We start from the raw sequence: 45,012 nt of genomic DNA on the forward strand, positions 1-45,012 counted from the left end.
CGAAGCGTATACGCTTCCCGTCGACCTATCCCGTCCATTCAGTCAGGTCATCCTCATCATCGCATTTATTTTCGTCATCATCAATTTGCTCGTCGATCTGCTTTATGCGGCAGTTGACCCGCGCATCAGCTACAAATAGAGGGGGAACGATCATTGGCGCAAGCGGTATTGAATGCAAAACCGAAACCGGCAAAGGCCGCCCCCTCCGGGCCGTGGAGAGAAGGCTTGCGGGCATTTCGCCGCAATAAACTGGCTATGCTCGGCCTGTTGATCATTCTCTTTTTTGTGGCGGTCGCCTTTCTTGCCCCTTCGATTACGCACTACGACTACAAAGAGCAGGTGCTGCTGGACCGGCTGCAAGCGCCGAGTGCGGCGCACTGGTTCGGAACGGACGATCTCGGGCGCGACCTGTTCACGAGGATCGTCTATGGCACCCGCATCTCGCTGTGGGTAGGCATCGTGTCCGTGCTCGGCTCGATGGTGGCGGGAACGCTGCTCGGCATATTGGCGGGTTTTTACGGCAGATGGGCGGATATCGTCATCTCGCGTTTCTTCGATATTTTGCTTTCGTTTCCGAACATCTTGCTGGCGATTGCGGTTGTCGCGGTGCTCGGGCCGTCGCTGCAAAATGCGCTGCTCGCCATCGCCATCGTCAACGTGCCGGTGTTCGGAAGGCTCGTCCGGGCCAAAGTGCTAAGCCTTCGCACGGAGGAATACGTAACGGCGGCCAAAGCGCTCGGCATGAAGAACGCGCGCATTCTTTTCGTGCACATTTTGCCGAATAGCCTGGGCCCGATCATCGTTCAGGCGACGCTGAGCATCGCGCACGCGATTATCGAATGCGCGGCCCTGGGCTTCCTCGGTATGGGGGCGCAGCCGCCGGAGCCGGAATGGGGCAAAATTCTCTCCGATTCCCGCCAGTTTATCCAGAACGCGCCGTGGACGGTATTATTCCCCGGCCTTTCCATCATGCTTACGGTTCTAGGGTTTAACCTCATCGGCGACGGGCTGCGGGACGTGCTAGACCCTCGGATGAAGCAGTAAGACAAGTTTCGTTGGTTTACGCGACACACCGTCTCTTTGAGGCGGTGTATTTTATTTTGCCGAATCGTTGCAGGGCATGCAGGAATTTACTTCCAGTCTGTAGAAATCATTGTAGGAGAGAACAGTCCAAACGGAACGGAGGCAGTAAATGAGTAAGCGCATACATGTGCTGGTCGGCACGAGCAAAGGTGTATTTATGTACGTCTCGGACGAGGAAAGACAGCGCTGGGAACTGAAAGGGCCTTTTTTGAACGGATGGGAGGCATACAGCGTACTCGGCGACAGCCGGCACGGCAACCGGATATTCGCCGGCACTTCGCATACGGCGTACGGTCCGGCGATTCGCGTCAGCGAGGATTTCGGGGAAACGTGGCGGCAAATTGAGGACGGTCCGCGCTACGCGCCGGAAACCGGCTTCGCCATGAACCGGATATGGCAGCTTGTGCCGGGGGCGCCGTCGCAGCCCGATACGCTGTACGCCGGCGCGGAGGATGCAGGCTTGTTCGTCAGCCATGACCGCGGCGAAACGTGGCGCGAGCTGGACAGTTTGACGAAGCATCCGACTCGGCCCGATTGGTTCGGCGGTGCAGGCGGAATGTGCCTGCATACGATTTTGACCGATCCGAACAATCCGCAGCGCATTTGGGTGGCGATCTCGGCGGTCGGCGTATTTCGCAGCGACGACGGCGGGGAAACGTGGAAAGTTTGCAACCGTGGGCTGAACCGGGTACCGACGGGACAGCCGGACGAAAGAGTCGGCTTCTGCATTCACAAAATGGTCATGTCTCCATTCGACTCGAATACGCTTTACATGCAGGAGCACTGCGGCGTCTTCATGTCAACGGACGGAGGAGACTCGTGGGTGCCGTTCGAGGAAGGGCTCACTTTGCACGGCGACGACCGGCCGTTCGGCTTCCCCATTGCGGTCGGGCCGAACGGAGACCTGTTTCTCATTCCGCTCGAGAGCAGCGAGAAGCGTTCGATGGCGGGCGGCAAACTGCTCGTCTGGTCGCGCCGCCCCGGCGATGAGCGGTGGGAGCCGATTGGCGACGTCGTGCCGGATGAGCAGCGGCATGTGAGCGTATTGCGCGACGCGATGGCGGTCGATACGCTTGAGCCGTACGGGCTATATTTCGGCACGAACAGCGGCGAATTGTTCTGTTCCCTCGACCGCGGCGTGACGTGGAGCCGGCTGCCCGGCCAGCTGTCCCGCATTTTGTGCGTGAAGCCGTGGGTTGTGGAGGTGTAGCGGTTACAGCCATGCCGAGCATCGAATGTTCCGTTCCGTCATTGATCAGCGACTGTACCGGGGGACATGCGCGCTTTACGCTGCAGGCCGAAACGCTGGAGCAAGCTATCGCCCGGATGCTCGAAACGTATCCTCTGCTGCGCGTCCATCTGTTTACCGAGTCGGGGGCCGTCAGGCCGCACGTTTTGATTTGTTACAACGACGACAACATTGCTTGGCTGGAGCATCTCGACGTGCCGCTAAAGCAGGGAGACCGGCTCGCGGTGCTGCAGCTCGTATCGGGCGGATAACCTAAACTGCACAAAGGAGCATTGCCGCTGCGGCGGCAGGCTTCTTTTTTTTATTTTCAAAAAAATAGATTGAAAATTTAGATGTACGCGCTATAATTAAATCAAAAAAAATTTAGATAACCAAAAAAATATTTTTTAGTATGTGGTCGTTTGGAGCATATCAAAGAGGAGCAGCAGTTCCTGGAAGCGCTCGTCAAAGGGATCGCAGTTCAGTTCGGAGACAAATGCGAAGCGGTGCTTCACGATTTGACCGGCAGCTATGACCGAACGATTGTCGCGATTGAAAACTCCCATATTACGGGCCGCAGAATCGGCGACTGCGGCAGCAATCTCGGGCTGGAAGTGCTGCGCGGCACCGTCACGGACGGGAACCGCTACAATTACGTCACGCAAACGAAAGACGGAAAAATGCTAAGATCGACATCCGTCTACATCAAAAACAAATCGGGCGAGACGATAGGAGCGGTTTGCATTAACCTGGACATTTCCGATCTGATTATGGCCGAGAAAACGTTGAAGTCGGTTACGATGCACAGTCTGGACCATGAAGTGCAGGAGGTGTTCGTCCAAGACGTAGGTGAGCTGCTGGACTATTTGCTTCAGGAGTGCCAGAAAGCAATCGGCAAGCCGATCTCCTACTTGACCAAGGAAGAGAAGATGAGAGCGGTTCAATTTCTCGATCAAAGAGGGGCGTTCCTGGTCAAAAAGCGGGCGACCGCGTATGCCAGTTTTTGGACATTTCCAAGTTTACGTTGTACAACTACCTGGAAGAAACGAGAGCGCAGCAAAGCGGGGCAGCCCAGAGGGAATAATTCTTTTTGCTCTCCTGCAGCTGCGCTGCAAATGTAAGCGCAATCATCGATCCGACGAGGAGGTATTGCATGGCCGCTCCGCTGCTATCGATTAAAAATTTGAAAACTTATTTTGTTCAGGGCGATACGGAAGTGCATGCCGTAGACGGCATCGATCTGGACGTTCACGCCGGCCAAACCGTATGCATCGTGGGCGAATCCGGCTCCGGCAAAAGCATAACGTCGCTGTCCATTATGGGGCTGGTGCCGAAGCCGCGAGGCAAAATCGTGGACGGCCAAATTGTGTTCGAAGGCATCGATCTGGTGCAGCTTTCCGACAAGCAAATGGCGGACATTAGAGGGAAACAGATCTCCATGATTTTTCAGGAACCGATGACGTCGCTCAATCCGGTGCTGACGATCGGCGATCAAATCGCGGAAGTGTTAAGGCGGCACCGCAAAATCGGCAAAGCGCAGGCGAGAGAAATGGCCGTCGAAATGCTTCGCTTTGTCGGAGTGCCCCGCGCGGAACAAATCGTAAGCGAGTATCCGCATCAATTGTCGGGGGGGATGCGCCAGCGGGTCATGATCGCGATCGCCATGGTGAACCGGCCGAAGCTTCTGATCGCGGACGAACCGACTACGGCGCTCGATGTGACGATACAGGCGCAGGTGCTCGAGCTGATGAAACGGATGCGGGACGAATTGGGCACGGCCATCGTTATGATCACTCACGATTTAGGGGTGGTGGCGGAAATCGCCGACCATGTAGCCGTCATGTATGCCGGGCAAATCGTGGAAACGCCAGCGCCGACGCCATTTTTGGCGCCCCGGTTCATCCGTATACGCAGGCGCTGCTCGCGTCGATCCCTTCCCTTGACGAAGTGAAGGAAGTGCTCTACTCGATTCCGGGAACCGTTCCGGATGCGGCGCATTATCCGCAAGGCTGCAGGTTTGCCGGACGGTGCGAGAAGGCTCAGCCTTCCTGCTCGCAGCGCATGCCGGAGCTGCGCGAAATCAAGCCGGGCCATTTCGCGCGCTGCGATCTCGTTTAACAGAAAGGATGGATAACATGGGCGGCAATTTGCTGGAAGTGCGCAATTTGCACAAACAGTTCCCGATTCGAGCCGGACTGCTTCGCCGGACGATCGGACACGTGAACGCGGTGAACGACGTATCCTTCACGCTCGGTACGGGGGAGACGCTCGGCATCGTGGGAGAATCCGGCTGCGGTAAATCGACGCTGGGCCGAATGATCATGCGCGTCACGGATCCGACCGGCGGGACGATTATGTTCGACGGGGAAAGCTTGTCGGAGCTGCACGGAGCGAAGCTGCGCCACGCGAGAAGAAAGTTCCAGATGGTGTTTCAGGACCCGTACGCTTCGCTCAATCCGAAAATGCGAGTCGAGCACATATTGGCCGAACCGCTGCTCGTAAACGGCGTCATGGACCGGGAGCAGGCGAGGGAACGGGCGGTGCGGCTGCTGCAGCGCGTCGGGCTGCGGGAGTCCGACCGGCTCCGGTTTCCGCACCAATTCTCGGGCGGCCAGCGGCAGCGGATCGGCATCGCGCGGGCGCTTGCGCTCAGCCCGAAGCTGATTGTCGCCGACGAAGCGGTATCGGCATTGGACGTCTCCATTCAGTCGCAAATTTTGAATCTGATGCTCGATCTGAAAAAAGAATACGGGCTCTCGTATATATTCATCTCCCATAACCTCGCCGTCGTCAGACATATTAGCGACCGGGTCGGCGTCATGTATTTGGGACATTTGGTCGAGCTCGCGGACAAAGACAGCTTGTATCAAAATCCGCTTCACCCGTATACGCGGGCGCTGCTTTCGTCGGCCCCGGTCGCCAAAAGGGGAGTCCAACGCGACAGAATCGTTTTGCAAGGGGATGTGCCGAACCCGGCCAACCCGCCGGGCGGCTGCCCGTTTCATACGCGTTGTCCGCAGGCGATGGACGCGTGCCGAACGGTAAAGCCGGCTTTGCGCCAATTGGAACCGGGGCATGCCGTGGCATGCCACCTATATTGACAGAAAGCGGGAGTATAACGATGGAAGCTTTAGCTTTAGCGGTCAAAGTGATCGATCCTGTTCGCAAAACAGCGTTCACGGCCCGGCTCGAACAAACGGAGGACGGGTTCACGCTGCATCGCGACAATACTGCGGAGGCTGAGCCTGATTTGCTGCTGAGCCCGGGCTGGATCGATCTGCATGCGCACGTCTATGACGGAATGACTTCGATCAGCGTTCCGGCCGACGAAGTCGGGCTGCGCACCGGCGTCCACCTGATCGCGGACGCGGGCAGCGCAGGGGAGGCGACGCTCCCCGGCTTCATGAAATATGTGGCGCATGCGTGCGAAACGGATATCCGAGCCTGGCTTAACATCAGCTCGATCGGGCTCGTACATATGCGCGAAGTGGCCGAGCTGACGCACATCGACGTGGACCGCACGATCAAAGCGGCGCTCGATAACCGGCCCTTTGTTTGCGGCATCAAAGTAAGGTCGAGCGGAGCGATCGTCGGTACGATGGGCTTGCAGCCGCTGCAGCTTGCGGTGCTCGCCGCGCGGGAAGCCGGCTTGCCGCTCATGGTGCATATCGGGGAAGCGCCGCCGAGGATCGACGATGTGCTGGACTTGCTGGACGAGGGGGACGTCGTGACCCACTGCTTCCACGGCAAAACCGGGCATCCGTGGAGCCGGGAAGGCAGCCCGGGCAAAGCGCTGCTGCGAGCGCTGGAGCGGGGGGTTATTCTCGATGTCGGGCACGGCGCCGCCAGCTTCAGCTTTGACATATGCAGGAATGCCTTGGCGAAAGGGCTTCCGGCATTTTCGATCAGCACGGACGTTCACGTCCGCAATATCGGCGGCCCGGTTTACGATCTGACCACGACGATGACGAAGCTGCTATGGTGCGGGCTGCCGCTGGAAGACGTCATCGCCGGCGTAACCTTGGTTCCCGCTTCCGTCTTGCGGCTTCCGGACTGGTGCCGCCTCGATGGCGTCCTGGAGCGGGCGACGCTGTTCCGGATTGCGGGCGAGCCGCCCCGGGGACGCGTATATCGGGACGCCAAAGGAGAGCACGTCCGGCCCGAGAAAGTGATTCTGCCGCAAGCCGTCATCGCCGGCAAGCAGTTGCAATGGTTGACTACGCCGTGAAGCACGGCGTTTTCATAAAATCTGTTCGAGGGGGAAAAGCACGATGAAGAAATGGTGGCTCATTATGGTCGCGCTCATGATCGTTTTGGCGGGATGCAGCGGTACCGGCACAGGCAGTACAGGCGGTTCGGGCGGAACGGGCGGTGCAAGCGGAACGAGCGGCACCGGCGGTACCAAGGATGGGCCTGGCCCGGCAAAGGATGCGCTGGTCGTCGGGCAGGATATCGATGCAGGCACGCTCGACCCGCAAAAGCAAGGGAAAATGCCGGATATGAACATTCTCATCAACATATTCGACACGCTCGTCACCCGCGACGCCGACAACAAGCTCGCTCCCGCGCTGGCGACCGAATGGAAGGCGATCGACGATACGACATGGCAATTCAAGCTGCGCGAAGGCGTCAAATTCCAAGACGGCGAACCGTTCAACGCCGACGTCGTGAAATACAGCATCGACCGCTTGAAAAATCCGGAGACGAAGTCCCCGATCGTGGAGCTGAATTCGGTCAAAGAAGTGAAGGTTGTCGATCCGACGACGGTCAACATTATTACGGACGGACCGGACCCGATTTTGCCGAATAAGCTCACTTTGTTTGGCGGCGTCATGGTCCCGCCGAATTACATCAAGGAGAAGGGCGACGACAATTTCGCCAAAAACCCGGTCGGCACAGGCCCGTTCAAATTCGTCTCGTGGCAAAAAGACAACAAAGTCGTCATGGACGCCAATCCCGACTACTGGCGCGGCGCCCCGAAAGTAAAACATTTGACGTTCAAAATCATACCGAACGCCGCCGATATGGTTGCAGCGCTCAAAACGGGCGAAATCGACATCGCAGCAGCAGGCGTTACCGCCGACGTCGCCGATCAGCTGAAAGGAAGTCCCGACATCGATGTCGTCGGCAGCCCGTGGATCCGCACGTTTTACGTCTCGCTCGACGCGCAGAACGGCCCGCTCGCCAAAAAGGAAGTGCGTCAGGCGCTCAATTACGCCGTCGACGTCAAAACGATGATCGATACAGTGCTGGGCGGTCACGCATCCCGCGTCTCCACGCTCATTCCGAAGCAAAACTTCGGGTACGACGCCTCCGTCGCCCCGTACGAGTATAACCCGGACAAAGCGAAGCAGCTGCTGGCGCAAGCAGGTTATCCGCAAGGCTTCACGATCCAGTTCGACGCCGGCAACCAGGATTCGAACATTGTGCAGATCATCTCCGATATGCTGGGCAAGGTCGGGGTCAAAGTGCAGGCGAACCTGGTGGACAGCAAAACGCTTTCGGCCAACATCGCCGCCAAAAAAGTAGCGCCGCTCTATTACATCGGCAACACGGGCTGGACGATGGACGCCATGAGCAACTTCCAATCGTATATCAAGAGCGACCGCCGCTACAACCGCTGGAAAAACGACGAAGCCGACAAATTGGTGGACATCGAGGAAAAATCGCTTGATCCGAAACAGCGGCAAGAAGCTTTCACGAAGCTGCAGCAGCTGCTCAAAGAAGAGGCGCCGTTCATCTACTTGTATCAGTTGGACAATTTGTACGGCATGAGAAAGAACGTGCAGTGGAAACCGAATCCGATCGGCGTGCTGTCAATGTATAACGCTTCCTTCAAGTAATTATGCCGGGGGTGAACCCGTTTGCTATCCTACGTGTTGCGTCGTTTTCTCTATGCCGTATTCGTGCTGTTCGGCGTGGCGACGGTCGTGTTTTTCATCGCCAGATTGACGGGGGACCCGGTAGCCATCATGCTGCCTCCGGACGCTTCGGCCCAGCAAGTCGAAGCGCTCCGGCACAGCTTCGGTCTCGACAAGCCGCTAGTCGAACAGTACGGCATTTACTTGCTCCATTTGGTTCAGCTCAATTTCGGCGAATCACTCAGGTACTCGGAGCCGGTGGCGCGGCTGATCGCCGAACGGCTGCCGGCCACGATGCAGCTCGCCGGCGCATCCCTGCTCTTTTCGCTCATCATCGCCATTCCCGCCGGCATCGTGGCAGCCATGAAGAGGGGGACGGCGGTGGAGGGCGGAGTGCTGTCGTTCGTACTGCTCGGTCAATCGATGCCGGTATTTTGGGTCGGGATATTGCTCATCCTCGTCTTTTCCGTTCATTTGAAATGGTTTCCGACGGGCGGAATTGGCGGCTGGCGCCATTTGGCGCTGCCCGCAATCGCACTCGGGCTGCATCTCATGGCGCTCGTCACAAGGCTGCTGCGTTCGTCGATGCTGGAGGCTTTGGGCTCGGACTATATACGTACCGCCCGGGCGAAAGGCTTGTACCCGCGCACCGTCGTTGCCAAGCATGCGTTGCGCAACAGCTTGCTGCCGGTCGTTACGGTCGTCGGCCTGGAGATCGGCGCTTTGCTCGGCGGATCCGTCGTGACGGAAACGATATTTGCTTGGCCGGGCGTAGGCCAGCTGCTCATTCAGGCGATTTACAACCGCGACTTTCCGCTCGTGCAAGGAGCCATCATTTTGCTGGCCGGCGTCTTCGTACTGGTCAATCTGCTCGTAGACTTATGCTATATGATCGTAGATCCGCGCATTCAATACAAATAGGGGGGGATAGCGATGAAGCGGCTGCGTGGCCGAATGAAATATGCGTTAGTCTGGTTTTCCGCAGCGGTGCTGGCCCTGTTCGTCTTGCTTGCCGTTATAGCCCCGCTGATCGTGCCCCACGACCCTAACGCGCAAAATTTGCTGACCCGTCTCAAGCCGCCGGTCTGGCTGCACGGGGCCAAAGCGGGCTTTTTGCTCGGCACGGACAATCTCGGCCGCGATATTTTCAGCCGTATCGTGTACGGAAGCCGGGTTTCCATGACGGTAGGCATTCTCGCGGTATGCTTGTCGGGGGCTATCGGCACTTTGATCGGGCTGCTTTCCGGCTTCTACAATGCGGTCGACCAAGTCATGATGCGCATTGCCGACATTCAGCTGGCGTTTCCGACGATTTTGCTGGCGCTCGCGATTGTGGCCGTCGTCGGCGGGGGGATGAACAATCTCATTCTCGTGCTGGGCGTGACCGGGTGGGTACCTTACGCCAGGGTCGTCCGCTCGGAAGTGATGAGCATCCGCACGAGCGACTTTGTCGTCGCCGCGCAAACGATCGGCGTGACGGAAACCCGCTTGTTGTTCCGGCACATTTTGCCGAATATCGTCGCTCCGATTATTACGATCGCGACGTTTCAAGTGGCATCGGCGATCATTGCCGAATCGTCGCTCAGCTTTCTCGGCCTCGGGGTGCCGGTCAACGTGCCGAGCTGGGGCAATATGCTGAGCGAAGGGCAGCTGTATTTGGGGACGGCATGGTGGATATCCGTATTTCCGGGCATATGCATCATGCTCGTTGTCCTCGCTATTAATATATTGGGAGACGCCGTCAGGGATTATATGGATCCCAAAACAAGGCTCGGATAGGAGATAGCCCGTCATGACATGGTCCTATGCGACTCATTACGTATGCGACGGATGCGCAAAGCCGTTCGAGCTGCACCGTCCGCTGAACACTTGCCCGGATTGCGGCGGACTGCTCGAGGTTCGGTACGATCTGGGAAGGATGAAGCGGGAGCTGAGTCCAGGCATGTTTGCAAGCCGCGTCCCTTCAATGTGGAGATGGCACGAGTTTTACCCGCTGCGGGACGCTGCGAATGTGGTCACGCTCGGAGAGGGAGGAACCCCGCTGATCCGTTCCGTTTATGCCGGACGGCAGCTTGGGCTTCCCGAGTTGTATTTCAAAAACGATGCGCTCATGCCGACGGGAAGCTTCAAGGACAGAGGGTTCAGCCTTGCGGTCAGCTTCGCCAAAGAGCTCGGGATCAAGCGGGGCCTCACGTACAGCTCCGGCAACGCCGGTTCTTCGTTTGCCGCCTACGCCTCGCGCGCCGGCATCGAGGCGGCGGTTCTCGTCGAATATTTGGCCAATCCGCTCAAAAAATCGATGATCGGCCTGTACGGCGCCCACACCGCCACGTTGCACTTCGAAAGCATGAACGACATTACGGCGATGCTGGCGGAAGCGGTGCAGAGGCTAGGTCTGTACCAGTTCGTCAATTTCATCAATCCGGTCCGGCACGAGGCGATGAAAAGCTACGCATACGAAATCGCCCAAGCGTTCGACTGGAAAGCGCCCGACGTCATGGTGCACCCGGTCGGCACGGGCGGCGGCATATGGGGGGCGTGGAAAGGTTTCGGCGAACTGCTTGAGCTCGGCTGGACCGATTCCGTACCGCGGATGGTCGCCGTTCAGCCCGACGCGACCGGGCCGATCGTGCGGGCGTTCCGGCAAGGCTCGAGAACGGCGGAGCGGTACGGCGATTCCACGAAGACGATCGCGCAAAGCATCGCCGGCGACGCCCCGATTCAGAAAGGGGAGCGGGTGCTCAGCGCGGTGTACGACTCCGGCGGCTTCGCCGAGACGGTGACCGACAGCGAGATTCTGGAAGCGATGCGATGGCTCGGCAACGAAGGCATCGCCGCCGAACCAGCCTCCGCCGCTTCGCTCGCCGCCGTCAAGAAAGGCGTCGAGCAGGGCCGCATCCGCTCGTCGGACCGCGTCATATGCGTCATTACGGGTACAGGGCTGAAGCAGCCTTCGGCCACCCAGCAGGCGGTACCGGAATCGGAGCTGAAATTGAACGCCGATTTCGGCCAGCTGTCCGAACTGCTCGCGAAGCTCTGGAACTGATTCCGCTGATTATGCCAAAACGGAGATGATGTACGTTGCCAAACGTAAGCCCGGTTGTAGCAGCGCTGCTCGAATGCATCGCGCTGCCGAGCCCGACCCCGCCGGGGGAAGTGCCCTTGTCGCCGATTGGGCGGAAGCTTGGGCTCGGCGCTTCCAAGCGAGAGTGGAGCGCCAGACGGTCGAACCCGGTAAAGATAACGTGATCGTGACGCTCGATTTCGAAGGCGACGGCCCCTGCCTGCTGTTTAACACGCATATGGATGTCAACAATCCTGCGGGTCAAATATGGTCGCAGCCCCCGTTCGAACCGGCCGTGCGGGACGGCCGCGTGTACGGGCTTGGCGCCTGCGACGCCAAAGGCAGTCTGGCGGCGATGCTGACTGCGATGGAGCGGCTTGCGCAGCGCAGCGAAGGGCTGCGGGGCAAGCTGGTGCTGACGGCGGTCATGGGCGAAGAGGCGGGGGGCATCGGCAGCCTGCACCTGGTGCGGCAAGGGATCCAAGCCGACGGCGCCGTCGTCGGCGAGCCGACGCAGCTCGAGGCAGCTATCGCTCATAAAGGAACGTATATGCGCAAAATCCGCTTCCGCGGGCGCGCCGCCCACTCCGGCAGCCCTCACCTGGGCATTAACGCGATCGTTCATGCGGCGCGGTTTTGCCTGGAATACGACCGGTTGAACGAGTCGCTTGCGCAATCTCCCCATCCTCAGCTCGGACCGGCCAATGCGGCGGTAACGATCGTGCACGGGGGGACCAGGCAAAATACGATCCCGGAAAGCGCCGAGCTGATCGCCGACCGGCGGCTCATACCGGGCGAAACGCATCAGGATGCCGACCGCGAGCTGGAGCGCATTTTGCGCCGGATGAAGGAGGACATCCCGCAGCTGCAGGTCGACCCGATCGAGGTCGTCGTCGCCACGATTCCGTCGCAAACGGACGAATCGGAACGGATCGTGAAGGTGGCGCTGGCGGCGCTGGAACAAGCAACGGGCAGCGCGAAAAAGGCGCAAGGCTTCAGCGCCGGCTGCGATATGAGCAAGCTGGTGACGATAGCTGGCATCCCGACCGTCATTCTCGGCCCGGGCAGCCTGGCTGAGGCTCACGCTCCGGACGAATTTGTGGAAATCGCGCAGCTGGAACAAGCTGTGGACATTTACGAGCGGATCGCCCGCGAGTTTTTGAAAGGGTGATGTTGATGAGTGCGAGCAAAATTGCCGCGGTTCTGCGCAAATGCCGCGAGCAGCGGGCGTTTTCCGGGGCGGCTTACGCCTGGGGGACGGCTTCGTCCGTTGTCGAGAGCGGCACGGTCGGCACGCTTTCCTGGGACGGCGAACCTGTTCAGCCGGACAGCTTGTGGGATTTGGCTTCAGTCACGAAGCCGATCGTCGCGCTGGCGATGATGAAGCTGCTGGAAGAAGGAGAGCTGCGCCTGGACGATACGATCGCCTATTTTCTGCCCGATTATGCCGGCACGGATAAAGCGGGCATTACGCTTCACCAGCTGCTGACCCATTCCGGCGGCATTCCCGGACAGCAGCCGCTGTACAAGACGGCCGCGACCGCCGAGGCGCTGATGGAAGCGGTAAAACGTCTACCGCTGCGCAGCAAGCCGGGCACCACCGTTGAATATACGTCGCAAGGATTCATGATCGTAGGCGCCGTCATCGAGGCCGTCACGGGCTTGCCGCTGCAGCGCGCAATGCAGGAAACGGTGCTCGCTCCTGTGGGGATGAGCCGGACGTTGTTCAACCCGCCTGCGGACTTGCACCCGCGCACTGCCGCTACGGAGCAGTGTCCGTGGCGCGGGCGGCTCGTGCGGGGGGAAGTGCACGACGAGAACTGCGTCGTGCTGGGCGGCGTCGCCGGACACGCGGGTTTGTTTAGCGACATTGGCGATCTGATCCGCTTGTGCCAAACGATGCTTCGTCTCGGCGATAGTGGAAAGGGCCGCTACTTGCAGCCGGCAACCGTCATGCAGATGACGCGCAATCATACGTCCGGCCTTAATCTGGCGCGGGGGCTCGGCTGGCAAGCGAAAGACAGGTTCGGTTCGCCGGCTGGCGATCTGTTTTCCTCCGCTTCTTTCGGCCATACCGGCTTTACCGGCACCAGCGTATGGATGGACCTCGAAGCGGACGTGTTCGCGATTCTGCTTACGAACCGCGTTCATCCGTCCCGGGAGAACGAGGCGATGGGGCGTGTCCGGGCGATTTTCCATAACCTGGTCGTCGCCGAGGCACAGCGTGGCGGCGATGCGGCACAACAATAGGACGAGTGGGGAGATGACGGGATGAAACTGCAAATCCGAACTTCGAAAGCGCCGGCTCCTGTCGGACCGTACTCTCAAGGCTTGAAAGTAGGAAACCGGGTCTATGTGGCCGGCCAAGGCCCCCTGGATCCGGAGACGGGGACAATTCCCGACACGATCGCCGGGCAGACGAGACAAGTGCTCAAAAACATCGAGAACATTTTGAAAGAGGCCGGGGCCACGATGAACGACGTCGTGAAAGTGACGGCCCACTTGCGGGATTTGAAGCTGTTTGACGAGTACAATGAAGTGTACCGCGAGTTTTTCTCCGAGCCATACCCGGTCCGAACGACGGTAGGCAGCGAACTGGACGACATTCTGGTTGAGATTGACGTCATTGCGGAGCTGCCGTAGCGCAGAATGCCGAGTGCGAAAATGAGGAATCGCCTGCAACATGGGCGATTCCTCATTTTTTTTGACCGCATGGAATAAATGTCCTCGATCAAATAATGTAGATAGCGTGAAAATAGTCCATTAAGAAGAAGCGATTCATGGCCGACGCCTGCATTTTTGACGATTTGGCCGGAGCGATTCAAAATGCGTTCGTCCGCGCCAATACGATGCTGCAGGATCGGCAGGTGCAAACGATATCGACTTATTTCGATGCACGCCGGGGGACGGCCCTAGGATAATGCAATCAGGTAAAAATACCTATGAAGAACCTGCTCATTGCGGCAGGTTCTTTTGTATTTACGAGTCTAGAAACACGATTGGAACTTGTTGCAAGCCTATGTTTCTGTTAAACTGACGTTAAACATGCTAATATGACATATTACGACAAAATAATACATAAATCATTACATAATACCTATTAAAGGTGTGGATCGTGGATGGAAAAATCGACAATTATCGGACTCGTACTTGCTGTTATTGCCGTCGGGCTCGGCATGGTACTGAAGGGCGCCAATCTGTCGGCTCTGATCAATCCCGCGGCGCTGTTGATCATTTTTGTAGGTACGGCTGCGACGCTGTTCATCGGATTTTCGCTGGAAGACATCAAAAAATTTCCGAAGCTGCTGAAGATCGTCTTTACGGAGCAAAAATTGCAGAACAAGATGGAGCTTATCAACTGGTTCTCCGATATGATATCGTTGACCCGGCGGGAAGGCTTGCTGGCGCTCGAAGCCAAAGTGGAGGATATAGCGGACCCGTTCCTGAAGGGCGGCTTTCGGCTTATTATCGACGGCAACGATCACGAGTACGTGCGCGATGTGCTGTTGGAAGATATCGCCGCGATGGAAGAGAGGCATCGCTCCGGAGCACTCATTTTTACCCAGGCAGGAACGTATGCGCCGACCTTGGGGGTGCTCGGCGCTGTCATCGGTCTCATTGCGGCTCTCGGCAATTTGAGCGAGGTGGAGAAGCTCGGCCATTTAATTTCCGCGGCGTTCGTGGCGACGCTGTTCGGTATTTTTTCCGGCTACGTGCTGTGGCACCCGATCGCCAACAAGCTGAAACAGAGATCGAAGAAGGAAGTCGAAATCAAGCTGATGATGATCGAAGGGCTGCTCTCTATCCAGTCCGGCGTCTCCTCCATCGCGATGCGGCAAAAGCTGCTCGTGTTCGTCCCGAACTCGCAGCGCGTAGAGGACGAGCCGAATAAGGAGGGTGCCGCGCTTGGGTAAGCCGCACAAAAAGCAGCATCATGAGGAGCATATCGACGAGACGTGGCTCATTCCGTACGCCGATTTGCTCACGCTTTTGCTGGCGCTGTTCATCATTCTTTTCGCTTCCAGCAAAATGGACGCCAAAAAGTACGATACGCTTATGGCCTCTTTGCATTCCGCTTTTAACGGCGGCGCGGCTCAGTTCCAACTGTCGAATCTGATCCCGGTAAACAGCAGTCCGAATATGGAAAACAAAAAAGAGGACCGCCAGACCGACGCGCCAACCGCCGGGAAGCCGGACGCGGCCAAGCTGCAGGAGCAATTGCAGAAAGAAGAGAAGGATCTGGAGGAGCTCAAGCATAATCTGGACAAGTATATTGCCGACAATAATCTGATCGCCCAGCTCGATACCAAGCTGACGAACGAGCGCCTTGTGATCACGATCCGCGACCGCGCCCTGTTCGATTCCGGCTCTGCCGCGTTCAGGCCCGATTCGCAGAAGCTGGCCGCCGCGATCGGCGCGATGCTTGGCAAATATCCGGGCTATCGGATCGAAGTGGCCGGGCATACCGACAACGTGCCGATATCGAGGGGAGAGTTCGAAACGAACTGGGATTTGAGCGCAAAGAGGGCGCTGAACTTTATGAAAATTTTGCTGGCCACAAGCGGCATCGACCCCGCCTTGTTCTCGTCCATCGGGTACGGGGAGTACCATCCGGTCGCCTCGAACGATACCGCCGAAGGGCGGGCGCAAAATCGCCGCGTCGAAGTCAGCGTCATCCGCCATGTCAAGATTACGGACGTTGCCGGTCAATCCGGTGCAAGTTCCGGTCCGTAACCGCCGCTACTTACCGCTACTGTGAAAGCCGCTTGAAAAGGCGGCGTGTTCGTTGAAATCCTTAACGCTCAAAAATCGAAATCGTGCTTATTGGAAGGGAAAGATCCTGAAACCGATCGGCTTTGGGCGTCATCGGGATAGCTTTCAACGGTTTCGCCTCCGAGTCGGCAATTTTGCTAAGGGCACTTTCAAGAGCGATGGAAGCGAAACCTTTTCCCCGATAATCCCGGTCTACGAAAAAACAGGCGATTCTCCAAACCGGAAGTTTGGTGAGACCGCCCACATACTCTCGCTTATGCTTAATTCGCGGAAGCTCATCTGGCGGCCCAAACTGACACCAATCGACGACGGTCGAACCCCCGTATACTAGAGCGGCATGTGCAGATCGGTTCTGGGAAGCGGACTTGTACGCCCGAGTCCCTCCTGGTGAAAGGCCATGCACCAACAGCCGCCCCATACCCGTTGTTCTACTCAACCAGCCGTGCAAAATCCGGCCAAGTACTTTCATCGAGGAGTTTTACGATGAAGTCGGACATCGGCATTATTCCCTCCGTCAAACTATCCTGTTAGTTATTCAGTAAAACCATTCAATTGCCTGCACGAATAATCGTAATTATCAAATATCAACAACATGGTTTAACATATCAAACGAAAAAATACGCCCATTCAGATTTGGGAACCTGCGTATGCCGTGAGAGCAACGAAACTTGCCGTTACAATCAGGGCGGAGAGCCGTATCGCAAGGGTGAAGAGGGCATCCCTCTTTTCCTTTTTTTTCTAACGCCTATTTACATGTTATAGTGAATTAGTGTACTATTTCTTTAATGCACTAACCGTTTGATGAATTTCAAAAAAAGGGTGAGGCGGATATGCGGCAATGGCCGGCTATGTTTATCAAAGATTTCAAGTTAACAAGAACCGTGTTTTTCATAGGGCTCGTCATGAATGTATGGATTGCCATACTGACGCTATACATGGGGAGGGTAGCGGATGATTCATTGCTGATGTTCGTACCCATAGCGATTGCTGTCGCCATTCATGTGGCCTACGTTCCAATTATGGTATTCATTAGTTTGAAGTCGGAGGGCAATCACTTACCTTTATGGCTGAGCAATCCCCAACCGGCCTTTAAATTGTTGTTGAGTAAAATAGCGAACGGTTTGATGATGATCGTGATTTCATTAGCTTTCTTATTTGCCTTGTCCGGACTGCTGATCGTACCTAAGTTCAACCTAATTGAGCCCTATTGGACAGATACCTGGAGAGTAGGATTGTTTATCTTTCCTCATATCATTTGGATATCTATTCAGCTTAGCGTGTGGGCGATGGTTATTTGGGCCTTATACCAATGCCTCAAATTAAAGATTGGACGTTGGAGCCGTGTAGCGGTTGTTGGCGTGACCATCCTATCTGGAGGGGGCGATGCCCTTTTCAAAACCACTAAACTGTATCGACTCGTTACGGAATGGGGGGGCATTGCCTATAAGTTTCCTGCGATATTATCGGACCCGATACAAACCTACGCAGGAGAGTACGTATACGACTTCATGATTGTCGTTGGATTATTCATACTAACCGCGTGGCTCGTGGACAACAAAGTTGAGGGATAACGATGGATGAATTTAATGCTTCTAAGCCGATATATTTGCAATTGGCGGATCGCATACACCGACAAATTATAAGCGGAGAATTGAAGGCGGGCGAGAAGCTTCCTTCGATCCGCGATATGGGGATCAAATACAGCATGAATCCCAACACTGTTCAGCGCGCATACAGCGAATTGGAACGCGAAGGGATCTTGGAAACGAAGAGAGGTCAGGGCACGTTCGTTTCGGAACGACAAGATCACCTGGTGCTGCAGCGTGATAAGTTGAAACATGAACAAATTGGGCAATTCGTTCACGTCATGCAAGAAATGGGATACAGCGCAGCGGAGATCCTATCAGGGCTGGAACAATACTTGAACAACATTGAGAAAGGGGATGAGTGACGTGATTCGGATGACGAACGTTACGAAGAAATATATCAACCAAACCGTGCTTAAGGACATCTCATTTGCGGTGCCTATAGGTAAAATCGTTGGCATTGTAGGCGGGAACGGCAGCGGGAAGTCAACGTTATTGAGGTTAATGTCCGGGCTTTCGCTGCCTACGAGCGGTAGCGTGACGGTAAACGGAGAGACGGCTAATCGAAGAACCGGCAAAGTTGTTTCGTACTCGTCCGAGCTGGGTTCCTTTTATCCTATTTTCACGGTAAAAGAAGCGATGCGTTTTCAGGCTTCGCAATTTGCTGACTTTAACCTTGCTAAAGCGGACGAAATCATGAAGCTTATGCAGCTGGATCCTCATATGAAAATCAAAGCGCTCTCGAAAGGACATCGCGGCCGATTGCAAATCGTGCTTACTTTGGCCAGAGAAGCACCCTACATTCTGATGGACGAACCATTGTCCGGACTTGATCCGATGGTACGCGAGTCTATCGTGAAAGGAATGATTTCTTATGTTGACTTGAATTCTCAAACCTTAATCATGACAAGCCATGAAGTTGCGGAAATCGAAACCTTAATAGACGGATTCGTTGCGCTTAAAGGCGGTTCCTTGCTTAGAATGGCCGACGTAGACGAATTGCATGAATCAGAGGGGCTTCGCATCACGGATTGGATGAAGAAGACTTATATCTAGGGAGAGGGAATGATGAACATGACGGAGCATTCCAAAATGAGATTAGCAGACAAGGTCACGTTGTTACGCCTTTATTTGTTGAGAGGGGGTTACCTTCTTGTCGTTGTGGGGCTCGGTATCAAGATATGGCCTGAAGTCATCAACCGGTCGGGGTCATGGGAGTTGATGGATGGGGTGGTGCAATGCATGTTGCTCGCCTTCTGGGCGCTATGCGTCCTCGGGTTGCGGTATCCCCTGCAGATGCTGCCTGTACTTATGTGGGAATTGGCGTGGAAGTCGGTCTGGCTGATCCTCGTTGCGCTTCCGATTTGGGCATCCGGTCATATGGACGCTCCAACTATGGAGATGGCCATTACTATCTTGTGGGTCGTCATATTTCCCTTCCTCATTCCTTGGCGCTTCGTGTTTGCAAACTATGTGATGAAACGCGCAGATCGGTGGGTATGAGCCGGTAAGTACATCGTTTGGCGTGAAGGAAAAACTCCCGAAAAGGAGCGTTCCAAATTCGCCTTTTAGTAGTCGTATTATAAGTAAGCTTAAAGTCGTCTTTAATCGAAGCGTCAAAGTGCAATTCAATGTCCTTGACGCTTCTTTTTTTAGGTTATTACGAAATTGCCTAATTCATCGTAGACATGTAGCTTCCTTGCATCCGGCCGTTCAGGTTGGCGCGGGCGAGCAGTTTGGATGGGGTATTGAGATCCGCCCGATCCATTACCTCAAGAAGGAAGAATAGAAACACTTGAGGTGTACTTTAGAGAAAGGGCAGTCCCGCAACGGATGGCCTGCCGCCTGAAAAGGCGGTTTTTTTCGTTGCCGGCTCGCCGAATAAAACAAATTTTTACGATATCCGAAAAATGTGAAAAAAAAATTTACGGAAAAAGACTATGCAGCGGATACGGACATATATTTTAATTGCAAGTAGGTGCGGATTTTGGCACAATCAACCAACCATTATTGAGGGGATGAAGCGAAGTTGGACTCCATTATGTACCGTTATTATTTGCCGGGAGACGAAGCGGGAATCGTCACGCTTTGGAACCGCTGCTTGGCCTTTGACCCGGTGACGGAGCTGAGATTCCGCAAGCTGGTGCTGCTCGATCCGAACTTCGATCCGCAAGGCATGCGAATAGCGGCCATAGAAGGCCGCATCGTCGGCTGCTTTTACGCGGTGCGCCGGCAGCTGCCGATGATCGGCACCGAGCTCGAGCCGGACAAAGGATGGGTGCCGTTTTTCTTCGTCGATCCGGATTGCCGGCGGCAGGGGATCGCCTCCCGCCTGCTCGAAGACGCCGCCGCCTTTATGCGCGCGAACGGAAGGGAGAAGCTGCTCTTTTCCGCTTATGCGCCGAACTACATCGTGCCGGGCATCGACAAGAAAGCGTATCCAGCCGGGGCCGCCTTCCTGCGAAAGGGGCGTTTCGAACGGTTATACACGGCAGTCGCCATGGACTATTCCCTGGTCGGCTTCGAAATGCCGGAGGAGGTGCGCGCCTTAAAGCAGCGCCGGGAAGCGGAAGGCTACACGTTCTCGCTGGCGGCGGACCGCGATCTGTTCGAGCTGATCCAATTCGCTTCGAACGTGTTCAACCCCGATTGGGGCCGGGCCATCCGGGAAGGGCTGCTGCAGCAGCTGTCGATGCAGCAAATTTTGGTCGCCCGGCAGCAAGGCGAGCTGATCGGCTTTTGCCTCCACGGCGGATACGAAGGGGTGCGCGAGCGGTTCGGCCCGTTCGGTGTCGATCCGAGCCAGCGCGGCAAGGGCATCGGCAAAATTTTGCTGTACGACTGCCTTCAGCTGATGCGCGCGCAAGGCATGCACGGCGCCTGGTTCCTGTGGACCGGCGAGCAAACCCCGGCCGGACAGCTGTACTTGAAAAACGGGTTTTCGATTACGCGAAGCTTCGACGTCGTGTGCAAAGCTTTATAGATCGATAACGGGGAGGGCTGTTCATGAAATGGTGGAGGACAGTCGGCAATAGTGCGCTGGCGCTTTCGCTGGCGGGAGGGCTTGCCGCTTGCAGCGGTGCGAAGCCGAAAGCGGACGATGCGAAAAATCAGAACGAACCGAGCAAGCCGAGCGAGCCGGTAGAGCTGACCTTGCTCTCGCATTACGTTGGCAACAACGAGACTGCGCTCAAGCCCTATATCGACCAGTGGAACAAAGAAAATCCGAACATTCAGATCAAGCTCACCCCGGTCGACTTCGGCGAGCTGCTCAAGACGATTATGACGAAGCAGTCCGCCGGCCAGGGCGCCGACATTATGCACGTGTACACGCTCTGGGGCGGCCAGCTGGCGAAAAATAAAGTGCTCGCCGATGCGCCAGCCAACATCGTCGACGATATTAAGAAAAACTATCCGCCCGCCGCAGTGAAAGGCGCATCGCTGAACGGCAAAGTGTTCGGTTATCCGACCGAAGTGCAGACGTACGGCTTGTTCTACAACAAAAAGCTGCTGAAGGACGCCGGCTTCGACAGCCCGCCGAAAACGTGGGACGAGATGCTGAACATGGCGAAAAAAAATCGAGAAGAGAGACGGCTCCGGCAAAGTGGAGGTGCAAGGGTTCGGCTTCCAGCGCGGCTATGCCGGGATCGTCGACCAGCCGTTCATGGCGCTCATGGCTTCCGCCGGCAGCAGCTTGCTCAGCGACGATTTCAAGAAGTCGAATTTGAGCGGCGATGCGGGCAAAGCGACATTCGATCTGTACAGCAAAATATACGGCAAGAACGGCCTTACCGACATTTCTTTCAATACGACGAAAGGCTTCGGCGCAGGTCAAGTCGGCATGACGATCGGCGCCGGCTGGTGGGCAGGATCGCTGAAGACGCTCATGAAAGATAATTTCGCCAATGTCGGCGCGGCTCCGGTGCCTTCTCCGGACGGCAAGACGAACGGGACGATCGCCTATACGTGGGCATGGGGAGTCAACAGCAAATCGAAGCACCAGAAAGAGGCATGGAAGTTTCTGGAGTGGATGAACAGCAAAGAAGCGAAGGACGGCATGACGGCCGAAGGCAACTTCCTGCTCGATGCGTTCAACAGCATTTCGACGCGCCAATCGGACCTTAACTCGGCCAAAATGCAGGAGAAGCTGAAGTCCGATCCGATCATCAAGACGTTTACCGACGCGCTCGGCTACGCGAAAGAAGAGCAAAGCCCGGCTGTCGGCTCCGAAGTGCAGGACATCCTGTACAAACAGATCGAAAGCATGTGGACCGACCAGCAAACGGCTGCGGATGCTTTATCCAAAGCGCACAGCCAAATCGAAGCGAAGCTGGGCGAGCAATAATCGCGGCAAAGGCGGCCATTCACGATGCGAATCCGAAAAGAAACTGCGCTGGCGTATACGTTTCTTTCGCCCGTTCTGCTGTTTTACGCCATTTTCCTCGTGATCCCGGTCCTGTTCTCGCTCTTCATCAGCTTCACGGATTGGGGCGGCTTCGACCTCGAATCGATGGAATGGGTCGGGCTCAAAAACTACCGCAAAATTTTGTCGCCCGAATCGAATTTCCTTCATCCGGTTTTGACCAATACGTTCTTATACGCGTTCGGTACGGTCGCCATCTCGTTCTGCTCGGCGCTCGCCGTCTCGTTCTTTATTTCCCGGCTTCGTTTCCAAGGGTTATGGCGGACGCTTTATTTCCTGCCTTCGGTGACGACGATCGTCGCTATCGGCAACGTGTGGCTCTATATGTACAATCCGACGAACGGGCTCATCAACGGGATCATCACCGGACTCGGCTTTCGCTCAGTAAACTTTCTGGACGATCCGCACCACGCCCTCCTATCCGTGATCGTCGCCGGAGGCTGGCTCGGCATCGGGAGCTCGGTGCTCATCTTGAGCGCCGGTCTCAAGGCGATACCGGACAATTATTACGAAGCGGCATCGCTGGAAGGAGCGGGGGCGATGCGCCAATACATATCGATCACGCTGCCGCTTCTCCGGCCGACGATCCTGTTCGTGCTCATCACATCGTTTATCGGCGGGCTGCAATCGTTCACGCTGACGCTCGTCATGACCAAAAACGGCGGCCCCGGCGACTCCACCAACGTCGGCGCGCTGGAAATGTACAATCAGGCGTTTTCGTTCGGCAACTGGGGCATTGCGAGCGCCATGGCGTTCGTCCTGTTCGTCGCCATTCTGATCATTACGCTCGTCCAGCTGTTCATCTTCCGCCGGGGAGGGGTGGAGAGCTACTGATGAAACCGCAGCGCACGCCTTGGATATCGTATGCCGTCATTTTGCTCGGCAGCGTCCTGATGGTGTTTCCTTTTCTGGACATGGTTTTCTCCTCCTTCAAAAGCGCATCGGAATACGCCAGTCTGCGCTATTCGCTGCTGCCGCAAACGTTCGTGTTCGATAATTACAAGCTGGCGTTCGAGCAGCTGAAGCTGGCGATGCTGTTCAAAAACAGCTTGCTGCGCTCGGTGTCGATCACGCTGCTCGTGCTGCTGACGAGCTCGCTCGCCGGCTACGTGCTGGCGAAGCTGAAATTTCCGGGCAAACAGCTCATTTTCCGCTTTATTTTGGCGACGATGATGTTTCCGGCTTTCCTCTTTTTCATTCCCAACTACTACATCACCGTGCATTTTCCATTGGCCGGAGGCAACGATTTGTTCGGCGCGGGCGGAAGCGGCGGGCTGGCGGCGAGCCAGCTCGGGCTCATCGTGCCGTTCGCCGTCAGCGGCTTCGGCATTTTCCTGATGCGGCAGTTCATCATGGGCATCGAAGACGCTTATATCGAAGCGGCGCGCATCGACGGCGCCCGGGAGCTGCGGATTTTCGCCCAGCTCGTGCTGCCGATGACGGCGCCCGTCTTGGCCACGTTGGCCATTTTCGAATTCATCAACTCGTGGAACGAATTTATTTGGGCATTGCTCATGAATTCCGTCAACACAGACCTCGCCACGCTGCCCGTCGGCATCCAAATGCTGAAATCGCACCTGGACCCGACGCTGACGCAGCCGCTCGTGATGGCGGGACTTGTCATCGCTACCGTGCCGGTGCTATTGGCGTTCATTTTGCTGCAAAAGCATTACGTGCGCGGCATGATGAACTCCGGCCTGAAATAACGAACCTATAAATGAATGGGAGAGATACGAATGAGCGAAAATCAAAAACAGCATATTTTGGCAATCGGCGCGCACGCCGGCGATCAGGACTTGACCGCAGGGGCAGTGCTGGCCAAATACGTCATGGCCGGCCATAAAGTGACGATGCTCCATTTGACGCCGGGCGAGAAGGGGCATCCGCGCCTGTCCGCCGAAGATTACGCCAAACAAAAAATTGAAGAGGCGCACCAATTCGCCGACATGATCGGGGCCGACGTGCGTTTCCTGAACTACAAGGATGCCGAGCTGCCCAGCGACGAGACGGTCAAATACGAAGTGGCGGACGTTATTCGCGAGTTGAAGCCCGACATCGTCATTACCCATTGGCACGGCAGCATGCACAAAGACCACGAGAACACCCATTATATCGTACAGGACGCGCGGCTTTACGCCGCACTGGAAGCGATCAAGCGCGATTTGCCGAATCACCGCATCAAGCGGCTCTATTACTCGGAAAACTGGGAAGACATGTACGGCTACCAACCGGAAATTTTTATCGACATTCCGGAGGAAGCTTTCGACAAATGGGTGAAAGGCATAAGCTGCTACGCGTTCGCGCGGGGAGAAACGTACGGCTTCCCCTATATCGAATATTACAAAGCGCTGACGGTCGTGCGCGGCGCCGTCAACGGCTTCAAGCGCGCCCAGGCGTTCGCGGTGGGGCCGGGCGGCAACCATCAACGATTGCAGTATTTTATGTAAGTCAATGAACGGCGGGCTCGTACGGTTACGAGAAGTGCTCGATCAACTTACGCCGTCCGAAAGAAAGGTAGCCAAGTTTATTTTGGACGATCCCCGGCGCATGATCGGGATGTCGATTACCCAATTGGCGGAGCAAAGCGGTGGCAGCCAGGCGGCGGTAACGCGGTTATGCAAATCGATGGGCTTCAAGGGCTATCAGGAGCTTATGCTGAAAGTCGCCGGCGACTTGCAGGAGAACGCGGGGCGGGGCTATCAGGAATTTCGCCCGCAAGACTCCATCGCCGCCATCATCCAGAACGTATCGAACAACAACATCCAGTCGATCAGGGATACGCTGAAAATTCTCGACATCGCCCTCGTGACAAAAGCGATCGAAGCGCTGCACCGCGCCGAACGCATATATTTTTACGGCATCGGGGCTTCGAATCTGATCGCGCAAGATGCCCAGCACAAATTCATGCGCATTAACAAAACGTGCTTTTCCTTCGCCGATACGCATCTGCAGCTGGCATCGGCGGCAACGCTGACAACGCGGGACGTCGCCGTTGGCATATCGTATTCGGGGGAAACGACGCTTGTGGCGGAATGCTTGAAAACCGCGCACGATTGCGGGGCCGCGACTATCGGCATTACGAAATACGGCCAAACGACAGTCAGCGCCGAAGCGCAAATTCCGCTGTACATCACCTCTACCGAGAACGAGATTCGCGTCGGGGCGATGTCTTCCCGCATTACGCAGCTCAACCTCGTCGACATTTTGTATCTCGGCGTTGCGCGGATCGACTACGAGCTGTCGATCGGTTATTTGGAGAAGAGCCGGGCGGCGGTTCAGCATTTGAAGGGCGGCAAATGAATCGATATCGGGCGGTAGAGCATCGTGCCGGAATTTGATGGTTGACATATGACCGTAGGCTAATTACAATAAACGTAACAAGTTAATAGTCGTGTTTGGAGATCGGGAGATAACACATAGAGGCTTCAGCGTTTCGTTGAAGAATCTTTTATGTGTTATTTTTTTATCCCTTTTTCCGGGATGAAAACGCATTCAGGCGAAGCGGGCGCCGCCGGCTTATCCGAAACTGCCGTACAAAGCCGTGGCGTGAGCTGCAGGTTAAGCGTTTTCCCCATCTCCCGGCGACTGCTTGAGCGAATACAGGAAAGGGGTATACTACATTGTCCGCACAGACTCAGGCAGCATCCAGAAAAGCGCAATGGAAGGAAGGGGCCCTCGGTTACTTGTTTCTGGCTCCGTCGCTCCTTGTCTTCATCTGCTTTCTGTTTTACCCTATGCTCCGCTCCATCTATCTCAGCATGACGCTGACGGATCCGCGAGGAAGGGTGGCCGATTTTGTCGGCTTGGATAACTTCAAGGATTTGTTCTCATCGGGGCAATTTTTCACCAATTTGAAAGTGACGCTGCTCTTCGTCTTGCTGACGGTCCCGACCACGATAATTTGGTCGCTCGTTTTGGCGGCGCTCACCCATAACAAATTGCGCGGCATGAAAGCGTTTCAATTTGTTTTCTCGCTCCCGATCGTCATTTCCGTCGGCACCGGCTCCATCATCTGGTCGCTGCTGTTTCACCCGACGGCCGGCATGCTGAACTATTTCATCGGCTTTATCGGCATTTCCCCGATTTCATGGCTCGCCGACCCGAACTGGGCGCTCGTCTCCGTGTCGCTTATGACCGTCTGGATGAACATGGGCTTCGTCTACATCGTCTTGCTCAGCGGCTTGCAGGGCGTCCCGGACGACCTGTACGAAAGCGCGAAAATCGACGGCTCGGGGCCTGTGCGCACGTTCTTGCAAATCGTGCTGCCGCTCCTGTCGCCAACGCTGTTCTTTGTGCTCATCGTGTCGGTCATCGGCGCGTTCCAGGCGTTCGGCCAAATTCACATTTTGACCAAGGGCGGTCCGATGGATACGACCAACGTCGTCGTCTACTCGATTTATCAGGACGCGTTCATCAATTTCCGCTTCGGTATCGGCAGCGCGCAGGCGCTCGTGCTGTTCGCGATCATTTTGGCCTTGACCGTGTTCCAGTTTAAAGTTTTGGAGAAGAAGGTGCATTACCAATGATGCTGAGAAGATTGAACTACACCGTTCTGTACATCGTGCTGGCGCTGCTCGCGCTCATGGTACTGTATCCGATTATATTTACCGTATTCTCGGCTTTCATGACGGAAAAAGAAGTGTCGGTGTTTCCGCCGCCGCTCTTTCCGCACCATCTGTACTGGGGCAATTTCGCCAAAGCGGTGCAGACGATTCCGATACTCCGCTTTTTGCTGAACAGCCTGATCGTATCGGCCGCGATTATGGCATGCCAGGCCGTTACTTCCGCCATGGCGGCTTACGCGTTCTCGTTTTTGCAGTTCAAGCTCAAAAATGCGATGTTCCTTCTCTATTTGTCGACCATGATGATTCCGTGGGAGGTCACGGTCATCCCCAACTATTTGACGATCAAATCGCTCGGATGGATGGACAGCTATCAAGGGCTGATCGTGCCTTTCATGGCGGGGGCTTTCGGCGTGTTCCTGCTGCGCCAGTTTTTTCTGCAGCTGCCCCACGAGCTGTTTGACGCCGCGAAAATCGACGGCTGCGGACATTTGCGCACCTTTTTCTCGATCGTGCTGCCGCTGGCCCGTCCGGCACTATCCACGCTTTGCGTGTACGTATTTTTGAACCATTGGAACAGCTACTTGTGGCCTCTTCTCATTACGAACAAACCGACGATGCGTACGGTTCAAATCGGGGTCGCCATGCTGCAGCACGAAGAGGTTATGGCTTGGAACCTGATTTTGGCTGGCGTTTCGTTAGTGCTGCTGCCTTCGTTCCTGCTGCTGGCGCTCGGCGTCAAGCAGCTGATCCAGGGCATCACGGCCGGCGCCGTGAAAGGGTAAGGTCCAGGATGCCCGTGAAGTGGGGCTGCGCTGCGGTTTGGGAATGCGGGTCTCCGGCTTTCTTGAACTCGTGTTCCCTCGAATATGAAAACATGGTGGGAACACGAGTTCAAAGGCGCACGCTTCGCTTATAGGCCTACATTCCCATCCTCCGCTCCGCCTTTCTCGGGCAGCCTGGTAACATCGATGTCAAGTCCGCTTTCGGCGGAATTGCCATATATTATGAAAGAAAAGGGAGCGAAACAATGACACAATCATGGCTGAACAAAAAGACGGCTATCGGGGTTATGCTGGCTGGCGCGATGCTCGCCGCAACGGCATGCGGAAGCGGCGGCGCGGGCGATGCGCCTGCAGCGGCGGATAAGGGAGGCAGCAAGGCGTCGTCCTCCGGACCGACGAAGGTCGTATTCTGGCACGCGATGGGCGGCTCCAACACGAAAGTGGTCGATCAGCTCGTTTCGGACTTCAACGCATCGCAAGATAAAATTAAAGTCGAGGCCGTGTTCCAGGGCACGTACGACGACCTGCTCAGCAAGCTGAAAGCGACGATGGGCACGAAGGAAGGCCCGAGCCTCGTGCAAATGTACGAGATCGGCACCCGCTTCATGATCGATTCGAAGACGACGACGCCGATGCAAAACTTTATCGATCAGGACAAATACGATTTGTCCCAGCTGGAGCCGAACATTACCGGCTACTATACGATAAACGGCAAGCTGAATTCGATGCCGTTCAACACGTCCAACCCGATTCTTTACTACAATAAGGATCTGTTTAAAGCGGCCGGACTCGACCCGGAGAAGCCGCCGAAAACGTTCGAAGAGCTGCAGAAGGCGGCTGACGCGATTACGAAAACCGGCAAAGCGACCGGCGCCAACTTCGCCATTTACGGCTGGTTCATGGAGCAGTTCTTCGCGAACCAAGGCGCGGAATACGTCAACAACGGCAACGGCCGCACCAGCCCCGCAACGGAATCGCTCGTGAACTCCGAGGCAGGCGTGAAGACGCTGACCTGGTGGAAAAACATGGTCGACACGAAAGCGGCAAACAACCTCGGCCGCAAAACCGACGACTCGAAGAAGGCGTTCTCGGCTGGCCAAGTCGGCATGATTTTGGAGTCGACCGCTTCGTTGAAAGGCTTGGTCGACAACGCGCAAGGCAAGTTCGAAGTCGGTACCGGCTTCCTGCCGAAGCCGGAAGGCGCGAAGGAAGGCGGGGTCGTCGTAGGCGGCGCCAGCTTGTGGATCATGAACAACCGTCCGACGGATGAGCAGAAGGCAGCGTGGGAATTCATCAAATTCCTGACTTCGCCGAAGGAGCAAGCATACTGGCACATCAACACGGGCTACTTCCCGATTACGAAAAAAGCTTACGACGAGCAATCCGTGAAAGACAATCTGAAGAAATTCCCGCAGTTCCAGACGGCTATCGACCAGCTGCATCAAACGAAGCTCAATACGGCAACGCAAGGCGCGGTTATGGGGGTATTCCCGGAAGCCCGCCAAATCGTCGAAGGAGCGATCGAAGAAGCGCTGAACAACAAAAAGTCGCCGAAGGACGCGCTCGACGGAGCGGCCAAAGAAATTACGAACAAAATTCAGCAATATAACAAGACCGTCAAACAATAACGATCGGCGTACGGTCGAGGAAGGACTTGAACGAATATGGGTGCAGGACAACCGATGATCATTGCGCATCGCGGGGCCAGAGGCATGGCCCCGGAAAACACCATTGCCGCTTTCCGGCTGGGCCTGGATCAAGGCTGTGAAGGAATCGAGCTGGACGTTCATCTTACGGCCGACGGCGAAATCGTGGTATGCCACGACGAGACGCTGGACCGGACGACTGACGGCAAGGGACGCATTAACGACATGACGCTGGAGCAGATCAAGCGTTACGACGCTGGCTCGTGGTATTCGGATTCGTTCCGGGGCGAGCGGGTTCCGACTTTGGACGAAGTGTTCGACCTCGTGCCCGAGTCGATTATGGTCAACGTGGAGATTAAGCAGTACGACGGTCAGATGGAGCACAAGCTGGTCGATTTCATGCGCCGGCGCAATCTGTTCGAGCGGGTCGTCGTGTCGTCCTTCGATCACAAAAGCGTGCGGCGGATCAAACTGCTGGAGCCGAAAACGAAAATCGGACTGTTGTATCAAGAGAGACTGTTCGATCCTTCCGCCTACGCCCGCACGTTCGACGTAGAGGTGTACTCGCTCCACCCTCATCACAAGACGATCGAGGCCGACGATGTGGCCAAAGCCGTAGAGCTCGGTTACCGCGTCTACCCGTGGACAGCGAACGAGGAGCAGGATTTGAACAAGATGATCGCCTGCGGCGCATCCGGCATCATTACCGACTATCCCGGGAGATTGAAATCTTTGCTTTCCTGATGGCGATGACAGAGGTGATTTCAAATGAGCTTCGTGTTTTTGGAAAAATTGGGCATTGCGCTGCTGCTCGGGCTTTTTATCGGTATCGATCGCCAAATCAAGCACAAGCCGCTGGGTATGAAGACGAGCATGGTCATTTCCGTGGCCAGCTGTTTGATTACGATCGTTTCGATCGAGGCCGTCGGGAAATTCAGCGTTCCCGGCCATACCAACATGGACCCGATGCGGCTGGCTGCCCAAATCGTAAGCGGCGTCGGCTTTATCGGCGCCGGCGTCATTTTGCGGCGAAGCAATGAAATCATCTCGGGCCTGACGACGGCCGCCATGGTTTGGGCCGCGTCTTCTCTCGGCATCGCCTGCGGAGCGGGCTTCTACAAAGAGGCATTCGTAGCGGACATTCTTATTATATTTTCCGTCAACGTCTTCCCCGTCCTGGTGAAGCTGTTCGGACCGAGCAAATTGCGGGAACGGGATTTGTCGGTCATCGTCATGTTTCATCCGGACGGCAATATGCCCGGGTTTATCGATGAGATCGCAAGCGCCAACATGAGAGTGAAGCATATTAAAATCAAAGATTTGAATAACAATGTAAGACAAATCCAGATGGTCGTCTCCGCGCACGAAAAGCAGCGGACAACGGTCATTTACGACATGATCAAGCGCCTCGACCACGTCATTGCCGTCGAGCTGGAGACTATTAGCACCTAGGCGTTAAGCTGCTTTGGTACGCCCGGCGAATTGGCAGCCGTTACACCTCCAGCTTGACGCCCGGAACCTTGCGCAAAAAGCACGTACCGCCGCCATCCGCGGCAGTATGTGCTTTTTCGTAAGGCTGTTCCCGGGAGAGGAGGAGAATTGCATGAAGCCGACGATCTACGATGTAGCCAAGGAGGCGGGAGTGTCGATTGCCACGGTCTCCAAAGTGATAAACAATACCGGGCGAATCAGCGAAAAGACCCGCGCCAAAGTTCTTGACATTATGCGCCGCCTCGATTATCAGCCAGTGTCGTGGCCTCCGCCTTGACCGGCAAGAGCACTTACACGGTCGGCTTGCTCGTTCCGGATTTGGCCAACCTTTTTTTTGCCGAAATAGCCCGCAGCGTCGAAGACAGGGGACATGAGCTCGGCTTTAATTTGGTCATCTGCAGCACGGCGAACAATCCTGTCAAAGAGTCTCAATATATATCTCTCCTGAAGCAGAAACGGGCGGACGGCATTATTATTGCGACCGGGCTTAGCAACGACTCGCTCTTGGCGGAGCTGGTCAAGCAGAAAGTCCCGGTCGCTCTGATCGCCCGCGATATGCCGTCGCTGACGGTGAATTGCGTGCTCGTTGACGATTTTAACGGCGGTTACCAGGCAGCGTCGCATCTCATCAAACGCGGACATAAGCGAATTGCGGCCATCGCTGAAGAGCTGCGCATCGCCAGCAGCCGCGAGCGGATTCGCGGCTACCGGCACGCGCTCGAAGAGGCAGGCATTCCGTGCGACGACGAGCTTGTGCTTGTGAGCGACTATACGGTGGACGGCGGCAAACGATGCATGGCCAAGCTGCTGGAACAGCCGGCTCCACCCTCCGCGGTTTTCGCCTGCAACGACTTGCTGGCGATCGGAGCGGTGCAAGCGGTCCGCGAGGCGGGGAGTCGCGTGCCGGACGACGTCTCGATCGTCGGCTTCGACAACACGCTGCTCGCAACGATTATCGATCCCGCTCTCACGACAATCGCTCAGCCGATTCAGGAAATGGGGCGGATCGTCATGGATTTGCTCGTTGGGCAGATCAGCGGCGAGGACCATTACAAGCAGCGAGTCATTTTGCTGCCAAAGCTCATTGTGCGCGGTTCTTCCCGATAAAGCGCAGGCATGGGGGATATTGTCGGATCCCGGTTCTCATTTCACATTTCCAGTGCGCAGAGGGAAAGCGCTTTACGCAAAGAGTCGAAAAATCTTAGCGCGATTTCGACAATATGGATTGACAATACAAAGCTCCTTCATGGTATAATTTTCTCAATTGGGAAAGCGCTTTCCATAAGCCAAAATAGGGGGCCGAGAAAAAGGGCTTAACTTCTGGCTAAGGTATGGGAATCCGGCTCCGGTAAACTCGTGATCCCTTGAATTTGATCGGGAGGAAGGAACACGAGTTTAAAAGTCGCTTCTCCACCTCGTATCCCACCCTTCGTTCCGCCTTTTCTCGAAAGCAAAGGGTGTCAAAGAGACGGCAACCGGAGGACACGGATGTTACGCTGCCTCAGCATCTCCGGTTGAAAGCGCTGCCAGCCAAGTGGAGGCGTTGCTATTTTTGCAGATGTGACGGACGAGGGAGCCCCCGTTTTCGAGATTCGCCTCGAAATTTACAATTGCTTAAGACGCGCCTAACATTGGGAAAACAGTGCCGCATTATATTTATTCTTGAAGCGTGATGGAGGGCATAAGTATGTACAAGGTGGGAACGTTCCCACAAAACGGAAGTCGAGGCGAGCAGCTTGTCTCTGACGATTAAGGAAATTGCCGCCCGCGCCGGCGTATCGAAATCGACCGTCTCCAGAGTGATTTCCGGCAAAGGTTATACGAGCCCGGAAGCGCGCGACAAAGTGCAGCAAATTATCGAAGAGCTGCAGTACAAGCCGAACGCGGTAGCCAGAGCGATGGTGTCGCAGCGCACGAACAATATCGGCGTTCTTATTTACCGGCGCGACCATCCGGTCGTCTCGCACCCGTTTTACGGCAAAATCGTCGACGCGATACTCGCGACCGCAGCCGGCATGAATTACTCCGTATTCGTGACGACCGATCATGACATGTCGCTCCGTTCCGCCGATTTCATGATGGAAAAGCGCGTGGACGGCCTCATTCTCATTAGCCGCCTGCAGCAAAACGTCATCGACTACATCAAAAACTTTCACGTGCCTTATTTGATGGTGAACGGTTCGACCGACGACGACGGAATTATCCAGATCGTCAACCGGGACGAAGAGGGCGGCCGAAAAGCCGCGCAGCACTTGTACGGGCTAGGGCACCGCCGCTACTTCGTGCTCGCCGGACCGCAAGCGCACCGCAGCCATTTTTTGCGGCTGAAAGGATTCCGCTGCCAACTGGCAAGCCGCGGCATACCGATTGCGGACGAATCCGTCGTTTATCCGTCCGCTTCCACGTTCGAGGAGGGCTTCAACATGATGCGGCGCCATTACGAGCATTTTCGGGCGGGCGGGTATACGGCGGTGTTCGCCACCAACGATACGATTGCGCTCGGAGCGATGAAGGTGCTGGCGGAGCGGTCCGTACTTGTGCCGGAACAGGTCGCCGTCATGGGCTTCGACGATATCGAGTTTGCCACGATGCTCACGCCGTCGCTCACGACGATACGGGTCAATACGGAAGAGATGGGCCGGCAAGCGGTGACGATGCTGGACCGGCTCATCCGGCAAGATGTGCCGCAGGCGAAATTGATCGAGGTTGAACCGAAGCTTATCGTGCGCCAATCGACAGCAACGAACAATTAACACGCACCATCCACTGAAAGGAGCGATATTATCGCATGCGCTGGTTCGTAAAGGCCGTTGGTCCCCGCAAAATTTTCGAGTTTGTGCTGTTGATCGTGTTCGTCATTTTCTTCCTGGGGCCGCTGCTCAACTTGGCGATCCTCGCTTTCACCGGCAAATGGAACTATCCGGACGTCATACCGCACGAATGGTCGCTGAAATGGTGGAAATTCGTGTTCCAGCAAGAGGACATCGCCAAATCGATCGGCCTGTCGTTCGTCATCGCCTCGATCGTCACGGCATTGTCGATCGTGCTGTGCATACCCGCCGCTTACGCGTTCGCGCGCATCCGGTTTCCGCTGAGCCGCTTTTTCCTGTTCTCGTTCCTGCTGACGCACGCGTTTCCGAAGATGGGCCTGTACGTATCGATCGCCGTCCTGTTCTTCAAGCTGGGGCTCATGAATACGCTCCCCGGGGTCGTGCTGATTCATATTATCAACGTCCTCATGTTCATGACATGGATTCCGACAGCCGCCTTCCGCAACGTGCACACCGCGCAGGAGGAATCGGCGCGGGACGTAGGCGCGAGTCCGCTGCGCGTATTCCGCACCATCACACTGCCGCTGGCGATGCCGGGCATACTCGTCGCTTCGATCTTCACGTTCCTCAATTCGCTGGACGAAGCGCAGGGCACGTTCCTCGTCGGCATTCCGAACTACAAAACGATGCCGATCGTGATGTACTCCATCGTCAGCGATTATCCGGCCTATGCCGGCGCCGTATTCTCGATCATTCTCACGGCGCCGACGATCATCTTGCTCTTGGCCGCGCAGCGGTTCGTCAGCGCGGACGTGCTTTCCAGCGGATTCCAGATCAAATGACACGGAGGTTCTTATGGACATTCAATTATCGATTCAGCGTTTGACGAAACGATACAAAACCGGGGAAGGCGTGTCCGACATTTCGCTGGACGTCCGCAAAGGCGAGCTGGTCACGCTGCTCGGCCCGTCGGGCTGCGGCAAAACGACGGTGCTGCGCAGCATTGGCGGCTTTCTCGAGCCGGACTCGGGAGACATTTTGATCGAGGGGAAGAGCGTGCTGAAGCTGCCCCCGGAAAAGCGCCCGACTTCGATGGTGTTCCAGAGCTACAATCTGTGGCCGCATATGACCGTATTCGAAAATTTGGCGTTCGGCCTGAAAATCCGCAAAACGCCCAAAGCGGAAATGCGGCAGGCAATAGAAGAGGCGCTGCAGCTTGTGCGCTTGCCCGGAGCGGAGAAAAAATATCCGAGCGAGCTGTCCGGCGGCCAGCAGCAGCGCGTCGCGGTAGCCCGGTCGCTGCTTCTTAAACCGGCCGTGCTGCTCCTTGACGAACCGTTCTCCGCGCTCGACGCCAAGCTCCGCCACGAAATGCGGGAAGAGCTGCGCGAAATTCAAGCGAATACTGGCCTCACCATGGTGTTCGTTACGCACGACCAGGAAGAAGCGCTGTCGATTTCCGACCGCATCGTCGTCATGAACCAGGGCCGCATGGAGCAAATCGCTTCGCCGCAACACATTTACGACGAGCCGAACACGCTGTTCGTCGCGCAATTTATCGGCAAGATGAACTTTTTGAAGGGGGTGGTGGATGCGGGTCAGGTGAGGCTGGATGACATGCTGCTGCCGAATCCGAAGGGGCTGGCGGGGAATGTGAGCTTGGCGGTCAGACCGGAAGACGTTATGTTGCACGAAGCCGAGGGGCAAGGGTTGGCTGGAACGATCAAGCAAGTGATGATTTTAGGGCATTACGCCGAAGTGTCGGTCGATTTGCAAGGAAGAGAAACGATCAGAGCGTTCAGACCCCGCGACCAAGTGAAGCATTTGCATCCGGGACAAGAAGTGAAAGTGACGTTCGGCAAATCGATTGCGTATCCGGAACAATAACCATTACATGAGGAGGAACGATTCCATGCTTCGAAACAAAGCGAGAGTATTGTTCATGATTGCGTTAAGCCTCACATTCGGCGTTTTATCTGCCTGCGGCGGCGGCGCTTCATCCGGCACGAGCCAGGGCTCGGGCTCTGACGCCAAACCCGCATCCGACAATAAATCCGCCCCGGCGACCGCGTCCGCCAAGCCGGCCGAGTTTTCGTTCTATTTCACCGGCTCGCAAAACGTCAAAGACTTGTGGGATACGTTGATCCCGATGTTCGAAAAGGCGACTCCCGACGTAAAGGTGAAGCCGGTGTACGTGCCTTCCGGCACGGGCGCGCAGCCTACCTACGACCGCATCCTTGCCGCCAAACAAGCCGGCAAAGGCTCCGGCGACATCGATCTGTACGAAGACGGAGTCAATTACGTGACCCGCGGACAGAAAGACGATCTGTGGGATACGCTGGGCACGGATAAAATTCCGAACCTCGCCAAAGTCGATCAAAAGATCATGAAAGACGTGGCCAACCTGGCCGTGCCGTACCGTTCCTCGGCCGTCATTCTCGCCTACAACGGCGACAAGGTGAAGGACGCGCCGACGACGCTCGACGAGCTGTACGACTGGATCCGCAAGCATCCGGGCAAATTCGCCTACAACGACCCGTCCACCGGCGGCTCCGGCGATTCGTTCGTTACGACCGCCATCTACAAGTTCCTGCCGGAAGACGCGATTCACAATTCCGACCCGGCCATCGAGAAGCAGTGGGATCAAGGCTTCGCGCTGCTCAAAGATCTCGGCAAATACGTGTACGGCAAAGGCATCTATCCGAAGAAAAACCAAGGCACGCTCGATCTTTTGGCAAGCGGCGAAGTCGACATGATTCCGGCTTGGTCGGACATGGTGCTCGATCAAATCAACAAAGGCCAGCTGCCGAAATCGACGAAAATGGCGCAGCTGAAGCCCGGCTTCAACGGCGGCCCGACGTACCTCATGGTGCCGAAGCTGTCCGCCAACAAAGACGCCGTCGCCAAATTCCTGAACTTCATCCTCACTCCGGAAGCGCAATCGGTCATCGTTACCAAAATGTCGGGCTTCCCGGGCATCCAGCTCGCGAACATGCCGCAAGAGGTGCAAGATAAGTTCAAAGATGCGGCGGCAGGCTTCCGTACGTTCAACATCGGCGACTTGGGCAAAGACATCAGCAAACGTTGGCAAAGCGAAGTTGCTGCCCAATGAGCAAACAAGTGAAAATGGGGATGCTGGGCCTTGCGCTCGTCATCCCTTCCTTTCTCGTCCTGTTCGTCATTGTCGTCATCCCGATCGTTATTTCGCTTCTGGAGAGCTTTAAGGACAAAAACGGCCGTTACTCGTTCGTTAATTACGAGCATCTGTTCACCGACAAGCTGATGCGGTCGAACATTATATTTACGCTGGAAGTGACGATCGTCTCGGTCGTACTCGTCCTGATCATCAGCTACGCGCTCGCCGTGTATATGCGCTTCAACAACGGCGTTGCAGTTCGCTGGATCCGCAGGACGTACATGATCCCGATCTTTATCCCGTCCGTTATCGCCACTTACGGTCTGATCCAGCTGCTCGGCAACCACGGCTGGCTGGCGCGCATTTTGCTGCAAGCCTTCAGTGTGGAATCAATGCCTAGAATTATTTTCGACAAGAAAGGGATTATTATCGCCCAGCTCTGGTTCAACATTCCGTTCACGACGATGCTGCTCGGCTCGGCGCTGTCCGCCGTGCCGAATTCAGTCATCGAGAGCGCCAAGGACGTCGGTGCCGGATTCCTTCGCATATTCTTCAAATTGATTTTGCCGCTGACGTTCAAGACGCTGCTCGTTGCCGTCACCTTCGTGTTCATGGGCGTGATCGGCTCGTTTACGGCGCCGTTTCTCATCGGGCCGAACGCGCCGCAAATGCTCGGCGTTTCGATGGAGCAAGTGTTCGGCGTGTTCCAAGACAAGCAAATGGCCGCGGCCATCGCCTTCTTCACGTTCCTGCTCTGCTCGTTTATGGGCTACTTCTATATCCAGAACATGATTAAAGAGGAGCGTTCAAGATCGGCATGAAGAAGCTCGTACTCGATGTGCAAGGACAGGTGGCGCCGGTATGCTCGCGCAGCCATATTACGTACCGGTTCCCCCTCGGGGAGCGGGTGCGGAAGCTAACCATTCATTTCGCTTATGAGCCGAAAAATATGGACGACAAGGACCAGGCCAAAGCGCTCATCATGGACAGCATCGCCAAATACACGGAGCCGGAGCACGCCGAGCGGGTGCAGGCCAAGTGGGAATCGTTTCTGCCGCTTAAAAATTTAATTACCGTCTCTGTCGATGACCCCGTCAGCCACCGCGGCGCGGGGCATCGCCACGATCCCGAGCAGGTGCTCGTCATTGCCGAGGCCGAAGCTTCGCCCGGTTTCGTGCAAGGCCCTATGCCGGCAGGACTTTGGGATGTAACGCTCAGCATGCACGCCGTCGTGACGGACAGCTGCCGCTATACGCTGCAAATTTGGGGGGAGGAATAGCGGCATGCCGTGGATCGCTTGCGAGCTTCATACCCATACGTTTCACAGCGACGGCAGGCAAACGCTGCGGGAGCTTGCGGCCGGCGCCAAAGCGCTCGGCTTCGAGTGCATCGCCCTGACCGATCATAATACGATGACGGGTTTGCAAGATAAAGAGACCATCGAGCGGGAAGCCGGCCTCGCGATCGTGTCCGGCATGGAATGGACGACGTTTTACGGCCATATGGTGACGCTCGGCGTGACGACGTACGAAGATTGGCGGCCGGTCGGACCCGGCGACATACACCGCGGCATCGCCCGCGTCCATGCGGGCGGCGGCATCGCCGGCATGGCCCATCCGTTCCGGATCGGGAGCCCGATCTGCACCGGCTGCTTCTGGGAATTCGACATTAGCGATTGGAACGACATCGACTATATCGAAGTGTGGTCGGGGACGTTCCCGTCGATCAAGACCGATAACGCCAGAGCTTTTCGCTTGTGGACCGACAAGCTGAACGAAGGCTGCCGGATTGCCGCGACCTCGGGACGGGATTGGCACTCGCAGGAGCGCACCGAAGAGCCGGTGGCGGTGACGTATTTGAACATGGACGAAGGAGCGGGGACGGTGACGGAGCGTGCGGTGCGGGCGCTCGCCGCAGGACGCGCGTCGCTCACGATCGGCCCGCTCGTCACGATGGAAGCGGTATGCGGCTCCGGCTCGTTCGTGATCGGCGATGCGGTGCCGGCGGCTGAGCTGGCGGAAGGACGCTGCACGATTCACGTGCATGCGGATTTTTCCGTACGGCGTGGTCTATGGAGCTTCCCCGAACAAACTTATACCGTACATGTGACAGGAAACAACGGCGTTGCCGCCGAAGGCACCGTAACCGCAGACCGGCCCGATTGCCGCGTCGAAGTTCAGGCCGAAGGGCTGCGCTGGCTTCGAGCCGAGCTGTGGGGCACGGTGCGCGGAGTTCGGGCGCTCATCGCCGTCACCAATGCCATCTATTTCAATCGTTAAAAGGAGCGTCAGACATGGCCCAGTTTCCGCTCATTACCGCGCATAGCGGGTGCATGAATACGCTTGACAACACGCTCGAATCCGTCGAGACCGGACTGCGGCTCGGAGCGGATGTAGTGGAGGAAGACATCAGAGTAACGCGGGACGGCATTGCGGTACTGGCCCACGACGACGCTTGGGAGACGGTGGACGGCCGGGAATGCCGCATTTCGCAGCTGACGTATGCGGACCTCAGCGAGCTGACGATCGCCGCCCGGCACGGTGAACGCATTGAACCGATGCGGATCATTCGGCTGGAAGACATTTTGCCGGAGGTCAAAGCGTCGGGCCGCATCGTCAATCTGGACTTGAAAACGGATGACAGCCTGGAGCCCGTGGCGCAGCTCGTCAGGAAGTACGGCTTGCTGGAGCAGGCCATTTTGTCAGGCTGTGAGCGAGACAGGGCGCTCCTGGCGCAGCGCACGCATCCGGAGTTGACGAAGCTGTTGAACACCGATACGAAATTGTTCATGGCGATGCCCTACGACGATGCGATGGCCCAAACTTGCCAAGACGCCCTCGACGCGTCCTGCATCGGAATCAACATCAATCATCTCCTTGTCCGGCCGGAGCTGATGAGCTATGCCGAAAGCCTCGGGCTGCCGGTGTACGTATGGACCGTGAACGAAGAGCCTTTGATGCGGCATTTCATACAATTGGGCGTCCGCTCCATGACGACCCGCAATGTGCTAGCGCTCGTCCGGTTGAAACGGGAACTGCAAGGGGAGGCGGATCAGCCGTGATCGAAATATATGCCCACGAATTTGCGGCGGCCAGCCGGGCCCTTGTCGCCAAAATGATGAGCGGAGACGTGAAGGCGGACAGCGCATATTTCCGGGCGGTCGTGCCGGTGCTGGAGCTGCTGCGGGAGGCGTATCCGGACCAGGCGCAATATGCCGCGTGGGAGGCGGAATTTTACCATCTCGACGGCAGTTTGCGCCGCGCGGGCGAGCTGTATAAGCGCACGCTCCAGCTCGCGCCGCCGCGCGCGCCAACCGAGACGGAGATGCGCCGGATGCGCCGGTTTTGCCCGCTGCTGCTGACGACGCCGCTGGAATGCTTCCCGCTCAAGGACGTAGCTGCTGTGCACCATCCGAGCCTGCCGCTGATCGGCTACCATTTGTTTTGGGAAGACGATTTCGACTTCCCCGACGATTACGAGCCGTGCGACCACGAAGAAATTTGGGTCGAATACGATCCTGTCGCCGAAGCCGTGACGAAGGTGATGACGTTTTTCCACAGCAGCGTGATCGAATCGCCGGAGGCGGCGGAAGAAGCGCGCGCGGGCGGTCAGCGCCCCGTCGTCCGCATCGAGTGGGGAAAGCACGGCTCGCTGCTGAAAGGCTGGGAGAACCTCGTCATTCCGCTCAAAAACATATCCGCCGCCGAGTGGCTGAAGGAAACGTACGAGCACGTGAGAGCCGGCGGGCGGGTGCCGGACCATCCGCTGAAGCGGCATTGGCCGCAGCGGTTCGAAGGCACGTTCGAGCAATATACGGACTTTTCCGTTCGGGTCGACCCTATCGCCTTATTGGACCGCAAGCCGCTGTTCTTCACCTCGTTATGGGTCAATGCGGTGTTGTTTACCGAAGCCTTGCTCTATAACTTTCATCCGAAGATGGAATGGCCCGAGCGGTTTTACAAGCTTGCGCCTTGAAACCGCGGTTGGCCTGGAGTAAGATCGAGAAGACAACGCGATGAAGGAAGGGCCTTCTATGGAAGCAAAGTTTTGTTTGTCGTGCGGCGCCGCACTGGAGCTGCGAGATGTCGACGGGACCCCTCGCATGGCTTGTACCGCTTGCAGCTTCGTGCATTGGGGAAATTACAGCATCGGGGTCGGGGCGATCCTGATCAAAGGCGGAAAAGTGCTGCTCGTCCGCCGCGCGCAGGAGCCGGGCAAAGGTGTTTGGACGAATCCCGGAGGCTATATCGAGCAGACCGAACTCATTCACGATACGATTTGCCGCGAAGTGCTGGAGGAGACGGGCGTGAAAGCCGTCGTTCGCAGCGTCGTGGCGCTTCGGGACCAGCCGAGAGCCATCCATAACGTCTATATCGCTTTCGAGATGGAATACGTTTCAGGAGAGCCGCGGCCGGACGGGTACGAGGTGGACGCGGCGGGCTTTTACAGCCTGGAAGAGATGGAGGCAATGAAGGTCGCCGGGTTCACCAAGTGGCTCATACATGCCGCGCTGCATCGCGAATCCGGCGGATTGGTGGAGGATAAGGCGCCCATCGTCACTTTAGACGGGTACGGATTGTTTAAAGCCTAGCTGCAAAAAAAGAGCAAACCTGCCGCGCGCTGCGGTCCGGTTTGCTCTTTTTTTCGTTCGCGGTCCGGCTGCCGCTGCATTTTGTTGCGGCTACTGCTGTGCGGCCGCGTTGATGATGTCCTCGGCGGTTTCGGCGGGCGTGCGGCCTTTCGTATAGACGACGCGTTTGGCCAGCAAATAATTGGACGGATGAGTCACGAAATGTTCGTTTATATTGAGAGCGGACCGTTCGTTTAACATTTGCAGCGATTCCTTAGCGTTCGGGGAAGGCATGAGCAAAATGACGTTCGGGTATGGGGCCAAAGCGTTCCGAACCCGTTCGAACAGCAGCGGATCCTCGTAAACGGAATGGCCCGCCCCAAAATCGATAATACATTGCGGATAATCTTGCAATACCCTCTCCACCGAATGTGCTTCGAACGGTTTCCAGTACTGGTACAGCTCTTGAAACTGATTGTTTCGCAACATTTGCTGCTGCAGGCTCATATCGAACCCAATCTCGTTGTAATATGTGTACCGTTTGTCGTCGAGAGTGACTCCAGGTATGCCGAGCTTTTCCGATAACAATCGTCTGACCGTGCTTTTTCCGATTTTCATCGGCCCGATCAAAATGACGGGGACCTGCATCGTCCGTCCCTCCGCATTTATGCAATGACCTTCGTTTCACTTCCAGTTTACAGCAGTCTTGCTAAATATAAAACTTGCACCTACGACCGTAAAGTTAATTGCGTGCACGTAACTAAGTCACTTTCACATCACTACTTTTTCGCTGCTTGCCATTGGTGTAATCTAGTAGAGGTTGGAATAAAAGGAGGAGAGTGGGTACGATGAATTACCGGCATGTCGGAAAAACCGGTTTGCGCGTCAGCGAGCTTTGCTTGGGAGCGATGACGTTCGGACGCGAGACGAGCGAAGCGGACAGCTTTCGCATTATGGACCGATTCGTGGATGCGGGAGGGAACTTCATCGATACGGCCGACGTTTACACGCGGGGCGCATCCGAGCAAATCGTAGGCAAGTGGCTGAAGACGAAGCAGCGCGACGATATTGTCGTTGCGACGAAAGTGCGTTTTGCCATGGGCGAGGGGCCTAATGACGTCGGCGTCAGCCGCAAGCATATTATGGCCGGACTTGAGGCGAGCCTGCGCCGCCTTGGAACCGATTACATCGATCTGTATCAAGTGCATGCATGGGATCCGAAGACGCCGCTGGAAGAAACCTTGGGCACGTTGAACGATCTCGTCCGGCGCGGCTACGTACGCTACATCGGGGCAAGCAATTATCGCGGATGGCAGCTGCAAAAGGCGATCGATCTGTGCAAGCGCAGCGGTTGGGACAGCTTCGTCTGCCTGCAGCCGCAATACAATTTGCTGACGAGAGCGACGGAATTCGAATTGATTCCGGTCTGTTTGAACGAAGGCGTCGGCGTTATTCCGTGGAGCCCGTTGCGTGGCGGCTGGCTGAGCGGCAAATACCGCCGCGGTTTATCCGCACCGCCGGAAGGCACTCGCGTCGCGGAAGCGGAGAAAAAGCTGGGGCGAATCGTGGGGCAAATACAACAATGAATTCACCTGGAACATTATCGACGAGCTGGTGGCCGTTGCCGAAGAAGCCGAGAAGACCCCGGCGCAAGTCGCCATCAACTGGCTGCTGCAAAAGCCGGGCGTGACCGCTCCGATTATCGGCACCCGCACGATGGAACAGCTGGAGAACAATCTCGGCGCCGCCGGCTGGTCGCTCACGGCAGAGCAGATGGAGCGGCTGGACCGGGCCAGTGCCTTGCCGGTATCGTACCCGTATGACGCCGCAGCGGAAAATCAGCAGCGTGCAGGACGTGATTACGAATAGTCTGGGTTGATGTCAAAAAAGCTTGATCGGGAAGCCGCTGCGGGCGTGCCCGATCAAGCTTTTTTGGCTGCGGCCGGAATTTTCTCGTAGTGCTGTCAAGGGAGTCTATGGTAAAATTCGCTTGTCTTTCATGTTTTCTGGAAAACACATAAGATCGTAACAGGGAAGGTGAGGTCATGCTGTGGAAACTCCTGCGCTTCATGACAGCGAATACGTTCCGGCTGCGCCTGCAGGCGTTTGGCGCCGCATCTGGAAGTACAAGCTGCATTACGTCATCGTCATTCCGGCGATGCTGCTTATTTTCCTCTTCAAGCTGTTTCCGCTCTTCGCCGGGATATTGATGTCGTTCAAGGACTATCGCCCGTTTCGGGGGATGTTCGGCAGCCCTTGGGTCGGGCTCGGCAATTTCGCCAAGCTGTTCGAGGCAACCCAATTCCGCAATGCGCTTGCCAATACGCTTATTTTCAAGCTGGAGTATGTGGCGGCCACGGGCATTTTATCGCTCGTAGTAGCGTTAGCCGTAAGCAGCATCATGTCGCGCCGGGTAAGGAATATCGTATCCGTGCTCGCCCTTGCCCCGTATTTCATCCCTTCGGCTGTCGCGGCTTACGCTGTCATGCTGGCGCTGATGCCGGAGCGGCTCGAGAACTTCGGGCTGCATTTTTTCGTTTTGGGCGACCCCGGGCTGTTCCGGCCTATGTTGGTCATCGTGGAAGCGTTCAAAACGTGCGGCATTCCGATCATGATGATACTCGCTGCCATCGGCTCCAGGAAGGCGGCAACGGCACCGGACGGCGGGGACGGCGCAATGCGGGGAGAGAGCTGGGCGAAAACTCATATGATCCCTGCGCTTCGCGTCATTTCCGCGTTTGCGGTGCTTCAGTTATCCGCCGTCCTTTCCACGGATTTTGACCTCTTGGTCAATTTGATTAACCCCCTTGTACGTGAAACTTCGGAGACGCTCGAGACTTACGCGTATATGGAGGGGCTGCTTATGGGACGATATGCCACAGCCAGTGCAGCTTGGCTGCTGCAATTCGCCGTTCAAGCCGTATGCACGCTTGTCGCTTACTTTTTGTTAAAACGCGTCTGCTATACAGACCTCTTCTACCGCACCGAACGATCAAACGGCATGGGGGCGTACAGCAAGGGGAGGAATGCGGCGGGCATTGCCGTTTCGGCTATTTTCTCGCTTGTTGTGCTTGCCGCTATCTATTATATTTGCCTATATCCGTTTACCGTCCACAGCGCTTTCGGCGCAAGCGTCTGGAGGGCGTTGCCGGCAACCCGGTATTTGGGATTTATGCTGATTTGTTTTGCCGCCGTTATCGTCAATCTGTTCATAACCATAACGCTCGCTTACCCTTTGACGGTCAAAGATTTGCCGGGACGCCGCGCTTATAAAGCGATTTTGCTGATCGCAATGGCAGCCGGAGCCGGTACGTCCTTGCCCGAGTTTCTTCTGGCAAAAAGCATGGGGATGGTTGGCACCATGTACCCGCAAATGGTTTTCGGCATCTTTGCAATCATCAATGTTTTTGTCGTCAAAAGCATATTCAACAGCAAGTACGCGGAGCTGAAAGAACGGGCGGCGGCGGCAGGGCGGGGGGAGCTGCACAGCTTTTTCGCTCTGTTCCTCCCTAAAATGTGGAAGCCTCTGATCGCGCTTGGCGTGCTGCAGTTCGTCTCTTTGTGGAACGGCTATCAATTGCCGCTTCTTTATACGGTCAGACCGGATGCCGGTTCTCCGCTTATCGCCCTTCATAGCCTGTCAATCGGCAAAGACGTTGTCCCGTTCGGCGATCCGGCTATCCTGCAGCTGGCTGCCGTCATTTGCGTGCCGCCGCTTGCGCTGCTGCTCATTTTCCGCAAATGGCTCACGTCCGAAGTGCTGATCGGCCAAACGAGGAAGCTGTAAGGAGCTCGAATGCGGACGGAATGTCATGTTGCATGAAAATTAGCCGATAACTCATCGAGAAGGCGAATTATCCCTCCTGCGGGATAGCGGAATTTTGTTCCGTTATTGGCTTATTTCCCGGGTATTTCCCCAAATTAGAGGAAAAATTGCAGTTAGAATAAAAAGTGGACACTCCGATAAGGGAATTAGATAATAATCCTACGAAACAAAGGGAGTGTCCACTTATGGGAGAACAGCGTCAACGAT

48 protein-coding genes and 3 pseudogenes are annotated in these 45,012 nt (G+C 56.2%); 49 read left to right on the plus strand and 2 right to left on the minus strand.

Features of this window, described 5'->3' with window-relative positions; translation table 11 throughout:
• The 18 genes and pseudogenes from SD70_RS37190 to SD70_RS25730 form a co-directional block, all read left to right on the plus strand.
• Nucleotides 1-139 (plus strand): annotated as a pseudogene (locus SD70_RS37190) (peptide ABC transporter permease); the annotation flags it as partial.
• Between the two features lie 14 nt (nucleotides 140-153).
• Nucleotides 154-1,044 carry an ABC transporter permease gene (locus tag SD70_RS25655; protein WP_041050949.1) on the plus strand — a complete coding sequence of 297 codons (891 nt, stop codon included), beginning with the start codon at nucleotides 154-156 and terminating at the stop codon, nucleotides 1,042-1,044.
• A gap of 148 nt (nucleotides 1,045-1,192) precedes the next feature.
• On the plus strand, nucleotides 1,193-2,293 hold the full coding sequence (locus tag SD70_RS25660; protein WP_041050950.1) for a WD40/YVTN/BNR-like repeat-containing protein: 1,101 nt from the start codon (nucleotides 1,193-1,195) through the stop codon (nucleotides 2,291-2,293).
• An 11-nt stretch (nucleotides 2,294-2,304) separates the two neighbouring features.
• Entirely contained in the window at nucleotides 2,305-2,583 is a 279-nt protein-coding gene (locus SD70_RS33970) for a MoaD/ThiS family protein (RefSeq protein WP_052487882.1), read from the plus strand.
• Nucleotides 2,584-2,733: 150 nt separating this feature from the next.
• Entirely contained in the window at nucleotides 2,734-3,432 is a 699-nt protein-coding gene (locus SD70_RS25670; protein ID WP_331436840.1) for a helix-turn-helix transcriptional regulator, read from the plus strand.
• 32 nt (nucleotides 3,433-3,464) lie between these two features.
• A pseudogene (locus SD70_RS25675) lies at nucleotides 3,465-4,429 on the plus strand (ABC transporter ATP-binding protein).
• 17 nt (nucleotides 4,430-4,446) lie between these two features.
• Nucleotides 4,447-5,412: an ABC transporter ATP-binding protein gene (locus SD70_RS25680; RefSeq protein ID WP_041050952.1), complete on the plus strand. Its 966-nt coding sequence runs from the start codon at nucleotides 4,447-4,449 to the stop codon at nucleotides 5,410-5,412.
• A 20-nt stretch (nucleotides 5,413-5,432) separates the two neighbouring features.
• Nucleotides 5,433-6,539: an amidohydrolase/deacetylase family metallohydrolase gene (locus SD70_RS25685; RefSeq protein WP_052487883.1), complete on the plus strand. Its 1,107-nt coding sequence runs from the start codon at nucleotides 5,433-5,435 to the stop codon at nucleotides 6,537-6,539.
• A 43-nt stretch (nucleotides 6,540-6,582) separates the two neighbouring features.
• Nucleotides 6,583-8,154, plus strand: coding sequence for an ABC transporter substrate-binding protein (locus SD70_RS25690; protein WP_052487884.1), 1,572 nt, complete (start codon nucleotides 6,583-6,585; stop codon nucleotides 8,152-8,154).
• 21 nt (nucleotides 8,155-8,175) lie between these two features.
• Complete coding sequence (locus tag SD70_RS25695; protein ID WP_041050954.1) at nucleotides 8,176-9,093, plus strand: ABC transporter permease; 918 nt, start codon at nucleotides 8,176-8,178, stop codon at nucleotides 9,091-9,093.
• 12 nt (nucleotides 9,094-9,105) lie between these two features.
• Nucleotides 9,106-9,951 carry an ABC transporter permease gene (locus SD70_RS25700; RefSeq protein ID WP_082053657.1) on the plus strand — a complete coding sequence of 282 codons (846 nt, stop codon included), beginning with the start codon at nucleotides 9,106-9,108 and terminating at the stop codon, nucleotides 9,949-9,951.
• A gap of 13 nt (nucleotides 9,952-9,964) precedes the next feature.
• Nucleotides 9,965-11,218: a threonine synthase gene (locus tag SD70_RS25705; RefSeq protein WP_041050957.1), complete on the plus strand. Its 1,254-nt coding sequence runs from the start codon at nucleotides 9,965-9,967 to the stop codon at nucleotides 11,216-11,218.
• Nucleotides 11,219-11,291: 73 nt separating this feature from the next.
• Complete coding sequence (locus SD70_RS25710) at nucleotides 11,292-12,407, plus strand: M20 family metallopeptidase (RefSeq protein WP_052487885.1); 1,116 nt, start codon at nucleotides 11,292-11,294, stop codon at nucleotides 12,405-12,407.
• 5 nt (nucleotides 12,408-12,412) lie between these two features.
• Nucleotides 12,413-13,486 (plus strand): serine hydrolase domain-containing protein, encoded by a 1,074-nt coding sequence (locus SD70_RS25715; protein WP_041050959.1) that lies wholly within the window; start codon nucleotides 12,413-12,415, stop codon nucleotides 13,484-13,486.
• A gap of 21 nt (nucleotides 13,487-13,507) precedes the next feature.
• Complete coding sequence (locus SD70_RS25720) at nucleotides 13,508-13,879, plus strand: RidA family protein (RefSeq protein ID WP_041050961.1); 372 nt, start codon at nucleotides 13,508-13,510, stop codon at nucleotides 13,877-13,879.
• 137 nt (nucleotides 13,880-14,016) lie between these two features.
• Complete coding sequence (locus tag SD70_RS36365; RefSeq protein WP_156158187.1) at nucleotides 14,017-14,157, plus strand: hypothetical protein; 141 nt, start codon at nucleotides 14,017-14,019, stop codon at nucleotides 14,155-14,157.
• A 198-nt stretch (nucleotides 14,158-14,355) separates the two neighbouring features.
• Nucleotides 14,356-15,150 carry a flagellar motor stator protein MotA gene (motA, locus tag SD70_RS25725; protein ID WP_041050963.1) on the plus strand — a complete coding sequence of 265 codons (795 nt, stop codon included), beginning with the start codon at nucleotides 14,356-14,358 and terminating at the stop codon, nucleotides 15,148-15,150.
• Nucleotides 15,143-15,970, plus strand: coding sequence for a flagellar motor protein MotB (locus SD70_RS25730; protein WP_041050965.1), 828 nt, complete (start codon nucleotides 15,143-15,145; stop codon nucleotides 15,968-15,970). The genes motA and SD70_RS25730 overlap by 8 nt, the downstream gene beginning before the upstream one ends.
• 61 nt (nucleotides 15,971-16,031) lie before the next feature.
• Here the strand turns inward: SD70_RS25730 and SD70_RS40510 are convergent, their stop codons facing one another.
• On the minus strand, nucleotides 16,032-16,478 hold the full coding sequence (locus tag SD70_RS40510; protein ID WP_394298017.1) for a GNAT family N-acetyltransferase: 447 nt from the start codon (nucleotides 16,476-16,478) through the stop codon (nucleotides 16,032-16,034).
• A gap of 361 nt (nucleotides 16,479-16,839) precedes the next feature.
• Here SD70_RS40510 and SD70_RS25740 point away from each other — a divergent pair, with 361 nt between their 5' ends.
• The 28 genes and pseudogenes from SD70_RS25740 (at nucleotide 16,840) to SD70_RS25870 (ending at nucleotide 41,000) form a co-directional block, all read left to right on the plus strand.
• Nucleotides 16,840-17,580, plus strand: a complete 741-nt coding sequence (locus tag SD70_RS25740) for a hypothetical protein (protein WP_041050969.1) — start codon at nucleotides 16,840-16,842, stop codon at nucleotides 17,578-17,580.
• Nucleotides 17,581-17,582: 2 nt separating this feature from the next.
• Nucleotides 17,583-17,960 carry a GntR family transcriptional regulator gene (locus tag SD70_RS25745; RefSeq protein ID WP_041050970.1) on the plus strand — a complete coding sequence of 126 codons (378 nt, stop codon included), beginning with the start codon at nucleotides 17,583-17,585 and terminating at the stop codon, nucleotides 17,958-17,960.
• Between the two features lie 10 nt (nucleotides 17,961-17,970).
• Nucleotides 17,971-18,651, plus strand: coding sequence for an ABC transporter ATP-binding protein (locus SD70_RS25750; protein ID WP_331436843.1), 681 nt, complete (start codon nucleotides 17,971-17,973; stop codon nucleotides 18,649-18,651).
• Nucleotides 18,652-18,660: 9 nt separating this feature from the next.
• The gene (locus tag SD70_RS25755) at nucleotides 18,661-19,098 is read left to right on the plus strand and encodes a hypothetical protein (RefSeq protein ID WP_197081188.1); all 438 of its coding nucleotides are present in this window, start codon (nucleotides 18,661-18,663) and stop codon (nucleotides 19,096-19,098) included.
• 526 nt (nucleotides 19,099-19,624) lie between these two features.
• Nucleotides 19,625-20,578 carry a GNAT family N-acetyltransferase gene (locus tag SD70_RS25760; protein ID WP_231571537.1) on the plus strand — a complete coding sequence of 318 codons (954 nt, stop codon included), beginning with the start codon at nucleotides 19,625-19,627 and terminating at the stop codon, nucleotides 20,576-20,578.
• A gap of 23 nt (nucleotides 20,579-20,601) precedes the next feature.
• Nucleotides 20,602-21,177, plus strand: a pseudogene (locus SD70_RS39460) (ABC transporter substrate-binding protein); the annotation flags it as partial.
• Nucleotides 21,178-21,268: 91 nt separating this feature from the next.
• Nucleotides 21,269-21,940: an extracellular solute-binding protein gene (locus SD70_RS39465; RefSeq protein ID WP_269432534.1), complete on the plus strand. Its 672-nt coding sequence runs from the start codon at nucleotides 21,269-21,271 to the stop codon at nucleotides 21,938-21,940.
• A 24-nt stretch (nucleotides 21,941-21,964) separates the two neighbouring features.
• Nucleotides 21,965-22,852 (plus strand): carbohydrate ABC transporter permease, encoded by an 888-nt coding sequence (locus SD70_RS25775; protein WP_041050976.1) that lies wholly within the window; start codon nucleotides 21,965-21,967, stop codon nucleotides 22,850-22,852.
• Nucleotides 22,852-23,724: a carbohydrate ABC transporter permease gene (locus SD70_RS25780; RefSeq protein WP_041050979.1), complete on the plus strand. Its 873-nt coding sequence runs from the start codon at nucleotides 22,852-22,854 to the stop codon at nucleotides 23,722-23,724. The genes SD70_RS25775 and SD70_RS25780 overlap by 1 nt, the downstream gene beginning before the upstream one ends.
• A 30-nt stretch (nucleotides 23,725-23,754) precedes the next feature.
• Complete coding sequence (locus tag SD70_RS25785; RefSeq protein WP_041050982.1) at nucleotides 23,755-24,465, plus strand: PIG-L deacetylase family protein; 711 nt, start codon at nucleotides 23,755-23,757, stop codon at nucleotides 24,463-24,465.
• Between the two features lie 4 nt (nucleotides 24,466-24,469).
• Complete coding sequence (locus SD70_RS25790; protein WP_041050985.1) at nucleotides 24,470-25,318, plus strand: MurR/RpiR family transcriptional regulator; 849 nt, start codon at nucleotides 24,470-24,472, stop codon at nucleotides 25,316-25,318.
• Nucleotides 25,319-25,638: 320 nt separating this feature from the next.
• The gene (locus SD70_RS25795) at nucleotides 25,639-26,544 is read left to right on the plus strand and encodes a carbohydrate ABC transporter permease (RefSeq protein ID WP_041050988.1); all 906 of its coding nucleotides are present in this window, start codon (nucleotides 25,639-25,641) and stop codon (nucleotides 26,542-26,544) included.
• Nucleotides 26,541-27,365, plus strand: a complete 825-nt coding sequence (locus tag SD70_RS25800) for a carbohydrate ABC transporter permease (RefSeq protein ID WP_041050989.1) — start codon at nucleotides 26,541-26,543, stop codon at nucleotides 27,363-27,365. The genes SD70_RS25795 and SD70_RS25800 overlap by 4 nt, the downstream gene beginning before the upstream one ends.
• A gap of 245 nt (nucleotides 27,366-27,610) precedes the next feature.
• Nucleotides 27,611-28,993, plus strand: coding sequence for an ABC transporter substrate-binding protein (locus tag SD70_RS25805; RefSeq protein ID WP_041050992.1), 1,383 nt, complete (start codon nucleotides 27,611-27,613; stop codon nucleotides 28,991-28,993).
• Between the two features lie 36 nt (nucleotides 28,994-29,029).
• Entirely contained in the window at nucleotides 29,030-29,755 is a 726-nt protein-coding gene (locus tag SD70_RS25810) for a glycerophosphodiester phosphodiesterase (RefSeq protein ID WP_041050995.1), read from the plus strand.
• A 24-nt stretch (nucleotides 29,756-29,779) separates the two neighbouring features.
• Nucleotides 29,780-30,463: an MgtC/SapB family protein gene (locus SD70_RS25815; RefSeq protein ID WP_041050997.1), complete on the plus strand. Its 684-nt coding sequence runs from the start codon at nucleotides 29,780-29,782 to the stop codon at nucleotides 30,461-30,463.
• Between the two features lie 151 nt (nucleotides 30,464-30,614).
• A complete protein-coding gene (locus tag SD70_RS39935) occupies nucleotides 30,615-30,779 on the plus strand; it encodes a LacI family DNA-binding transcriptional regulator (RefSeq protein WP_331436841.1) in 165 nt (54 codons plus the stop codon).
• Nucleotides 30,776-31,609, plus strand: a complete 834-nt coding sequence (locus SD70_RS25820) for a substrate-binding domain-containing protein (protein WP_331436842.1) — start codon at nucleotides 30,776-30,778, stop codon at nucleotides 31,607-31,609. Before SD70_RS39935 ends, SD70_RS25820 begins: the two co-directional genes overlap by 4 nt.
• A gap of 629 nt (nucleotides 31,610-32,238) precedes the next feature.
• Nucleotides 32,239-33,255 carry a LacI family DNA-binding transcriptional regulator gene (locus tag SD70_RS25825; protein WP_041050998.1) on the plus strand — a complete coding sequence of 339 codons (1,017 nt, stop codon included), beginning with the start codon at nucleotides 32,239-32,241 and terminating at the stop codon, nucleotides 33,253-33,255.
• A gap of 35 nt (nucleotides 33,256-33,290) precedes the next feature.
• On the plus strand, nucleotides 33,291-34,115 hold the full coding sequence (locus SD70_RS25830; RefSeq protein ID WP_041051000.1) for an ABC transporter permease: 825 nt from the start codon (nucleotides 33,291-33,293) through the stop codon (nucleotides 34,113-34,115).
• Nucleotides 34,116-34,128: 13 nt separating this feature from the next.
• Nucleotides 34,129-35,160 (plus strand): ABC transporter ATP-binding protein, encoded by a 1,032-nt coding sequence (locus tag SD70_RS25835; protein ID WP_041051002.1) that lies wholly within the window; start codon nucleotides 34,129-34,131, stop codon nucleotides 35,158-35,160.
• A gap of 25 nt (nucleotides 35,161-35,185) precedes the next feature.
• Nucleotides 35,186-36,385, plus strand: a complete 1,200-nt coding sequence (locus SD70_RS25840; protein ID WP_041051004.1) for an extracellular solute-binding protein — start codon at nucleotides 35,186-35,188, stop codon at nucleotides 36,383-36,385.
• Nucleotides 36,382-37,230, plus strand: coding sequence for an ABC transporter permease (locus tag SD70_RS25845; protein ID WP_041051006.1), 849 nt, complete (start codon nucleotides 36,382-36,384; stop codon nucleotides 37,228-37,230). Before SD70_RS25840 ends, SD70_RS25845 begins: the two co-directional genes overlap by 4 nt.
• Nucleotides 37,227-37,688 carry a hypothetical protein gene (locus tag SD70_RS25850; protein WP_041051008.1) on the plus strand — a complete coding sequence of 154 codons (462 nt, stop codon included), beginning with the start codon at nucleotides 37,227-37,229 and terminating at the stop codon, nucleotides 37,686-37,688. Before SD70_RS25845 ends, SD70_RS25850 begins: the two co-directional genes overlap by 4 nt.
• A 4-nt stretch (nucleotides 37,689-37,692) precedes the next feature.
• Nucleotides 37,693-38,688 (plus strand): CehA/McbA family metallohydrolase, encoded by a 996-nt coding sequence (locus tag SD70_RS25855; RefSeq protein WP_041051009.1) that lies wholly within the window; start codon nucleotides 37,693-37,695, stop codon nucleotides 38,686-38,688.
• A gap of 14 nt (nucleotides 38,689-38,702) precedes the next feature.
• Nucleotides 38,703-39,470, plus strand: coding sequence for a glycerophosphodiester phosphodiesterase (locus tag SD70_RS25860; protein WP_041051010.1), 768 nt, complete (start codon nucleotides 38,703-38,705; stop codon nucleotides 39,468-39,470).
• Nucleotides 39,467-40,384 carry a hypothetical protein gene (locus SD70_RS25865; protein ID WP_041051012.1) on the plus strand — a complete coding sequence of 306 codons (918 nt, stop codon included), beginning with the start codon at nucleotides 39,467-39,469 and terminating at the stop codon, nucleotides 40,382-40,384. Before SD70_RS25860 ends, SD70_RS25865 begins: the two co-directional genes overlap by 4 nt.
• 58 nt (nucleotides 40,385-40,442) lie before the next feature.
• A complete protein-coding gene (locus tag SD70_RS25870; RefSeq protein ID WP_041051014.1) occupies nucleotides 40,443-41,000 on the plus strand; it encodes an NUDIX hydrolase in 558 nt (185 codons plus the stop codon).
• A 90-nt stretch (nucleotides 41,001-41,090) separates the two neighbouring features.
• Here the strand turns inward: SD70_RS25870 and SD70_RS25875 are convergent, their stop codons facing one another.
• The gene (locus tag SD70_RS25875; protein WP_041051016.1) at nucleotides 41,091-41,627 is read right to left on the minus strand and encodes a shikimate kinase; all 537 of its coding nucleotides are present in this window, start codon (nucleotides 41,625-41,627) and stop codon (nucleotides 41,091-41,093) included.
• A gap of 200 nt (nucleotides 41,628-41,827) precedes the next feature.
• On the opposite strand from SD70_RS25875, the gene SD70_RS25880 reads away from it, so the two are divergent.
• From SD70_RS25880 to SD70_RS25885, 3 genes are all read left to right on the plus strand, one after another.
• Nucleotides 41,828-42,565 carry an aldo/keto reductase gene (locus tag SD70_RS25880; protein WP_269432535.1) on the plus strand — a complete coding sequence of 246 codons (738 nt, stop codon included), beginning with the start codon at nucleotides 41,828-41,830 and terminating at the stop codon, nucleotides 42,563-42,565.
• Nucleotides 42,566-42,581: 16 nt separating this feature from the next.
• Nucleotides 42,582-42,848: an aldo/keto reductase gene (locus SD70_RS39470; RefSeq protein ID WP_331436844.1), complete on the plus strand. Its 267-nt coding sequence runs from the start codon at nucleotides 42,582-42,584 to the stop codon at nucleotides 42,846-42,848.
• 181 nt (nucleotides 42,849-43,029) lie between these two features.
• Complete coding sequence (locus tag SD70_RS25885; protein WP_041051017.1) at nucleotides 43,030-44,766, plus strand: hypothetical protein; 1,737 nt, start codon at nucleotides 43,030-43,032, stop codon at nucleotides 44,764-44,766.
• Nucleotides 44,767-45,012 lie beyond the last annotated feature (246 nt).

The organism is Gordoniibacillus kamchatkensis (assembly GCF_000829455.1).
Classification (GTDB): domain Bacteria; phylum Bacillota; class Bacilli; order Paenibacillales; family NBRC-103111; genus Gordoniibacillus; species Gordoniibacillus kamchatkensis.

Coding starts and splice junctions, on each gene's coding strand:
- SD70_RS25660 (WP_041050950.1), top strand. CDS start 1,193: ATGAGTAAGCGCATACATGTGCTGGTCGGCACGAGCAAAGGTGTATTT.
- SD70_RS33970 (WP_052487882.1), top strand. CDS start 2,305: ATGCCGAGCATCGAATGTTCCGTTCCGTCATTGATCAGCGACTGTACC.
- SD70_RS25680 (WP_041050952.1), top strand. CDS start 4,447: ATGGGCGGCAATTTGCTGGAAGTGCGCAATTTGCACAAACAGTTCCCG.
- SD70_RS25685 (WP_052487883.1), top strand. CDS start 5,433: ATGGAAGCTTTAGCTTTAGCGGTCAAAGTGATCGATCCTGTTCGCAAA.
- SD70_RS25690 (WP_052487884.1), top strand. CDS start 6,583: ATGAAGAAATGGTGGCTCATTATGGTCGCGCTCATGATCGTTTTGGCG.
- SD70_RS25700 (WP_082053657.1), top strand. CDS start 9,106: ATGAAGCGGCTGCGTGGCCGAATGAAATATGCGTTAGTCTGGTTTTCC.
- SD70_RS25705 (WP_041050957.1), top strand. CDS start 9,965: ATGACATGGTCCTATGCGACTCATTACGTATGCGACGGATGCGCAAAG.
- SD70_RS25710 (WP_052487885.1), top strand. CDS start 11,292: ATGCATCGCGCTGCCGAGCCCGACCCCGCCGGGGGAAGTGCCCTTGTC.
- SD70_RS25715 (WP_041050959.1), top strand. CDS start 12,413: ATGAGTGCGAGCAAAATTGCCGCGGTTCTGCGCAAATGCCGCGAGCAG.
- SD70_RS25720 (WP_041050961.1), top strand. CDS start 13,508: ATGAAACTGCAAATCCGAACTTCGAAAGCGCCGGCTCCTGTCGGACCG.
- SD70_RS36365 (WP_156158187.1), top strand. CDS start 14,017: ATGGCCGACGCCTGCATTTTTGACGATTTGGCCGGAGCGATTCAAAAT.
- motA (WP_041050963.1), top strand. CDS start 14,356: ATGGAAAAATCGACAATTATCGGACTCGTACTTGCTGTTATTGCCGTC.
- SD70_RS40510 (WP_394298017.1), bottom strand. CDS start 16,478: ATGAAAGTACTTGGCCGGATTTTGCACGGCTGGTTGAGTAGAACAACG.
- SD70_RS25740 (WP_041050969.1), top strand. CDS start 16,840: ATGCGGCAATGGCCGGCTATGTTTATCAAAGATTTCAAGTTAACAAGA.
- SD70_RS25745 (WP_041050970.1), top strand. CDS start 17,583: ATGGATGAATTTAATGCTTCTAAGCCGATATATTTGCAATTGGCGGAT.
- SD70_RS25750 (WP_331436843.1), top strand. CDS start 17,971: ATGACGAACGTTACGAAGAAATATATCAACCAAACCGTGCTTAAGGAC.
- SD70_RS25755 (WP_197081188.1), top strand. CDS start 18,661: ATGATGAACATGACGGAGCATTCCAAAATGAGATTAGCAGACAAGGTC.
- SD70_RS39465 (WP_269432534.1), top strand. CDS start 21,269: ATGGCTTCCGCCGGCAGCAGCTTGCTCAGCGACGATTTCAAGAAGTCG.
- SD70_RS25775 (WP_041050976.1), top strand. CDS start 21,965: ATGCGAATCCGAAAAGAAACTGCGCTGGCGTATACGTTTCTTTCGCCC.
- SD70_RS25780 (WP_041050979.1), top strand. CDS start 22,852: ATGAAACCGCAGCGCACGCCTTGGATATCGTATGCCGTCATTTTGCTC.
- SD70_RS25785 (WP_041050982.1), top strand. CDS start 23,755: ATGAGCGAAAATCAAAAACAGCATATTTTGGCAATCGGCGCGCACGCC.
- SD70_RS25790 (WP_041050985.1), top strand. CDS start 24,470: ATGAACGGCGGGCTCGTACGGTTACGAGAAGTGCTCGATCAACTTACG.
- SD70_RS25800 (WP_041050989.1), top strand. CDS start 26,541: ATGATGCTGAGAAGATTGAACTACACCGTTCTGTACATCGTGCTGGCG.
- SD70_RS25805 (WP_041050992.1), top strand. CDS start 27,611: ATGACACAATCATGGCTGAACAAAAAGACGGCTATCGGGGTTATGCTG.
- SD70_RS25810 (WP_041050995.1), top strand. CDS start 29,030: ATGGGTGCAGGACAACCGATGATCATTGCGCATCGCGGGGCCAGAGGC.
- SD70_RS25815 (WP_041050997.1), top strand. CDS start 29,780: ATGAGCTTCGTGTTTTTGGAAAAATTGGGCATTGCGCTGCTGCTCGGG.
- SD70_RS39935 (WP_331436841.1), top strand. CDS start 30,615: ATGAAGCCGACGATCTACGATGTAGCCAAGGAGGCGGGAGTGTCGATT.
- SD70_RS25830 (WP_041051000.1), top strand. CDS start 33,291: ATGCGCTGGTTCGTAAAGGCCGTTGGTCCCCGCAAAATTTTCGAGTTT.
- SD70_RS25835 (WP_041051002.1), top strand. CDS start 34,129: ATGGACATTCAATTATCGATTCAGCGTTTGACGAAACGATACAAAACC.
- SD70_RS25840 (WP_041051004.1), top strand. CDS start 35,186: ATGCTTCGAAACAAAGCGAGAGTATTGTTCATGATTGCGTTAAGCCTC.
- SD70_RS25845 (WP_041051006.1), top strand. CDS start 36,382: ATGAGCAAACAAGTGAAAATGGGGATGCTGGGCCTTGCGCTCGTCATC.
- SD70_RS25850 (WP_041051008.1), top strand. CDS start 37,227: ATGAAGAAGCTCGTACTCGATGTGCAAGGACAGGTGGCGCCGGTATGC.
- SD70_RS25855 (WP_041051009.1), top strand. CDS start 37,693: ATGCCGTGGATCGCTTGCGAGCTTCATACCCATACGTTTCACAGCGAC.
- SD70_RS25860 (WP_041051010.1), top strand. CDS start 38,703: ATGGCCCAGTTTCCGCTCATTACCGCGCATAGCGGGTGCATGAATACG.
- SD70_RS25870 (WP_041051014.1), top strand. CDS start 40,443: ATGGAAGCAAAGTTTTGTTTGTCGTGCGGCGCCGCACTGGAGCTGCGA.
- SD70_RS25875 (WP_041051016.1), bottom strand. CDS start 41,627: ATGCAGGTCCCCGTCATTTTGATCGGGCCGATGAAAATCGGAAAAAGC.
- SD70_RS25880 (WP_269432535.1), top strand. CDS start 41,828: ATGAATTACCGGCATGTCGGAAAAACCGGTTTGCGCGTCAGCGAGCTT.